The organism is Stenotrophomonas sp. BR163 (assembly GCF_047520985.2).
Lineage (GTDB): Bacteria > Pseudomonadota > Gammaproteobacteria > Xanthomonadales > Xanthomonadaceae > Stenotrophomonas > Stenotrophomonas sepilia.
Genome location: NZ_JAXBRE020000008.1, coordinates 57,041 through 113,463 on the forward strand (window position 1 = coordinate 57,041; position 56,423 = coordinate 113,463).

The following is a 56,423-nucleotide window of genomic DNA, read 5'->3' on the forward strand; positions in this document are numbered from 1 at the left end:
GAACAGGGAGTAGTCCGCCCTCAGGTTCAACGCCGGGTCGTCGAACAGCAGCTGGACCGGGACCGATCGAAGCTTGCCGCCGGCATCCTTGCGTAGGGCCTCGTCGAGCGGGTGCAGGATCCACCCTTCCCTGTTCTGCACCTGACTGGTCAGAGTGAACTGGTCATCCTTCTCCGGCAGGCGCTTGCCGTTGCGCTCGACCACACGGCCGATCGAGATCCGCCCAACCACGGGCGGCGTGATTGCCAGGCCTTTCAGCATGGTCATGCTCCTTCTGGTGAGTGGGTGACGATCCGGAAGCGACGGCTCCCGGGCCTGGTGACGGTGAACTCGGCCACGAGCTCGGGGTGCGCCTCGACCAGCTTCTTGGTGTCGACGCTGGAGCTGTCCTTGGATCGGCGGAAAGTGATCTCACCGGTCGGGAACACTGCCTTCGAGGCTTCCCCCATCGCCTCCTGCAGCCGCTGGCGAAGGCACTCGGCCTGCTTGGCCTTCTCATCGATCTCGTCCCTGAGCGAGACAAGGCCCCTGAAGGCTTCCGAGAGCGCCCCGTCCTCGCTGAAGTCCACCGTGGTGTCGTTGCCCCGGTACAGGCTCCTGAGCGCCTTGGCGGCCGATTCACTGCCGTCGGCCGGCGGTGGAACGTCCTGGGTGACGTACTCCCAGAACCGGGCTTCCAGAACGACCAGGCGGGAGATGATCTCCTCATCCCGCTCGACCCGGTGGATCTCCAGCTTCTGGCCGCACAGCAGTACCGCCACGTCCGCGGCATCCTTGCCCGTGACCGCCAGCTGGTGCTGGACCTGGAGCTGGACGTATTCGGGCACGCCATCGCGCCACAGACGCGCTCCAAACTCCCCGGCCGTCTTGCACTCAAGGATCTGGACGTCCGGGTTGCCCACGACCTCGCGGTCGATGTTGGCCAGCATGTAGCTGTAGGTGGGGTGCTGCAGGACGGCGTTGAGCCGGCGGACCTTGATGCCCGTCCGCTGCGTGTAGGCCGAGGCCACGTAGGGCTCCAGCAAGGTGCCCCAGTACATGGGCGAGTCCTGACCCGGTTCCTCGTCCTGGACGGCCCGGCCGGTCTTCTCCATCCATAGCTCCAGCTGGCTCTTGTAGGGGCAAAGGCCGACTGCCGCGGCGGCGTCCGAGCTGCCGATTCCCTGCTTACGGACCTCCAACCACTCCTCACGCGCCATCTCCCGCGTGTCGATCAGGCGCAATGCCGGTGATCTGCTCATTACGGTTTCTCCAAAGAAAAAGGCCCGGCGCTCCTTTCGGAGGCCGGGCCTATGGGTTGCTGTTGAAACGGCTTGACGAGTGCTGGCTTCTAGGCCGGCGAGACCTTCATTGCGGTGGCAACGATGCGATCCAGGATGGCGGGGGCAAGATCAACGGACCCTCCGGCCAGCAGGTGCCGGCCGAAGTCCCGACCGAAGGGTTCCGCTACCTCGTAGCACCACAGGCCCGGAAACACCTCGCTGCAGGCCTGCCACGTCCGTCCCAGCAGCTCGGCCTGGTCGATGCACGCCCGGATGTAGCCCCACTCCCCCTCGAACGGCATGTCCGAGTAGGGAGTGCAGCTCTTGTCCAGGGCGTGCTTGGCGTCGATGGCGATGTAGGCCACGTCGAGACGATCGACCGCCATCGCTCAGGCCACCAGTTTCAGCGCTTCATCCCACGCGCGCTGCTTGATCTGGGCGCCCGCACCGAACCAGGCCGCTTCCCTGCGGTGATCGTCACTGCGGGCCCGCCGATGGTGGTCGACGAACTCGGTGACGCTGCTCAGCACGCCCCAAGCCGTTCCTTTGGCGCTCGCCAGCTCGGACCCCTTGCCTGCGCCGTCGTACAGGGCGCGAGCGGTCTTGAACGCCTGCTCATTGACCGCTACGCCCTCCCCGTCCGGGTTCGGATAGGTCAGGACCCGACGAAGCAGGCCATCGACCGAGTCCGGATCCACCGGGCAGTCGACCAGCGCCTTCATGCGGGCGACGAACGAGTCCCAGGTGGAGACGGTGATCCCGAGCTGGCGCTTCACCAGGTCCGGATTGAACTGGCTGCGGTGGGGCACCTTCACGGCCCCGGCGTTGCTGCCCAGGGCGATCGACAGGGTGTTGTTGCAGACCACTCGGACCGAGGTGAACTGGGCGGTCGTGGCCAGGGTACCGTCGCAGGCCGTGGCCAGCAGCAGGTAGCCGTCCACGCGGTCCCTTCGCTTCAGGACGGTGCTCTGCCCGGTCTTGGCCAGCGCCCAGAACTTGCGCCCCTCGCGGAGCACGCCGGCCGACTCCAGCTCGAAGCCGCCGACTTCGGTCAGGTCGCGGTAGAACTCCAGGATCTCACCCGGCTGGACCACCTTGTACCGCTTGGACACGACCGACAAAGGCGCTTGCGTGTCGGACCGGTACAGGACTTTCTGCTCCGGGAAGGCGTTGATGGCACCGATCCCGTTCTTGCCAACCACGTAGCGGACCTCCGACTCTTCGATCGACCAGTCCATGCCGGCCTCCCGCTTCCAAACATCGATCGGCTGTTGCGGCGCCAGCTTGTGACCGAGGCCGTGCCACGGCCGCTCGCCGGCATAGGCCATTGTTTCAACCAGGTGCATCGTCTCTTCTCCTTAATCTCGGGCATAAACGCACAAGGCCCGGCGATTGCCGGGCCTTGTGGTGTGTCACGGGTTGGATCACGGGAACTTCGGGTGTTTACTGCGGACGCAGCTGGCAACGCTCACCAGAGCTGTTGCGACTACCACAAGGATGCAGTAGATCGCCTCCGACCTGTCACTCATAGGGAATCCATGATGAAGGCGCACAAGGAGCGCTGTGCCCTTGCGCAAAGCCAGACCCTACTGGCTTCAACGAGGTGATATGTGGATGAGATTCTTTTGAATCCAAGCACTAGCACGGGGCGTAGCATTTGGCGAAGCAAATTCGAAGGTGGTGGCCATCTCGCCGCTCATAATGCCTGCCGCCGGACGAGGTAAGCCGGCCTTCATAGGCATCGGTTGGCTCGATAACCGTGGTTAGAGAGCCTGTGGCGTTTCCCTTTTGTTTGTCTGTGGCAGCAGCCACGGTTCATCACCTCCCTCTCATAGCCGCAGCTTGGTGTAGACGGCCTCGACCATGCAGTCGTCGCCATCCTCAAAACGCAGCCGTCCGAAGCCGGACTGCGAAATCGTCAGGTAAGCCTCCTCGCCAAGCGCGAGGGACAGGCAGCTCGAAGTCTTGATGTAGGAGTTCGTTCCGAAAACCTCATACCGGTCATCGTCCTCGCGACTCACCGTCACGACGTACTTGCCCGGCTTCTGCTTCGAGACACCAAATACGGCTTTCACGTCGCACTTGTCCTTGCTGTCGAAGAAGATGACCTCGCCGCCATAGCCGGAGGTCTTGAAGATCGCCTCCTCCGAGTAGGCATAGACGTAGCAGTAGCGCGTCTGGATGATAATGTCCTTGCCGTCGATCTTGTAGACATTGCTGCCCTTGCGGGTCAGGTTCACCTCGTAGTTCTCGGCCAGAGCGGGTGTGGCCTGAAGGCACATCAGTGCAGCAAGTGTCGTCAGAAGCGTCTTTTTCATCGCCATCGTCTACTGAGATTGAGAACTCGACAGGCGGCTCTTCACGAGGTCGAGCTTGGCCTTGTGTGCGAGCGGCCTGTTGAAAACACGGTTCTGGATTTGATCGGACACCTTGCTGATGGCGATGTACGCCATGCTCAGTCCTGATTCGCGCTCGGATGCCTTTTTCTCAACGAAGTCGTAGGGGAAGTTGTCGCAGAACTTGTGGAAGCCGGAGAACTGAGCGACATCTTTCGTGAACCGGAAGCCGTCCGGGGTGAGGCGTGAGCGCCGGGGATGGTAGAGATCGACGAACAGAATGAACCACTCGGCTCCGTTGAATGACACGGCCTCGAACACGTCCACTGTGCCCATGGCACCGAGTCGATGAAAGAGGATGCGCTGACCAGATTGGGTTTCGAGCCTGGACAGATACGCCAGTTGGCCAATGGGCCCGTTGACCGGGATCGGATTCGTCTCGATGAAACCAAACGAACCCGTGCCGTTCGGGTCTTTGTCGTAGGCAGGAGCGGACTCCAGCATCGCCCTCATCGCCGGATGAACGAGTTCCAATTGAAACGCCTCATCGTCGAGGATGCGGTGGATGTGCGCCATTGCCTCACGCAGCGCTTTGTCTTCCTTGTTGCCTCCGAATAGATTGGAAAGAAATCCCATAACGCTGCTCCATTGAATTTTTGGGCTAAATCACTGCAACACATCACTCAGTCGGCGCATGCCCGGCTTCTTGAAGGCCATGCGTATGGCTTGCTCCAGAATGTGGGTGTTCGCTCCATGAATGTAGGAAATACCGGTGTTGACCTTCTTGTCGTCCTTGGCTCCGATGCAGAACGAGCCGTCGGCGCTCCACACATGGACTTGGCCCCATGAGCAGCGCACCTTCTCGTTCGAGCCGAGGAACTTGCGCTTCACCAGCGTGATGCCGTCGTCGTGCAGGAGCGCATCGCCGAAGTACAGATCACGTCCAGCCTTCAAGGCTTCGAGCATCTCGGTGAGCAGGCGCACGCAGACTGCCCGCCAGAGCTTGTCGATGAACGTGTTGTAGATATCCTGCTTTTTCAGCTCCACGACCGCTTCGGAATTCCGGTTTCCAAATGCAATCGTGTAGGTCGTCCCCGTGGGTACACCGTTGACGGAATGGTTGACGCCGCCCCAGCGAACGCGCGTGATCGTGTCGAGCGGGAAATTCTGGCCTTTCCACGAGGCACCTTGGGGCGAGATGCTCAAGGTGTCCTTGAACATGACGCCAATCTCAGCGCGGTAGGTGATTTCGCGCTCCCACTCGCCCTGACGCGCTGCGGCCTGCTTGCGCTGCTGGAAGATGTCTGCGAGCGCGTCCGCGTCTTCCTCGGCGCGATCCGAAATCTCCGGCACTTCGGAAAAAAGTTCCTGAATCAGTCCGGTCAGCCGCTGCGACTGGGCGAGCATGTCATGCTCGTTGAACAGGTCGATGGCGAGGCTACGAATCTTGTAGGCCAAGTCGCGGCTTGCCTCGTGGTCGATGCCGCGCGCCTTCGAACTCAACTGGATGGGCTGCGCGATCTTGTCCCAATTGCGCGCAACGGCATCGAGCTTGTCCACATAGGGCTTGACGGCAGCCTCACCGGAACCCGCATGATCTCTGGCGGCCTTGATGAGTTTGTGGACGTTCTCGGCCTCTTTTTGCAGCACGCCTTGGGTTTCCACCTCGTAGCTGTCAACAAGATCATCAATCAGCCCCGGTGCATGATCCTCGCCGCCGGAGGTCACGCCATCCACGGTTTCGGTCATCACTTGGATGAGCGTCATCGGCGGCAGCCGGTCAAGCGCATCCTTGATGGCAGTCCGGTAATACCGCTTGCGCTCCGTCAGCTCGGCCTCGATTTGGTCGAGCGCACGCACTTCCGGAAAGCCCGATGCGGTTCGATCCTCATTGATGTCGCGCAGCACATCCTCTGGGTATAGTTCCTCCGCAAGGTACGCGGTCTCCATAATGAATTCGGCCAAGTCGTCTACATCGTGCTTGCCATCCACGGCTTCGAACGCAGCGGCCAGCAAATTCAGATGGGCGAGCGTCGGGAGGCTCGATTCCTCTCGGATCGCCATCGGATCGCTGATCAGGTTCTCGACCAACTGGGTGGCCTTGCGTGGCGAGACGCCGGGAAGCCACGCGATCTCTGCATTCAGGCGTGTGCGCGGGTTCGTCAGGTCGGAGCGTGCCTTCTGGCAAACGTCGTGATCCAGTTCCAGCGACTTTTCTTCAGTCAACTCGACGATGCGTCTGCGGTTGTCGCGGATCGTTACGCCCAAGACCGCAAACGCCGACTGATGTAGTGCAGTCGTGGTGAGGCGAGATTGCGGCTTGACTGGAATTGGCGGCGGAGCCGTCCTCTGGGCAGTAGGGGGAACGGGTGGCGGTCGCTGAGTCGTTGCCGAGCCTGGTGGTGCAGGCGCAGGCGCGGATGATGTTGTCGATTGAGCGCGAAGCATCGCAAGAAGCTGCGGGTCTTTCAGCGCCTCCAGAGCCTGAACAAGCGCCTCGCGGGGGACGGACAGTTTCTGGCCGTTGCGCAGTTCGTGGCTGTACTGCGCCAGTTGATCTTTGGACGACAGATGGTCGGACAGCGCCAGCGAGACGGCGTATTCGCTACTTGTTTGAGGCGCAGCACCACATTGCCGGCAGGCGACGAGTGCGCCGGATTTCGCGGAACCACATTTGAAGCAGATCGCCATTGCCATAACTTCGCTCGCTCACCATCACCGTAGTCTTGCCAACTGCTCAGACAAACATCTGTTGTATGCCGCTGGCCCATTGACATATTTGTCCGTTGAGCAGGCAGACTCAATTGACCCTCTATCTGCCGCCGAAAGCCTGGATAAATCCGGCCCGCCTCCCTGTTGATCTAGTGCTGCGAGTTGGGTGTTGAGGCATCTGTTGTAGGCAGCGGGGCCATTGACATACTTGTCTGTTGAGCATGCCGCTTCGATAGACTGCCGTTCAGAATTGGAAAGACGGGATAGATCGGGTCTTCTGCTCCCTTGCCCAGACATGGCCGAAAGTTGACGCGCTAGACATTGGTTGTAGGCCGCAGGCCCATTGACATACTTGTCAGTCGAACAAGCGGCCTCAATGGACTGCTGTTCTGCGGAAGACAAAGAACTAAGGTTTGGCCGCCGCACACCTGCTGCCAAAGCTGCTTTTTGGCGATCCACGCACGTTCGATACGCAGCAGGGCCATTGACGTACTTGTCTGTTGAGCACGCTGCCTCAAGCGAAGCGGCCTCTGCGGATGACAACTGAACTGGGGTGCTGACGGGGCGGCTATCTACTGATGGAGTTGATGTGAGGGCAGGAGCACGTTGTAGCTGAAGCAGCAACGCTTGATCTGCCACTCCCGTCGCAGCCAAGCCTCTGTCCTGCTGGAATGCGATGATTGCTGAACGAGTATCTCTGCCCATCAGTCCGTCAGCAGCGCCAGCTTCGTAGCCAAGTTCATTGAGTTTGCTCTGGATAGCTTGCACGGTTACGTCCGCCGCTGGGCGAGATGGCTCTTGAGGCGATAGCGACCCCGTGGGACTGCGAGTAAACCTGCTCCTACCTTCGGATTGAAGTTGACTCCGGTATGGCTCAATGTCTCGTTGAGCGCTGGTCAAATCATTGCGCCCTCGATTGTTGGTGTGATATCGAAATGAACTGCAACGGCTGTTGTAGTCGGCCACCATCGCGTTGAAGCGATCCACATCGGCATCGACGTAGTTATTGACGGCGGACTTCGTGGCATCCAGGCGAATGTCTTCGGCCAAGCAATACCGAATCTGCTCCCGTGAGAGCACGAGGTCTTGGCCGACCGGCGGCTTGGTCTCAACCGGCCGTGATGGTGCTTGTGGCTGCGATGGTGGCGTATAGCTCGGCGCGGCGCTTTGCGTTGGTGGTGAGTAGCTGGGCGCTGAGGAGGTTGTTGGCTTGTCTGCCTGACCGATCAACCAAAGCACTCCGAAGACGGCGGCAATGCCCAACACCCACTTGCCGCCGGATGAGCCGGAGGACGGCTGCGGAGGTTCTTGATAGGTTTGACGCTGGCTCGGTTGCGGCTGTGGCTGCGGTTGAGCAGGCTGCGGAGCCGGGCGCGGGGCACTCAGCGCAGCGGCAGCAGGTTCCTTCTTTGCAGCGGGAGGCGGCGTCGTGTCCACATCGGACACAAGCGAGGAGAGGCCTGCAAAGCCTCTGCCTTCTTCTTTTTTGTCGTTTTCTCCCCCAGCCACACCTATCTCCTAAATGAATCCGATCCGTCGCTTTGTCTCAGCGCCACCCTCACGTTCCCGTGCCGGTGACGAGTGCAAGGCGGCCAGCAAGCTGGCCTGATCCAGCCGATCTTTGCCGCCGCGTGCCGCCAGTCGCGCGCCTTCGCGCACCACGAAAGAGACGTCCGACAGTGGCCTGCCCGCCAGTTCCTTCGCCAGCGGCTTGGCGTCCACGTCCGCTTCCTTCGGCAACGAGGACAGTAGGTTGTCCAGTAACGCCTGCACCTCGACCTGGCTGGCGAAATCCACCTTGATGAGGTGATCGAAACGCCCACGGCGCTGGATGGCTGGGTCGATCATCTCGATGCGGTTCGTCATGGCGATGATCAGCACGTCGTTCTTCGCTGCCTCCGGAATACGGCGCAGGAACTCGGCTACTTCCTCCACGCGGTGATGACCCGACCCCATCTCGCGGTCGGCAAGGAACGCTTCCATCTCGTCGATCACCAGCACGGACGGCGCGCTCTCCATCGCCTTGTCGAACACCTGCGCGACCTTCTTGCTGGTCTCGTGGATGTACGGGCTGGCGACGCTGGAGGCATCGATCTGGAAACTCGGCCAGCCGAGGAAGTCCACCAGCCGGTCAACCGCGAAGGTTTTGCCGCAACCCGGAGGGCCGTGCAGGATCACCGCCGACGGGAATTCGATGCCGAGCGCCTTGTAGCGGTCACGGTGCAGGATGATGTCAACGATGTGTTCGTTGAAGAAGGCGGCCAGTTCGGGACGCCCGGCGAGTTCGAAGACCTTGTCGGGTTCGGGCGCACTGCGCTTGGTCTCGACCTTTTCTTCAGCGGGAGCGGCCTCGGTATTCTCGGTTGGCGCTTCCGGCTTGCGTTCGAGCGGGATGAGTTCGCCCACCTCGAACCCCGCCGCCTGCACGACATCCTTCAAGTGGCCTGCACCGATCCAGCTCATGTTCTGGCGCAATCTGCGGAAAGCGGAAGCCGGAATACTCGTTCCACCCGTCAGCCAGTAACCGAGCACGACATCATCGCCGGTGCAGGAACTGATGCTGTAGGTTGGCAGCAGGCGGGTGATCTTTTCGACGTAGAGCGCGTCTTGCAACGGCGATTCCGCATCGATGTCGCGCGTGGCCTTCAACGCCAAGGCGAACGACAGCGCCTCGGCCTTGTTGTCAGGGGATTTCGCTTCGCTGACCGGCAACAGGGTCTGGCTTGGCGCGCATGAGATGGCTCGTAACGGCCGATCTCCGAACCGGAAGGCGTCGAACGTGCCCTCGTCAATCAGTCCTGCGTCTTGCCAGCGAACGCCCAGATCGTCGTGGACGACCAGCGCACGACCGCCGCCTTGGGTGTCGTACACCTGCCAATCCGCGCCCTCGAACAAGGCGACGCGAACCTTCGCGCCGTCTGGCAGTTTGAATCCAATAGGGAGCCATGCATCGAGAGCCATGAGGATCAACTCCGAACGATATTGGCACCGGCCATCATGTCGTCATCACCCGCAGAGCCAACTTGAATCGAGAAAAGCTGGCCAACCACTGCTCGCAATTTGTCGATGTCATTGGCCTTGATGGCTTCGGTTCCGTGCGCCACAAGCTGTGCGTGCTCTCTGGCGTCAGAGAAAAGGTAACTGGCTTGAGCCATACGTTTGAAGTGATCGATCACGAACCAGTCCTGACGCCACAGGATCATGAAGTTGCGACTGCGCAGATCGTCCAGGTGCGATTCAAAATCGCTGCTGTTGTTGTCGAGAGCGCGTTGCGCCGTCTTCACCAAGTTGTCGAACGCCGATGCTTCGGTGGGACGGGCATGCTGGCGCACGGCCTTCTCGAAGAAATCGACCGCCCTGTCCAGTTCAAGCTGACGGATGTCCTTCAGGTGTTCCTTGCGTGTCAGCGCCAGCAGGCGCTTGGCTTCCTGCACGTTGTCCATCGCCTGCTTCGCCGTTTCTGGGTCAGCCTCGCCGGACTCGATGGTGCTGGCCTGTTCCAGCTTCTCGCGGGCCTGCTCCAGACGCGGGTCATCCACCTTCGAGGCCATTTCTTCCAGACGTTCGAGTGTGTGCTCGGACTGCTCCTGAATGTTTCTGGCCTGATTGGTGTAGTCGAGCTTGCCCTCTTGACTGGAGTAGAAGTTGCGCCCGCTCTGGAACGAGCCGCTGATGGAGGGAACCGAAACCTCCAAGATGATGTTGCCGGAGTCGAGCACTTCAAACTCGCAGACCAGCTCCGCCCCTGCCGCGATGACACCATCATCGAAATCCGTTCCCTTGATCTCGAACATGCCGATGAAGCGGTTGTCGGTGATGGGGTCGGAGATTTCACCTTCCCACAGCTTGAACTTGATCGACCCAGCGCTTCCGCCCTTGAGCGACTCACCCGCCTTGAAGGACTTCTTGCCTTTCTTGGGCAACTGGTCACCTTCACGGATCAGATAGTCCAACACCAAGCGCCCGCCAACTTTGTCGCGGGCTTCCACGCCAATGGAGTGCGATGCTGGGATGGCATCGATGCTGGCGGCAGTGCGCGCGATGACGATCTTGTCCTCACCCAAGGCAACGGGTGCGCCGTTCGAGTCGAACACGAACACCTTGAAGATGTTGTCGCCGGGCTTGGCCAGGCTGAGTTCGACGCTTGCGCCGTCCTTCAGCGCGACGCGACCGGATGACCAGCCCGTGTCGAGGCTGTCGATCTGGAACTCGACACCCGCGGGCGCGAGCCCACCGAGCTTGGCGACGATCTTCGCCCTCGGCTCCGGCGTGCGCGCGATGTAGTTGAACGATAGGTCGAGCGCACCACCGGCACTGAGCGCGCCACGTGCGCTTTTGCGTCCACGGCTTTGCGAAGCCCAGTCGATGGATTCGGCAAATACCGCCGCGCCTTCGGCAACCGCCGTCATCGGGTTCACGTCGGTGGATGGCGCGATGCCCAGCTCAAAAGCAACTTTGTCGCGCAAGTTTTTGTACTGAGCTGGCCCACCCACGAAGACGATCCGCTCAACGTCGTGAGAACTCAAGCCTGCCTTCTCAATGCTCTCTCGGGTGGCCTGAATGGACTCATCTACCTTGGACGCAATCAAACCGTCGTACAAAGTCCGGCTGATCGGGATGTCAAGGTAGATTTCTTCGCCAGCTTGGTCACGTACACCCAACTCGTTCTCAGCAAGGCTGATCACAGACTCTTCGCTCTGCGACAACGCGATTTTGGCTTTTTCAGCAGCCCAAGTCGCAATGGTGCGGAGTGACTTGTACTGTGAATTGGATGCGAGATCTTCCGGCAGATCAAAGTTGTCGAGCAGCCACGGTTTGACGACGTTGTCGAACAGAATGCGGTCGAAATCCCGTCCGCCGCACATGGCAATGCCGCCATGAGCAAGCAGGTTCACTCGACCGCCAATGCTCTCCGCAATGGCGACATCCAGCGTGCCACCACCAATGTCGTACACAACAAAAATACCGTCGTTCTTCCGCTGGCGCATGACGCTCATCACGGCAGCGACTGGCTCCTGCATCAACGCAACCCGTCCAAGCCCAGCCGCATCGGCGGCGGCCATCGTGGCGTCCTTCTGCATTTGGTTGAACGCGGCCGGAACGGTGATGACGCTGCCCGTGTCGCCATCGCCACGAATCTCCTCCGGCAGATAGCCAAAGAGTGAGCGCAACACCTCCGCGGAACATTCTTCCGGCGTCATCGTGAGATTGACCGCGGGCAGCTTCACGGGGGTGCTTGTGCCCATGAGGCGCTTGAACAGCACAGCCGCGTTATCGGGATTCTTTGCGGCGCTGTTGTAGGCACGCGAACCGACGTACTTATTACCGCGCCGGTCGATGAAGATGGCCGAAGGCGTTACATCGTGCTGCTCAGGACTCTTGTAGAGGTGAATCTTTTCACCATCAAACGAGCAGATGGCACTGTTGGTCGTGCCGAGATCGATACCGACGTATTTCATGCCTCCACCTTCCTGAGCATTACCGTGCCTTCTTTGCGCAGCCCTTTCGGCCCCATGATGATCGGCTCCAGCATCTGCTCGACGAGCAACACATCGTCCGGGGCGAAATCCCCCAAGTTCAAGGCAGAAGCCGCCATCCCTGCGTCGTAGGGTTGTCCCTCGACATTGACCAGCTTCAGACCGTTTGAGTCCAGGCTTTCCTCGACCTTCTTCTGGAAGTAGCGGATCTGGTTGATGTAGCGGCCTGACTCGCCCGCGTCTAGCTTGCCGACCACCTTCCCGAACAGACGCGAGAAGCGCCAACTCTCGACAGCAATGTCGATCAGCGATTGCTCCATCTGCTCATTGGTTTCGCCCTGACTTGTCATCATGCCCCCTACTGAGAAACTTGTTGGCGTTCCAGATCGGCTCCCCCGGGCACCCAGCTTGGAGATGACCCGCGTGGAGAATTCCCCGGATCGGCCAGATCGTTAGCGCCGTCCGAGCGGACCTAGCGACGCCCTCTTTCTCTGCCACCGCACCCCCTACGAATGGCGGGAAAAAAGCACTTAAAATCCGCCGCTTGCACCCCATTAGACGGCTTTCGATGGCAAGTATAGCGCCCTTGCGGGTCCAGTTCATGCAAGACCAGCGGCCGAACACGGGCTAGACAGGCCGGATATTGGCGCTTGCCTGTCCCGGATTTGAAGAGGGCATGGTTAATCGATATTGGCGCCGCCGAAAAGGAGTAAACCCCCATCGGAAAGGAAGGCTGCTAGTTCATGCAGCGGAACTGCGTCGAGACAGAAGGCGACGGTCCGGTTTGGGCGTTTGAAGCGCGGACGCTCCACTATGCGTTGCGCCTGAGCTCATCCAAGTAGTTTGCCCAAGCCTGCATCATCTTCCTGCGCTCTTCCAGGTGAGTAGTCCGGTTGTACGCCCGCCCCAGCGGATCCCGGACCGCATGGGCGAGCTGATGCTCGATGAAATCCGGCCTGAACCCAAGCACCTCGTCCAGCAATGTTCGCGCCATGGCCCGAAAGCCATGGGCAGTCATCATTGTGCCGTCGAACCCGAGGTTCCGTAGAGCGGCGTTTATCGTGTTCTCACTGATCGGCCTCTGGACGCTCCGCACGCTCGGAAAAACGTACTGGCTTTTCCTTGCATAGGGTCGGACATCTTCCAGAAGTTCGACTACCTGCCCAGCCAGGGGAACGATGTGCTGGGTCTGGGTCTTGCTGGTGATGTAACGCCACTCAGCAGCACCCAGGTCGATATCCTCCCAGCGCGCCGCGCGGAGCTCGCCCGGCCTGACGAACAGGAGTGCCGAAAGCTTGAGCGCGGCGGAGACGATGGGCGACCCTTGGTAGCCGTAGATCGCCTTGAGAAGCTTTGCTACCTCCTCTGGCTCAGTCAGGCTGGAGAAGTGCTTGGTTTTCGTAGGGGTCAGCGCACCGGCAAGACTCAGGGCGGGGTTGTTCTCTGCACGGCCGGTGGCGATGGCATAGCGAAAGACCATGCCCGCGGCGGCGCGAGCCCGATGCGCCGTCTCGACTGCTCCACGGGCCTCGATCTTCCGGAGGGCCTTGAGCAGGATTGGCGCAGTCACGCTCCGAACGGGCAGATCACCGATACTCCCCAGATCGCGTTCCAGCATCCGGCGCTCCCGAACGACTGACCCAGGGGTCAGCTTCGTGGCCCGTTGCGTCACCAGTTCCTCAGCAAGCGCGCCAAAGGTATTGCCGGCCTCTTCCTCCTGTGCCGCTCGCTCGATCTTCACCACCAGGCCCGGGTCCATGCCCTTCTTGAGCTGGGCCCGGGCCTTGTCCCGCTCGGCGCGAGCTTCGGCCAATGAGATCGCCGGGTAGTCCCCGATGGTGAGCATGTTCGCCTTGCCGGCGAACCGGTACCGATAGCGCCAGATCCTGGCTCCAGAAGGCCTCACCTCGACGCACAGCCCATTGGCATCGGCGAGGCGATAGACCTTGCCCTGAGGCTTGAGGCTGCGCAGCTTGGTGTCTGTCAACATGGCTGTGAGTAACGGATATGTGAGTAAGCGGAGATCTTCCGATCATCTTACTCGCACCGTTACTCACGTTCCAGCTGGATGGAGGCGCACGCGACCGGACCCGGCCGGACACGAAACCACTGGATTACGGCCGTTTTGCTAGGATATTCGGACTGATCTGGACGCTGTCGGATCAGTAGATGGTGGGCCCACCAGGATTCGAACCTGGAACCAAGGGATTATGAGTCCCCTGCTCTAACCGTTGAGCTATAGGCCCTGCGCAGCGTCACAGTGTAGTGGAGGCCGCGCTCGATCGGCTACCCGGCAGCAGCAAGAGCCTCAGCAACACGCCCCAACCGCTTCTCCGCCGCTTCCGCGAACCACATCTGCCGCCGCAGATGTGCCTGGAACAGCGCCACCGTCCGCCTGGCCTCTTCCAGTCCCTTCTGGTTGCCGCCGTCAGAGCCCTCGACCAGTTCCGCACCTGACAACGTCAGCAACGCCAACGTCGCTCGTCGTGCGAACCCCAATGGGTCCTCGCGCTCATCACGCAGCACATCGTCCCAGTCCAACAACGGGGGAAAGTCGCAGCCACGCGTATCCGAGACACCCCAGCCGCACCCACCGCCAATCTCCGTCAGCCCCATACTCACTCTCCTACGATTCGTCGAACCTCTTCCGCCTCCTGTTGAGAGAGGCGACCGGGTGCTTCAACACGGTCGTAGGGCCGCCCGCAGCTTTTCCCCTTGCAGGGTCTTGTATGGCTGCGCGCCACCCGGCCAGAAACCCTTGGCTCACCGGAATGGCGAGTGTTGCGGATTGACCTTGGATTGCCTGCTGTTGCGGCAGACAGTCCGCCTACGACGGTGTGTTGAGCACCTGCGGAGGACTGTGTGGAAGAGAAGGTAGTGGCTTCAATTGGCGATTGCGACAGCGTCTGCGCGCAGCACTCGAAGCTGGGTACTTGGATCGTTGAGCCACTTGGACTTCGGCCGGGTGACGGTCTCCTGCGACGATGAATCGCGGCGAAGGTTTCAACAATTCTCAGGCCAGTTGCGTCACATGGTGCGGCAAGCAACCGACACCTGTTGAGAAGATCTGCCGGATACGTCATCGCGAACAGCAGCCGAGCATGGCTCGGCTCTACAGAAAAGCAGGAAGGGCACGCGCAACGCCCAGAAAAGAAAAACCCCGCACCAGGCGGGGTTTCTCTCAACGCTTCAACAGCCGCTGGCTATCAATCGATATCCAGGAAGCTGCGCAGCTGCTCCGAACGGCTCGGGTGACGCAGCTTGCGCAGGGCCTTCGCTTCGATCTGGCGGATGCGCTCGCGGGTCACGTCGAACTGCTTGCCGACCTCTTCCAGCGTGTGGTCGGTGTTCATGTCGATGCCGAAGCGCATGCGCAGCACCTTGGCTTCCCTCGGGGTGAGGCCGGCCAGCACGTCGCGAACGGTTTCGGACAAGTTGATGTTGGTGGTGTTCTCGATCGGGGACTCCACGTTGGTGTCCTCGATGAAGTCGCCCAGATGGGAATCCTCGTCGTCGCCGATCGGGGTTTCCATCGAGATCGGCTCCTTGGCGATCTTCATCACCTTGCGGATCTTGTCTTCCGGCATGTCCATTTCCTTGGCCAGCTCCTCCGGCGTAGCCTCGCGGCCGTACTGCTGGAGCATCTGGCGGGAAATGCGGTTCAACTTGTTGATCGTCTCGATCATGTGCACCGGAATACGGATGGTGCGCGCCTGGTCGGCGATCGAGCGGGTGATCGCCTGGCGGATCCACCAGGTGGCGTAGGTCGAGAACTTGTAGCCGCGGCGGTACTCGAACTTGTCCACGGCCTTCATCAGGCCGATGTTGCCTTCCTGGATCAGGTCGAGGAACTGCAGGCCACGGTTGGTGTACTTCTTGGCAATCGAGATCACCAGGCGCAGGTTGGCCTCGACCATTTCCTTCTTGGCCTTGCGCGCCTTGGCTTCGCCGTAGGCCATGGCACGGCTGATTTCCTTCAGCTCTTCCAGGTCCAGCTGGGTCAGCTTCTCGATGTCGATCGTCGCCTGCTGTTCGGCGATGATCTGGTCCTTCACTTCGCGCAGGGCCGACGACCACTTCTGCTTGCGCTTCAGTGCGTCTTCCACCCACTCCAGGTTGGTCTGGTTGCCTTCCCAGGAACGGATGAAGTCCTTGCGCGGCATGCGCGCGGTGACGGTGGCCAGGTTCAGCACACGGCGCTCATGCGACTTGATGTCGGCCATGGTGTCGCGCAGCTGCTTGGTAAGCACGTCGGTCAGCGGCAGCGGCAGCTTCAGGGTGACGAACACCGCCGACATCTCTTCGCGCAGGCGCGGCAGGTTCTTCTTGTCGCCCTTGGTCGCGGCCTTCTTGAAAGCGTTGAAGGCATCGCTCAGTGCCTGCATGCGCGCGGCGACTTCCTCCGGATCCGGACCGGTCGGTGCGGCTTCTTCATCGCCACCGTCGACATCGTCGTCCTCGTCCTCGTCGCCTTCGGCGTCCGCATCGGCGCTGTCATCGGCAACGACCGCCGGCGGTGCCGGCTCTTCATCGACCAGGTCGTTGAAGCCGACGATCACTTCGGCCAGGCGCTTCTTGCCTTCCTTGTGGGCTTCGTAGTCGTTCAGCAGCGACTCGACCGAAACCGGGAACTGGCCCAGGGCCGCCTGGACCTGCGAAAGGCCTTCCTCGATGCGCTTGGCGATGGCGATTTCGCCTTCGCGGGTCAGCAGCTCGACGGTGCCCATTTCGCGCATGTACATGCGCACCGGGTCGGTGGTACGGCCACCTTCGGTGTCGAGCGCGCTCAGCGCGGCGGCAGCTTCTTCAGCCGCGGTGTCATCGACTTCGCGGTTGCCGGTGTTGCCATCGTTGAGAAGCAGGGTTTCCACATCCGGCGCAACTTCATGGACATCAATGCCCATGCCGTTGATCATGCCGATGATGTCTTCGATCTGTTCCGGGTCGACCATGTCGTCCGGCAGATGGTCATTGACTTCGGCGTAGGTCAGGTAGCCCTGTTCCAGGCCCTTGCTGATCAGTTGCTTGATTTCGGATTGGGCAGGACGTTCGTTGGCCATGTAGTGCTCGCGCCACCGGCTAGGGAGAAATAGGGAACGTAGCATTATACCAGCCCGGGGCCCCGCCTGCCGGGCGGTGGTCCCGCAGGCTCAGGGCCTGAGAAGGAAGGTCACGGGACCGTCATTGACCAGGCTGACGACCATATGGGCACCAAATCGGCCCGTTTCCACCCCGGGCGCGTGATTTTCACGACAGATCTCGACAAATCGATTGAACCCGCGTTCAGCCTCGTCCGGCGGTGCGGCGGTCGTGAAACTGGGGCGCATGCCCGAACGGGTATCGGCGGCCAGGGTGAACTGGCTGACCAGCAGCAGGCCGCCGCCGGTGTCGCGCAGCGACCGGTTCATCTTCCCGGCCTCGTCGGCGAACACCCGGTAGCCCAGCAGGCGCTCGGCCATCCGTCGCAACTGGGCCTCGGTATCGCCCGGTTCCATGCCGACCAGGGCCAGCAGGCCGGGGCCGATCTGCCCCACCACTTCCTGGTCGACATGGACGGCGGCCTGGCTGACGCGCTGGATCAGGACGAGCATCGTGGGCTTCCAATGAACAGGGCCGGCCACGATAGCAGCGCCCTTGGCTAAACTGGCGCCGATGAATCCGCAACGCAAAGCCCGGCTGGTCTACCGCGCCACCACCCTGTTCGCCCGCCTGCCCTGGCCAGTGCTGCGGGGGTTCGCGCATGCCCTGGCGTGGACGTGGGTCCGTCTCAACGCTCGCGAGAGCCGCGTCACCCGGCGCAACCTGGAACTGGCCTACCCGGAACTGGACGGTCCGGCGCGCGACCGCCTGCACCGCGAGCTGCTGCGCTCCACTGCCCTGCAGGCCATCGAGACGCTGCGGCTCTGGAGCCAGAGGCCGGCCGACAACCTGCGCCTGCACCTGAAGCAGCGCCACGGCGAAGCCCTGTACGACGCGGCGCTGGCCAGCGGCAAGGGCGTGATCGTGGCCGCCCCCCACTTCGGCAACTGGGAGCTGCTGAACCAGTGGCTGGCCTCGCGCGGGCACATCGCCATCGTCTACAAGCCACCGGAGGACGAGGCCAGCGACGCCTTCCTGCAGCTGGTGCGGGGCGGCCAGAACGTGCAGCAGGTGCGCGCCGAGGGCCCCGCCGTGCGCCAGCTGTTCAAGGTGCTCAAGGACGGTGGTGCCACCGGCATCCTGCCCGACCAGCAACCCAAGGCCGGCGACGGCGTGTTCGTGCCGTTCTTCGGCGTGCAGGCACTGACCATGACCCTGGTCAACCGGCTGGCCGAGCGCACCGGCGCCACCGTGCTGTATGGCTGGTGCGAGCGCATCGGGCCGGACATGGAATTCGCCCTGCACATCGAGCCGACCGACCCGGCCGTGGCCGACCCGGACCCGCAGGTGGCGGCCACCGCGCTCAACGCCGGCATCGAGCGCATCGCCCGCCGCGACCCGACGCAGTACCAGTGGACCTACAAGCGCTATACGCTGCGGCCACCGGGCAGCGGCGAGGAAGACCCGTACGCGACCGAAGAGCATCCGCACTGACGGTCGCACCACGCGGGCCCGTCCGGCCCCTGCGACCGGCGGCCGCACCACGTTGAATACGACGCCGTCGCCCCCATAGAGACTGCGATGTCCGCCTCCCCCGGTCCTGCCATGCCTGCTGCCTCTTCCCTGTTCGGCGACCCCGCCGCGATCCGCTGCGAACGCGCGGTGGCCGAACTGCGTGCCGGTCGCCCGGTACTGCTCCACGATGGCCAGGGCCAGCGCCTGGCGGTGATTGCACTGGACAGCGCCACTGCCAGCAGCTTTGCCACGTTCGCCGCTGCCGCGCGCGAGCGCCACTACCTGTTCCTGACCGCCACCCGCGCCCGCGTGCTCGGCGTGGAAGCACCGGAAGGCGCGCGCCTGCCGCTGGCCGGCATTGCCTTCGATACCCTGCCCTCGCTGGGTTACCTGCGCGAGCCCGGCCCCATGCCCGACGGCTGGGCGGCCGGCGACGCCTTCGATGCCGGCGCGGTGGAGCTGGCCCGCCTGGGCCTGCTGCTGCCGGCGATGGTCGCGGTGCGCCTGGACGTGGATGACCACACGTTCGACGGTGCCGCCGAGGTGGCCCTGTGCGACCTGGCCGAAGGCGCAGCACATGCGGCCCACGACTACGAACTGGTGGCGCGTTCGCCGGTACCGCTGCGCGACGTCGGCATGACCACCTTCGCGGTGTTCCGCGGCGGCGTGGCCCAGCGCGACCAGGTCGCGATCATCGTCGGCGAACCGGACCTGTCGTCGGTGGTACCGGTACGCGTGCACTCCTCGTGCCTGACCGGCGACCTGTTCGGCTCGCTCAAGTGCGACTGCGGCGACCAGCTGCGGCGCGGGCTGCGCAAGCTGAAGGAACTGGGCGGTGGCGTGCTGCTGTACCTGGACCAGGAAGGCCGCGGCACCGGCATCGCCGCCAAGATGCGCGCCTACGGCTACCAGCACGACGGCCTGGACACCATCGACGCCGATGCGCAGCTGGGCTTCGGTGCCGACGAACGCCGCTACGGCAGTGCGGTGGCGATGCTGCATGGCCTGGGCATTTCGCGCGTGGCTCTGCTCAGCAACAACCCGACCAAGGCACAGCGCCTGCGCAACGCCGGCATCGAGGTGCTGGACTGCATTCCGGTCACCGGCGAGATCACCGCGGAAAACGAGCACTACCTGCGCACCAAGGCCAATCGTGCTGGCCACCTGCTGGATGTCGATGCGCTGATCCAGGCTGCCCAGTAACACAGCCGACCTGCTACCGTCTGCGCGGTGCGGCCACCGCCGCCGCCGCTCGCCCTGCCACCTGACGGAGCCCGCGTGACCGACGTCGCCCCTATCGCCCCGACCACCGAAGCCTGGCAATCGCTGCCGCAACGTGCCGCCCGCCTGGCCGCACTGGAAGGCGCCTTCGGCGGACTGTTCGTACCGGGTCTGCCACTGGCCGCAGCTGCCTGGTTCTTCGATCTGCCCGGCGGCCTGTGGACTGCCGCCCTGGGGCTGCTGATCGGCATCCTCTTCGGCGCTTGGCTCGGCCGCCGGCGACTGACCCGCACCCGCTGGCGCCTGGATGACCAGGGCCTGGGCCTGCGCCGCGACCTGATGTGGCAGCTGGAAACCCGCATTCCCATATCGTGCGTACAGCACCTGGACCTGCGCCGGGGCCCGTTGGAGCGCCGCGCCGGCCTGGCCACGTTGATCGTGCACACTGCCGGCACCCGCATGAGCGCGGTCACCGTCAACGGCCTGGATGAAGCCGACGCCGAGCGCCTGCGCGACACCCTCTCGCACCAGCTCGACCAGGACGCCGACGCCCTGTGAGCCTGCCGCCGCCCCTGCCCGCATCGCTGCCTGCCGGTGGCGAGGACCATCGCCTGCACCCGTGGTCGTGGTTGTTCGTGCTGCTGATGCAGCTGCGCCACTACTTCCTGCCGCTGGTCGCGCTGCTGGTGTTCGGCCAGCGTGGCGAGCGCGACCCGATGTGGGCGCAGTTGATTCCACTGTCGGCGATCGCGGCACTGGTGCTGGTCTCGGTGCTGCAGTACCTCAGCTACCGCTACCGCATCGGCAGCGATGCCATCACCGTGCGCAGCGGGCTGCTGGCGCGCAACCGCCGCGAGATCCCGTTCGCCCGCATCCACAACGTGGAAGTGCGGCAGAACCCGTTGCACCGGCTGTTCGGTGTGGCCGAGCTGCGCCTGGAATCGGCCGGCGGCGTGCGGCCGGAAGCCGAGATGCGGGTACTGAGGCTGGACCAGGCGCTGGCGCTGGAACGGCTGGTGCGCCAGCGTGGGCAGGCACCGCAGCCCGCCGACGCCGTTGCCACTCCCTCGATCACCGGGGCCGACACCGAACAGGTGCTGCTGCGCCTGTCGAGCTGGGACGTGGTGCGCATGGGCCTGCTCTCCAACCGCGGATGGGCACTGGCGATCGCCGCCTTCGGCGTGCTGTTCCAGACCGTGCCCCGGCCGGTGATGGACGCGGCCATCCAGCGTGGTGGCAGGGAGGCCTTCGGCTACGCAAGCCACCTGCATCCCGGCGTGGCCGGCGCCTTCCTGCTGCTGGCCGCAGCCCTGCTGCTGGGCTGGCTGGCGCTGCGTGCGTTGTCGGTGGTGCTGACCCTGCTGCGCTATCACGGCTTCACTCTCAGCGAGCAGGATCGCCGGCTGACCGTCTCGGCTGGCCTGGTCAGCCGAACCCGCAGCAGTGTCGCGCGTCGCCGCATCCAGGCCTGGACGCTGTACGAGACCACCCTGCATCGCTGGTTCGGCCTGCGCCAGCTGCGCGTCGACAGCGCCGCCGGCGGCCCTTCGCGGGACCAGGACCGCGCTCTGCGCGAACTGGCACCGCTGGCCCCGGCAATGCGCTGCGAGCAGCTGGTGCAGCACCTGTTGCCTCAACTGCAGTGGCCGCCGGCGCAATGGCAGTCCATTCCGCAGCGTGGCTGGTGGCGGCTGTGCCTGGGCGCGCTGCTGCTGGTTCCCTTGCTGGCCGCCGCCGCGTACTGGCGCTGGGGATCATGGGGCCTGATCGTGCTGGCCTGGCTGCCGCTGGCGCTGCTGGTGGCCCACCGGCAGATGGCGCGCATGGGCTGGTACCTGGATGACCACTACGTCGCCGTGCGTGGCGGCTGGTGGAAGCGCTGGTGGCGCTGGGCCGAGCTGGACAAGGTGCAGGGCCTGCGCCTGCTGCGCTCGCCACTGGACAAGCTGCTGGGCACCAGCAGCCTGCAGCTGGATACCGCCGGCGCGCATGGTGATGTGGCGTTGATCCTGCACTACCTGCCGCAGGCGCAGGCGCAACAGGTGATGGATCAACTGGCGGCCGCGCTGGCGCGGCGCAAGCTGCGCTGGTAGGTAGTGCCGGGGGCCGCGCATCCACGCATGGCGTGGATCTACTGTAGAGCCGAGCCCACGCTCGGCTTACCGCTGCGACGGCCCCCAATACCCCAGGTCCTTGCGGATCTGCAGGTCGCGTACCCAGCTGCCGAACGGCTTGCGCCGCAACACGCCCATTTCACCGGACAGGAAATCCTCGGTAGCCGCAATCACGCGCTCGCTGGACAGGCCATCGCGGTACGGATGGATGGCATCGGCGTAGCGCACGATCTCCGCGTGCAGCGCGGCGTCGGGATGCAGCGCGCGCTGCAGCATCGCCGGCAGCTGCACCGGGTCATCGAAGTCGATCATGTGCGGCTTGGGCACCCGGTTGCGGAAGGTCACCACCGGCTTGTGCTGGACGATGAACTCCGAAACGATCGAGGACGTATCGGACACCAGCACATCGGCGGCGCGCTGTGCGGCCATCACCTGCTCCGGCTCGATGAAGCGCGCATTGGCACCGGCCAGCGCGCGGTAGCGTTCGAACAATTCCGGTGGGCACTTCGGGTGCAGGGTCAGCAGCCAGTAGCGGTTGCCCTCTGCGATGTCGGCAGCGATCTGCGCATGCAGGTGCGGAGCTGCGCTCAGGCGTTCGGTGAAGGTCGAACCGAACAGGATCACCGGGCGTCCTCCAGCGGCGGCGCGCAGCGCGGCGCTCTCGCCACCATCGTCGCGGAACAGCGGATCCAGCTTCGGCCAGCCGGTCTCGGCCACCGCGAAGTGGCCCTGCAGGGCCGCGATCTCACGAAACGGCCCGGTGGTGGCCGGCCCCTGCGTGCAGTACAGGTCGAACATGCCGCGCACCCGGAAGTGGCCGCGCGCACTGTCCCGCTTCTCCACGTTGAAGCCATGGAACAGCTGCACCTTGGCGCCGGACAGGAAGGTCGGCACCCAGTTGGCGGCGCTGAACACCGCCCGCGGCCGCATTGCCAGCGCCTGCTTGAGGCCGATGTTGGGCACGCCCGGCAGCTGGCTGCCGGCCGCGCCGCCCTCGAACCAGGCCGCCACCTCCTGCCCGGAGACGTGCAAGGCCTGCGCCAACGGGGCGAGAATAGGCAGCGCATAGCGCTCCGTCGCAAACAACAGGTACCCGGCCATCATGTCCTCCACGACCGCTCCCATCGAACGGCCTCGCATCTCGGCATGCATTATCGCGTTCAACGAGGCCGGCCGCATCGGCGACTGCCTGGCCTCGCTGGCCTTCTGCGATGAGATCGTCGTCGTGGACTCCTACTCCACCGATGCCACCGTGGCCATCGCCGAGGCCGCAGGCGCCCGCGTGCTGCAGCGCCCGTTCGACGGCTTCCGCAGCCAGAAGGCGTACTGCGTCGAGCAGGCCGGCCACGACTGGGTGCTGTGCCTGGACGCCGATGAGCGGATCAGCCCGGAACTGCGTGAGGCCATCGAACAGGCCCGCGACGGTGGCTTCGCTGGCCATGCCGGCTATCGCTTCGCACGCCTGTCGGAGTACTTCGGCAAGTTCCTGCGCCATGGCAATGCCTACCCGGACCGGGTGATGCGCCTGTTCGACCGCCGCCGTGGCGGCTGGCGCGGCAAGCGCGAGATCCACGAGGCCGCCAGCGTCGATGGCAGTGTCGGTACCCTGCGCGGCGACCTGGTCCACTACCCCTACCGCTCCTTGCAGCAGCAGCTGGCCAAGACCGAGAAGTACGCGCGGATGATGGCCGAGCACGAGTTCGCGCGCGGCAAGCGGGCCACGCTGGGCAAGCTGGTGCTGGCACCGGCCTGGCGGTTCTGGCGCGGCTTCGTGTTCCGTGGCGGCTTCCGCGACGGCTGGCATGGCCTGGTCTACGCCTATGTGCGCGCCAACTACGTGCGCCAGAAGACCATCATGCTGTGGATGCTGGGCAACGGCCAGGCCGTGGCCGACCCGCCGAACCCCTGATCGCCGGGCCCTGCCCGGCGCGCCGATGCGTCACGCCCCGGTGACTGCCCGGTGGCGCGCGCCTTCGACGATCGACAGGCCGGTCAGCAGGCCGACCAGGGTCACATAGAAACTGGCCGTCATCTGGTGCGCGAACATCGACTGGGTCAGGCCGCACAGCGCATAGGTGATCACCAGCATGATGCCGGCTGCGGCCGGCCCCCGGAAGGTCGTCCGTCCGCTGCGGCGATGAAGCCGCACGAACAACCCTAGCGGGATGCCATACACCGCCAGCAACAGCAGCAGGCCCGGTACGCCCTGGGTCGCTGCCCATTCGGCAACATCGTTGTGTGCATGCCCCAGGTGGCAACGCAACTCTTCCGGATTCTCGCGGCAGACCGGCACGCGCAGCATCGCGCTGTCGAAATGACCGATGCCAACGCCCACCAGCGGGTGATCGAGGAAGGTCTCCCAGGCCACCTGCAGGCGTTCCACGCGGGCCCCGGCGGAAGAATCACTGTCGCCCTGCTCCATCCGCTGCACGTCGCTGTGCAGCTCGCTCAGGCGCACCTGGTGACGCAGCTCCGGTACCGACAACAGCAGGGTCGCACCGATCGCCAGCATGCCGGCCAGCACCGACAGGCGCGCCGCACCGGTGCGCCAGCGCAGGCTCAGTGCCAGCACCACCAGCAGCGCCAGCAGGGCGGCGAACACGCCGCGGCTGCCGGTCAGCACGATGGTGCCGCAGCCGGCGGCCATGCCGAGGATCACCAGCGACCAGCGCCGCGACGGGCGACAGAACACCAGCAGCACCATCAACACCATCACGATGTCGGCCAGCACGATGGCATTGGTGAACAACTCTGCGCGCGCGGCGCCACCCAGCACCTGCCACAGCGACATCGCGAAGGTGGCGAGCAGGCCGGTCAATGATCCGTACCAGAGCCACCGCAGGTTGGGACGCAGCGCGCAGACCCAGAGCGCGATCCACGGGATCACCACGAATCGCGAGCGGTTGTCGACGTCACGCAGGCCCTGCTCGAACAAGACCACCGACAGTACGCCGAGCGCCAGCACCGCCAGCATCAGCCAGGCCAGCACTTTCACCGGCTGACCGGCCATGCCGCGCGCGCGCCACAGCAGCTCCGGCGCCAGCAGCGTGCTGAGCAGCAACAGCAGGCCATACGGCAGCAGGTTGATCGGCACGGTCAGCACCAGTGCCGGCAGGCAGAACAGGCCCAGCTGGGCCAACGCATGCGCGACCCCATGGCGCCCACCGGCGGGAACGCCCAGCGGGTCGCCGGCCAAGGGGTTCAGGTTGTCCGGTGAAGCTGGCACGTCGGGAAGTATCGCTGCAATCTGCGGGAAGAACGGGAAGGACCAACGGGGGCCGTCCCAGCCTGCTGTTTTACTGCCTTTGGGCCCGCTTGGGCAGACTGGACAAGCCGGAATCGTGGTGACTAGTCATGTTCCTGCAAACGCCGTTCACGTTCGCGCTCCTCTGCAGTGACCACGCAGGGCACCTTCACCGCTGCTGCCGGCACCAGCCACCAGCGCCGCCGGTTGGCCACGCCGGCCAGTTCAGAACGGTTGCGGTCGACGCACGACAGCATCGCGTATTCGTGCACCAGCAACCAGCGGCGTCCGGGCGCCAGCCGCTGCCAGCGCGTGGCCGCAATCAGCTGCTCGTCCCAGTCCGTCTCGAAACCGAAGGTCGCTGCAGGACGGTCGGCCAGCAGCAGATGCTGCTCCTTCCAGGCCACCAGCCCCAATTCGGCATCCGGGCCCAGACGGCTGCCAACCGTGCGCATCAGGCCGCGGGCGGAACTGGAATCGTTCAGCAGCGGATAGCCGACCAGGCTGTACAGCACCCAGACCATCGCCAGGGTCGACACCAGCGCCAGATGCCGGCGACGGCCGCAGGCCAGCAGGCTCAATCCGCCCCACACGCCCATCGCCAGGATTGTCCAGGCCAGTGCGTCGACGGCGCCGAGCGCCAGCCCGCGGCTGTGGGTCAGGCGCAGCTCGAAGGCCGGCTCGCCCAGCACCGCCATCGCACCGGCCAGGGCCAGGCCCAGTGACAGCAGGCCGGTGAACACCCCCACCACGGCCTGCACATCGCGCCGCCTCAGCAATCCAGGCAACAGCGGCGCCAGCACCAGGCAGAACATCGGCAGTGCCGGCAGGATGTACACATCGCGCTTGCCGGCGGGAATCGAGAAGAACAGCACCACCATCAGCCACCAGGCCAGCGGCAGCAGGTAGCGCGGGTCGCGGCGGCGAAGCCGGCGGCGCCACGCCGGAATCGCCCAGGGCAGGGCCAGGAACGCCGGGATCCACATCAGCGGCATCGTCGCCAGGAAGTACCAGGCAGGCTGGTGATGGTCCCAGGAATGGGCGTAGCGCCGCGCCGTCTGCTGGAACAGGATGTCGTCCATGTAGGCCCGGTACTCATCCGAGCCGGTGGCAAAGCCGGCCAGCAGCATCGGCGCCAGCCACAACGACACCGCAAGCAGGAAGGCCAGCGGTGCCAGCCAGAAACGCGCGTCGCGCGCATGCAGTCCCACCCGTGGCCACTGCAGCGCCGCGGCGATCGCCGCAGGCACGAGCATCAGCAGCGCCAGCATCCCCACGCCCTTGGTGATCACGCCGATGCCAGCAAAGAACCAGCCCAGCCACCACCAGCGCCAGCTGGGTCCCAGCAGAAGGTGGCGCAGCAGGCCGTAGTTGGCCAGGGTGATGAACAGCAGCAGCAGTGGGTCGATCTGCGCCTTCTTCGCCTGGAAGGTGAACTGCAGCGCGAACAGCAGCGCCCAGCCGGCATACAGCCCCACCCGCCGCGTCCACAGGCGCCGCCCCAGGTCGACCACGCACCACAGCGTGCCCAGGGCCGCCAGCAGCGACGGCAGCAGGAAGGCCACGCGCCAGTGCCCGACCAGGCTGTACAGCGTGGCCTGCCACCACATCAGCATCGGCGGCTTGTCCGAGTACAGCTCGGTGCCGCGATGCGGGAACAGCCACTGCCCGCTGTCGAACATCTGCTTGGCCACCAGCGCGAAGCGCGGTTCGTCCGACGGCCACGGATCACGAAGGCCCAGCCCGGCCCCCAGCACCAGCAGGGCCATCACCACGAACAACCACGTCTCGCGCGACGCGCGGGATTTCAGCATGGGACTCGGAACGTCAGCGGGGTCAGGCTGTTTTTAGCAGACGCGCGTAAAAGAAACCGTCAGCATCGTTGTCACCCGGCAGGCGCTGGCGCGCAATCCCCTCGCAATCGAGGCCGAATGTGTCATCCAGAGGCTGTGCCGCTGCGTCCGGATGCCACTTCAGGAAGGCTCGCACCTGGTCGACGTTCTCGGCGCGCAGGATCGAACAGGTGGCGTACAGCAGCACGCCTCCCGGGCGCAGCATCGACCAGCAGGCCTCCAGCAGGCGGGCCTGCACGCCGACCAGCGCATCGATGTCCTCGGCGCGGCGGTGGAACATCACGTCCGGCTGGCGGCGGATCACGCCGGTGGCCGAGCACGGGGCATCCAGCAGGATGGCGTCGAACGGCGTGCCGTCCCACCAGGCCCCGGGATCGCTGGCATCGGCCACCCGGGTCTGCGCGCCCTCGCCCACACCGGTGCGGGTGTAGGTATCGCGGGCGCGCGCGAGGCGACGCGCATCGATATCGAGCGCCAGCAGGCGCAGACTGGGGTCACGTTCCAGCAGGTGCGCCGACTTGCCACCGGGCGCCGCACAGGCGTCCAGCACGCGGGCGCCGGTCGCGGGCGCCAGCGCGTCGGCTGCGCATTGCGCCGACAGGTCCTGTACCGACAGTGCACCGTCGGCAAAACCCGGCAGCTGGTTCACCGCAACGGGGGCCGCCAGGCGCAATGCATCGGCGCAGAGCGCGCTGGGTTCGGCGGCAATGCCCGCCTCGGCCAGTGCCGCCAGTGCCTTGTCACGGCCACCGTGCTGGCGGTTGGCACGCAGCCACAACGGTGCCGGTTGCAGGCTGGCGCTGAAGATCGCCTCGGCCTGTGCCGGCCAATCGCGTTCCACCGCATCGGCCAGCCATTCCGGGAAGGCATCGCGCGCCGGCTGCTCCGGGAAACCTTCGCGCTGCGCGCGGCGCAGGATCGCGTTGACCAGGCCGGCCTGGCGCTCACGGCCCAGCGCACGCGCGGCATCGACCGTGGCCGACAGCGCCGCATGCGCCGGCAGTTCCAGCACGTCCAGCTGGGCGAAGCCCACCATCAACAGGGTGCGCAGGTCGGCGTCGCGCGCCGACAGCGGCTTCTGCATCCACGACTGCAAGGCAGCGTCATAGGTACTGCGGCGACGCAGCACCGCAAAGCACAGCGCTTCCAGCAAGGCACGATCGCGGCTGTCGGCCAGCTTCGGCAGCGCCCAGGCCAGTTCGGCCTTCAATGAACGGCCACGGGTGAACACCTGTGCCAGCACACGCGCGGCCAGCATGCGCGTGGCCGCGCCCGGCGCCGCCTTGGCCACGGAGAAATCGTTCTGCTTCGACACCGCTTATGCTCCCACGCGCAGATCACGGCGGGCGTTGAGGTAGTCGGCGGCGGTGATCGCCTTGCCGCCTTCGCGCTGCAGCGTACGCAAGCGCAGTGCACCCTGGCCACAGGCGATGTCGATGCCATCGCGGCTGGCCGCCAGCACCGTGCCCGGCGCTTGGCCGTGGGCCGCATCCAGCGCCACCGCGCCATGGATGCGCACGCGTTCGCCAGCCAGCGTCGCTTCGGCGATCGGCCACGGATTGAAGGCACGCACGGTACGCGCCAGCACATCGGCGCCCTGCGCCCAGTCCAGACGGGCTTCGGCCTTGTCCAGCTTGTGCGCATAGGTCACGCCCTGCTCCGGCTGCGGCCGCGCGATCGGCTTGATGCCGGCCCGCAGCAGGCCCAGGCCGTCGGACAGGACCTGTGCACCCAGCTCGGCCAGCTTGTCATGCAGCTGGCCACCGGTATCGGTGGCAGCGATCGGCAGTTCCTGGTGCAGCAGCACCGGGCCGGTATCCAGGCCCGCTTCCATCTGCATCAGGCACACACCGGTCTTTGCGTCACCGGCCTGGATCGCGCGCTGGATCGGCGCAGCACCGCGCCAGCGTGGCAGCAGCGAGGCATGCACGTTCCAGCAGCCGTGGGTCGGGATCGCCAGTACCGCCTTGGGCAGGAGCAGACCGTAGGCCACCACCACCATCAGGTCCGGCTGCAGGTCGCGCAGCTGCTGCTGTGCAGCCTCGTCCTTCAGTGATTCGGGCTGGTAGACCGGAATGCCACGGGCCACGGCCTCGAGCTTGACCGGCGACGGTGCCAGGCCACGGCCACGGCCTGCCGGCCGGTCAGGCTGGGTATAGACGGCCACGACCTCGTGGTGGGGGGGGGGGGGGGGGCGGGCCGCCACCCCCCCCCCCCGCGACGACACCGCGAATTCCGGCGTACCGGCAAAGACAATCCTCATGGCTACCCCACTTGCAGGATGGATTCGTGCAGGAAAGAAAACGGCGCCGTCGGCCGGCGCCGTGCAGCCCGCGCGCGTCGCGCAGGCACGGGCCACCCGAAGGGCGGCCCGGATGGGCGATCACGCCACGTGCTTGCGCTGCTTGGCCAGCTTCTTGCGGACCATCTCGCGCTTGAGCGGCGACAGGTAGTCGATGAACAGCTTGCCGTCCAGGTGGTCCATCTCGTGCTGGATGCAGGTGGCCAGTACTTCACCCGCCTCCAGCTGCTGTTCCTGGCCGTTGCGGTCCAGGTACTTCACGGTGATGGTGTCGGCGCGGGTGACGTCGGCGAAGATGCCCGGGACCGACAGGCAGCCCTCCTGGTACACCCGGCCCCCGTCCCTGGCGACAATTTCCGGGTTGATGAACACATGCGGTTCATTCTTTTCTTCGCTGACATCGATGACCATGAAGCGCTTGTGCACGTCCACCTGGGTGGCCGCCAGGCCGATGCCCGGGGCGTCGTACATGGTCTGGAACATGTTGTCGATCAGTTCCTGGAAGGCCGGCGTGGTGACTTCGGCGGCGTCGATCAACGCAGCCTTGGTACGCAGGCGCGGATCGGGGAACTCGAGAATGGGGAGAAGGGCCATGGCTGTTTCCGGATAGGGGGCCGGCACGCCGGCATACGTCGCAGATTCTAGCTCCAACGCTTGCCTTGCGCCCCGGTTTCTGGACTATAGTGCGTGGACCTGTTGGGGAATCAGGGCTTCACACCTATGTTGCTTCGTTTTCGTACGGTCGTCGCCGCGGCGATGCTGACCGTGGCTGCCTATGCTACCGCCGTGGAAGTGAATGGCGGGCACCCGGACACCTATGTGGTCCGAAAAGGGGATACGTTGTGGGATATCGCCGCACGTTTCCTGCAGAAGCCTTGGCTGTGGCCGGAGATCTGGCAAGCCAATCCGCAGATCGCCAACCCGCACCTGATCTATCCAGGTGACGTGCTGAGCCTGGCCTACCTGGACCGGGTGACCGTGTCCCAGGCCGGCCCGCGCCAGGAGGCCCCGATCGACGCCATTCCGCTGGCCCAGGTCGAGCCGTTCTTGAAGCAGCTGAGCGTTGTCGACAGCATCAAGCAGCTGCCCTACGTGGTCGGCCTGGAGGACAGCCGCCTGCGCGTGTCCGGCGGTGACACCGTCTACGTGCGCCTGGCCGATGCCCAGGTGGGCCAGCGCTGGGCCGTGGTACGCCCGACCGTGCGGTACGCCCAGCCCAAGCCGACCGAAGACCTGACCGCCAATGGCGACGTGACCCCGGGCAGCGGCAACCTGTGGAAGGCCTACAACGCGCCCAACGCCCGCCGTGGCGTGCTCGGCTACGAGCTGGCCCAGGTCGCTACCGGCACCATCACCCAGATTGCCGGCGGCAAGGTCGAGGCCTCCACGCTGGTGCTGGACAAGAACGACGGCGGCCGCGAAGTGCGCGCCGGTGACCGCCTGGTGCCGGTCGAAGCCAAGCCGTACGACCTGCAGTTCATCCCTCATGTACCCGCTGCCGGTGTCGAGGGTGTGGACGTGCGCGTGCTGGCCGTCACCGACATGTTCAACGCCGGTGGCCCGCGCGACGTGATCGCGATCTCGGCCGGCCGTGCCCAGGGCGTGGACAACGGTACCGTGTTCTCGCTGTGGCGCCCGGGCCGCCATGTGGCGCACCGCATGAAGTACCCGGGCTCCTCGCGCATGGACGACTCGCTCAGCACCGGCGCGGGCCGGGTCTCGCTGCCGGACGAGTATGCCGCGCACGCGATGGTGTTCCGTACCTTCGACAACGTCAGCTACGCGCTGGTGATGCAGGGCGTGAAGCCGGTACAGGTGGGTTACAACGCGCTGCACCCGGACGCAAAGTAACCGTTGCCGGGCCTGCCGGTTGCTGCCCGGCAGGCGTCTGCGGGAAAACCTGACGATCACGTGCGAAGGCGCCCTAGGGCGCCTTTGTTGCGTGCGGCCGATAGTGGGGGATGACCACGCATGCATATGAGGCGCTGCTGCGCCTGTTGATGGCGGGAGGCGCACTGGCGCCACGACGGGCCCTGCTGCAGGCCGCGGGCGGTGCGCAAGCCGCCATCGCGCAAGGCCCGGCGAACTGGCGCGCGCACGGCTGCACGCCGGAGCAATGCGCCGCGCTGGAACGTCCCGACGCCCGGGCTTGTGCATCCGCCCTGCGCTGGCTGGAACAGGACAACCATCACCTGCTGCCCTGCACCGATCCGGCCTTTCCACCCTCGTTGCTGGAGGTGCCCAACCCGCCGCTGGCGCTGTTCGTCGCCGGAGACCCCAGCCTGGCTTGGCGCCCGTCGGTGGCGCTGGTCGGCAGTCGTTCCCCCACCCCGGGCGGGCGCGCACTGGCCGCGCGTTTTGCCGGCTGTTTCGTCGAGGCGGGCCTGGCGGTGACCAGCGGCCTGGCCGCAGGCATCGATGCGGCTGCGCACCAGGCCACGCTGGAGGCCGGTGGCTGCACCGTGGCGGTGATCGGCACGGGCCCTGACCGCGCCTATCCGGACAGCCACGCCCGGCTGCAGGCGCGCATCGCCGCCGAGGGCGTGGTGCTCAGTGAGTACCTGCCGGGTACGGCGGCCCGCCCAGGCCACTTCCCCGCGCGCAACCGGCTGGTAGCCGGGCTGGCGCTGGCAACCGTGGTGGTCGAGGCCGCGCAGCGTTCGGGAGCGCTGATCACCGCGCGCCTGGCCGCCGAGGCAGGCCGCGAGGTCTGTGCCCTGCCCGGATCGGTGCTCAACCCGCGCGCGGCGGGCTGCCACCGCCTGATCCGCGAGGGCGCGGCGCTGGTCGAGCGCCCCGAGGAGGTTGTGGAACTGCTCGCCCCCGCCCTTCGCCAGCAGCTGCCGGGCTTGCAATCGCGGCTGGCCACCCCCACTGAACAGGCACTGCCGGCCCTCCTGCCGGCGCGCTGGGCCGACGACCCTGACTACCAGTGCTTGTGGCGAGCCCTGGACCACAACCCAAGCGGTATGGATTCACTGATCACGCGCTGTGGATTGACGGCGTCCCAGGTGTCCTCCATGCTGCTGGCCATGGAACTGGCGGGAATCGTGGTGTGCGTACACGGCCGCTACTGTCGAACTCCCTAGTTTCTTCACCTCCACAGCGTCGCGCGACGCAGGCCGAGGGGCAATGAAAGAGAGCATCCTGGATGTACTGCTGTACCTGTTTGAACACTATTTCAGCGAAGATGCGGACCTGATCCGTGACCGCGATTCGCTGCAGAACGGCCTGATCCAGGCCGGTTTCAGCCCCACCGAGATCAACAAGGCGTTCGACTGGCTCGATGCCCTGGCCGCCCAGCGGCCGAGCGTGGCCCAGGCGCGGGTCGACGGCCCCGTGCGCATCTACCATGGCCCCGAGCTGGACAAGCTGGATGTGGAATGCCGCGGCTTCCTGCTGTACCTGGAACAGCACGGCATCCTCGACGCCGACCAGCGCGAGCTGGTGCTGGACCGGGCGATGGCCCTGGACCAGGACGAACTGGACCTGGACGACCTGAAATGGGTCGTGCTGATGGTGCTGTTCAACCAGCCTGGCTCCGAAGCGGCCTATGCCTGGATGGAGACGCAGATGTTCATGGACGAGCCAGAACCCCTTCACTGACCGTACACTTGGGGGCATAGCGCATTCAGGAGCGTCCCCGTGAGCGAGTGGTTCCATGCAGAAGGCAACCGGCAGCAAGGCCCGCTGCCGGCGGAACAGTTGGTCGAGTTGTTCCGAAACAACCAGATCTCCCTGGACACCCTGGTCTGGCGCGACGGCCTGCCGCAATGGCAGCCGTTGCGTACCGTTGTCGACGAGCTGGGCCTGATCGTGCCGGCACTGGACGTTGCTGCGCCGGCCCAGCAACCCGAGCCGGAACCGGAACCGGTGCCCCCTCCTCCGCCGCAGCCGCCTGTGCTGCCGCCGTCCACGCCCTATGCCACCCAAGCGGCGGCCGGGGTCCTGCCGCCGCCGAAGAAGAAGCTCTCCGGTTGCGCCCTGACCGCGATCATCGGCGGCGGCCTGCTGCTGGTACTGGTACCGATCCTGGCCATCCTCGCGGCGATCGCGCTGCCCGCATACAACGACTACACCGTGCGTGCCAGGATCGCGACCGCGGTCAATGCCCTGCAGCCGCTGAAACAGCAGGTGCAGCACTTCGCCGACGATGAAGGCCGCTGCCCCGGCGCCAACGATGCCGGTTTCCCGGCCCCGGGTGACTTCACCCAGGCCGGCCTGTCGGCGGTGAACATCGGCCGCTTCAACAACGGCCACTGTGGCATCGAAGCAACACTGGCCGTGCCCGGCAAGAGCCTCGATGGCGACCTGCTGTGGCTGGAATATGATCGCGACAGTGGCCGCTGGGAATGCAGCGGTGAAAGCGACGACAAGTACCTGCCGACGTCATGCCGCGGCTGAGCCACGCGCACGGCAGCACCTCCAAGGACGATCCAACAGGGAACATGCAATGACTGAGTGGTACTACGCCGTAGGACAGCAACGCCAGGGCCCGCTGTCGGTCCAGGAGATCCGCCAGCGCTTCCAGCGCGGCGAACTGAACCTGGACACCCTGGTCTGGCGCGAAGGCATGGCCCAGTGGGCTGCACTGCGCCAGATGGTCGATGAACTGGGCCTGCAGACGCTGGCCGACGCCAGCACCGCCACTGCCAGTGGCGGCTTCGACCTGCGCAGCGACTACGCCGCCATCGACAACGGCACTGCGCCGCTGCCTGGCACGGGCGCGCTCAGCAGCTCGCCCTACAACGCCCCGGCCGCCACCGCTGCCGGTGGCGCGCGGCCGGTGATCGGCGGCGAGGTGGTCTACGCCGGCTTCTGGAAGCGCGTCGCGGCCTACATGATCGACTACTTCGTGCTGGCCGTACCGGGCGGCATCATCGGCGCCATCATCGGCGTGGTGCTTGGCGCCAGCATGGGCGCGGTGGGCAGTGGCGAAACCTCCATCGAAATCGTCGCGCAGCTGGCCAGCGCGCTGATCAACATGGCCATCGGCGTGGCCTACTACACCTGGTTCCATTCCTCGCAGGGCGGCGCCACGCTGGGCAAGATGGCGGTCGGCATCAAGGTCGTGCGCAGCAACGGCGACCGCCTGACCCGGGGCCGCGCCTTCGGTCGCTACTGGGCCATGCTGCTGAGCAGCTTCACCCTGGGCATCGGCTTCCTGATGGCCGCCTTCACCGAGCGCAAGCAGGGCCTGCACGACATGATCTGCGACACCCTGGTGGTCGACCGCTGGGCCTATACCGACCAGCCGCAGCTGCAGCGCCATGAGCTGGGTACGGTCACCATCGTGATCCTGGTACTGACCGGCCTGCTGACGGTGGCGGGCCTGGTGCTGCTGGTGGCTGCGGTCGGCTTCATCGCCAAGATGGCCTCATGAACGGCCATCCTCACGTCTGGCTGCTTGACAGGGGCTGGCCGGGCGTGATTCCTCTAATTAATAAGGTGAAACCTGAACGCCCGGCACACTACCGGGCGTTCAGCGTATTGATTTGTCCGTGGCCGCTTCACTAATGCGGCCGTTTGCTCCACCCTAGCGGCCCCTTCCCTGCGGCTCGCCCCACAGACACTGCTGCCATGCCCAAGCACCTGCTCATCGTCGAATCGCCGGCCAAGGCCAAGACGATCAACAAATACCTCGGCAAGGACTACACCGTCCTGGCCTCGTATGGGCATGTGCGTGACCTGATTCCGAAGGAAGGCGCGGTCGACCCGGACAACGGGTTCGCCATGCACTACGACGTGATCGACAAGAACGAAAAGCATGTCGATGCGATCGCCAAGGCCGCCAAGGGCGCCGACGACATCCTGCTGGCAACCGACCCGGATCGCGAGGGTGAAGCGATCAGCTGGCATATCGCCGAGATCCTGAAGGAGCGCGGGCTGGTCAAGGACAAGCCGATGCAGCGCGTGGTGTTCACCGAGATCACCCCGCGCGCCATCAAGGAAGCGATCAGCCAGCCGCGTGCGATCGCCAGCGACCTCGTCGACGCCCAGCAGGCCCGCCGCGCGCTGGACTACCTGGTCGGCTTCAACCTGTCGCCGGTGCTCTGGCGCAAGGTGCAGCGCGGCCTGTCCGCCGGCCGCGTGCAGAGCCCGGCGCTGCGCATGATCGTCGAGCGCGAGGAAGAGATCGAAGCCTTCATCGCCCGCGAGTACTGGTCGATCGCTGCCGAGTGCGCGCACCCGTCCCAGCACTTCAATGCCAAGCTGGTCAAGCTGGACGGGCAGAAGTTCGAGCAGTTCACCGTCACCGATGGCGACACCGCTGAAGCGGCGCGCATGCGCATCCAGCAGGCCGCGCAGGGCTCGCTGCACGTTACCGACGTCGCCAGCAAGGAGCGCAAGCGCCGCCCGGCGCCGCCGTTCACCACCTCCACCCTGCAGCAGGAAGCCTCGCGCAAGCTCGGCTTCACCACCCGCAAGACCATGCAGGTGGCGCAGAAGCTGTATGAGGGCGTGGCCATCGGCGACGAAGGCACCGTCGGCCTGATTTCGTACATGCGTACCGACTCGGTGAACCTGTCGCAGGACGCGCTGGCGGAAATCCGCGACGTGATCGCCCGCGACTACGGCATCGCCTCGCTGCCGGACCAGCCCAACACCTACCAGACCAAGTCGAAGAACGCCCAGGAAGCGCACGAAGCGGTGCGCCCGACCTCGGCCCTGCGCACGCCGTCGCAGGTCGCCCGCTTCCTGACCGACGACGAGCGGCGCCTGTACGAGCTGATCTGGAAGCGTGCGGTGGCCTGCCAGATGATCCCGGCCACGCTCAACACCGTCAGCGTCGACCTGTCGGCCGGCAGCGAACACGTGTTCCGCGCCAGCGGCACCACCGTGGTCGTGCCCGGCTTCCTGGCCGTGTACGAGGAAGGCAAGGACAACAAGAGCGCCGAGGACGAAGATGAGGGCCGCAAGCTGCCCGCGATGAAGCCGGGCGACCGCATCCCGCTGGAACGCATCCTGGCCGAACAGCATTTCACCCAGCCACCGCCGCGCTACACCGAAGCGGCGCTGGTGAAGGCGCTGGAAGAGTACGGCATCGGCCGTCCCTCGACCTACGCTTCGATCATCCAGACCCTGCTGTTCCGCAAGTATGTGGAAATGGAAGGCCGCAGCTTCCGCCCGTCCGACGTGGGCCGCGCGGTGTCCAAGTTCCTGTCCAGCCACTTCACCCAGTACGTGGATTACGACTTCACCGCCAGGCTTGAGGACGAGCTCGATGCCGTCTCGCGCGGTGAGGAAGAATGGATCCCGCTGATGGCCCGTTTCTGGGAGCCGTTCAAGGAACTGGTCGAAGACAAGAAGGAATCGGTCGACCGCGCCGAGGCCAGTGGCGCGCGCGAGCTCGGCACCGACCCCAAGACCGGCAAGCCGGTCAGCGTGCGGCTGGGTCGTTTCGGGCCGTATGCCGCCATCGGCAGCACCGCCGAGGACGCCGAGGAAAAGCCGAAGTTCGCCTCGTTGCGCCCCGGCCAGTCGATGCACACCATCTCGTTGGAAGACGCGCTGGAACTGTTCCTGATGCCGCGCGCGCTGGGCGAGGACAATGGTGAGCCGGTCAGCGTCGGCATCGGCCGCTTCGGCCCGTTCGCCAAGCGCGGCAGCACCTACGCCTCGCTGAAGAAGGAAGATGACCCGTACACCATCGACCTGGCCCGCGCCGTATTCCTGATCGAAGAGAAGGAAGAGATCGCGCGCAACCGGATCATCAAGGAGTTCGAGGGCAGCGACATCCAGGTGCTGAACGGCCGCTTCGGCCCGTACATCAGCGATGGAAAGATGAACGGCAAGATCCCCAAGGATCGCGAGCCGGCCTCGCTGACCCTGGCCGAAGTGCAACAGCTGATGGAAGAAACCGGCAAGCCGGTGCGCAAGGGCTTCGGCGCCAAGAAAGCCGCCGCGAAGAAGGCGCCGGCCAAGAAGGCTGCAGTGAAGAAGGAAGCAGCGCCGAAGAAGGCAGCGGCCAGGAAAGCGCCGGCCAAGAAGGCGGTGAAGAAAGCTGCCGCAAAGAAGGCACCGGCGAAGAAGGCCGTCAAGAAGACCGCCGCAAAGAAGTAGATTCACGCCATGCGCGGATGAGGGGCAGTGCCGGCCGCTGGCCGGCAACACCTGGAAGCGTCGGATGCCGGCCAGCGGCCGGCACTACCGAGTGGGTGCGTTCCACCCCTTCTGCACGCAGCGGGGGGATAATGGAGGCCCACGCCGGGCCGGTCGCCGTCATGAAAGAACTCACCCTGAACTCTGCTGTCGCCACGCTCCGCGCCGGTGGCGTGATTGCCTATCCGACCGAGGCGGTCTGGGGCCTGGGCTGCGATCCGTCACATGAAGCCGCGGTGCACGCGGTGCTGCGGCTGAAGCAGCGCCCGATCGAAAAGGGCATGATCCTGGTCGCCGCCGAACTGTCGCAGCTGGAGGGCTGGGTCCGCCTGCAGGCATTGCCCGACGCCCGCCAGCGCGCGGTGCTGGCCAGCTGGCCGGGCGCCAACACCTGGATCCTGCCGGCCGGTCCGCACGCGCAGCCCTGGGTCACCGGCGAACACAGCGGTATCGCGGTGCGCATCAGCGCCCACCCGCTGGTCGCCGCCCTGTGCCGCGCCTGGGGTGGCCCGCTGGTCTCCACCAGCGCCAACCTGGCCGGTGAACCACCGGCCCGCAGCCGTGCCGAGCTCGATCCGCGCCTGCTGCGCCTGCTCGATGGCCTCCTCGACGGCGAGACCGGCGGCCTGGCCCAGCCAACCCCGATCCGCGACGCGCTCAGCGGCAACGTGCTGCGCTCCTGAACCGACGATTGCACTGCCGCGGACAATCACGCACCCTGCCGCCATGAACCTGCTGCGCACCGCCCTGGGCCTGTGCCTGTTGCTGCCATGGACCGCACCCGCCGCCGAGGACGTGCGCGTGTACCGCTGTGTCGCCAGCAACGGCGCCGTGGCCCTGCAGGACAAGCCATGCAGCAGTGGCCGGCAGGAAGTGCGTGACCTGCAGCGCCCGCGCGACCCGGCCCCCCGGGTGGTGCGCAGCGACGCGGCACCCGCCCGGCCGGACGAGGTTCCGGTGATGCGTGATCGTGAGGTCCGCCACGTCTACCTCCAGCCACCACAACCGTTGTACGAGTGCGTAAGCGACGACGGTCGCCGCTACACCAGCGACAACAACGAGGGCAATCCGCGCTGGGTGCCGTTGTGGACCAGCGTCTGGCTCCCGCATGGGCACCACGGCCCGGTCCATCCCGGCCCACGCCCCGCCTTCGGCACGCCGGTCGGCCCCCCCATCGGTGAAGGAACCGGCTACCGGCCGCCAGCGGTGGGTGTCGGTGTGCAGGTTCCGGCCGGCAGCGTGCTGGTCCGCGACAGCTGCCATGCGCTGCCGCCACAGGAAGTCTGCGCGCGCCTGCGCGACCGCCGCTGGGAACTGGACCGCCGCTACAACAGCGCGCTGCAGAGTGAACGCACCGCCATCAGCAACGAACAGCGTGGCATCGACGCGCGCCTGTCGCGCGACTGCGAACGCTGAGCGCAGCACCTGCCGTGGCATGTACCCTGTGCGCATGAAGAACCTGATCTGGCTGGCCCTGGGCCTGTTCGCCGGCAACGCAGTGGCCGACGACGGGGTGATCTACCGCTGCACCTCCAGCAACAGCGATGTGCCCACCCTGCAACGTACGCCCTGCCCTGCCGGCAGCAAGCAGCAGGTGGTGCGGATTCCGGCCGCTGCCAGTGCGTCGCCCACGCCGGCCCCTGTGCCGTCGCCACCCGAACCGGCGGCGGCGGGTATGCCGCCGGCTTCCGCGCCCAGCCCCCGCCGCCCCGGCGAAGGACGCACGATCATGGAAGCCGGCATGGTCGAACGCGAAGGCGGCGATCTGATACTCGACAGTGCATCGCTGCCACGCCAGGCCGATGCCGCGCCGGACAGCAATGCGCCGCCGAAGCCGCCGCTGCCGCCCATCTTCCAGTGCACCGACAGCCAGGGCGGTGGCTACCTGCACGAATACGAGGCTGCCCCCGGCCGCTGCGAACTGATGACCGTGCAGGGCCTGGGCGGCGCCACACCGGTCAACGCTGCAGGCTGCGAAGTGGTGCGCGACCGCTGCGAAGAACTGCCGGACGCGCAGCGCTGCAGCAGCTGGCAGCAACGCTTCCGCGACGCACGTGGCCGCGAGCGGTTCGCCTCGCCGGAGAACCGCGACAAGGCCCGGGGCGAACGCGAACGGTTGCAGGGCGTGCTGGAGGCCAGCAACTGCCCGGTACCGGGGTGACTGCCATGCGGTAGTGCCGGCCGCTGGCCGGCAACTGCAATCACCTGAAGATCCCGTGGTTGCCGGCCAGCGGCCGGCACTACCACCGCATGATCAGAAGCCGTAGCGCAGGAAACCACCATCCACTGCGATGCACTCGCCGGTGACATAGCTGGCCGCCGGCAGGCACAGGAAGCCTACCGCGGCAGCCACTTCCTCCGGCTCGCCGATGCGACGCATCGGCGTGCGATTGATGACTTCCTCGTAGTAGTCCGGGTCCGACAACGGACCGGACGTGCGCCGCGTGCGGATGTACCAGGGCGCCACCGCGTTGACCCGGATGCCATCCTCCGCCCACTCGACGGCCAGGTTGCGCGTCATCTGGTGCATCGCGGCCTTGGTCATGCCATAGACCACGCCACTGCGCACGTGGGTCAGGCCGGACACGCTGCCGACGTTGACGATGGACGACGACGCATGCCGCGCCAGCAGCGGATGCGCGTAGCGCGACAGCTCGAAGGCCGAGAACAGGTTGGTCTCGAAGATCTTGCGCCATTCGTCCTCGGAATACTCCGTGGCCGCCTTGGTGACGTTGCCACCGGCGTTGTTGACCAGGATGTGCAGGCCATCGCTGTGGTCTTCCACCCAGTCCAGGATCTGCCGGCGGTCCTCGTCATCGGAGACATCGGCAGCCAGCGCGTGCACCTGGTGCTGCGGATACACGTCCAGCAGTTCGTCGCGCGCCGTCTCCAGCATATCGATGTCACGGCCCACGATCATCAGGTCGGCACCGAGGCCGGCCAGTTCGTGCGCGATGGCCAGGCCGATGCCGGCGCTGGCGCCCGTAATCAGGGCAGTCTGGCCGTCCAGGCGCCACCGTTGCTGGGTCATGTGTCCTCCGGGGCCGCGCCCGCTGTGTTTCGATGCCGCAAGGATACGCGCTCACGGCAGGGCGTTGCCGGAGATGCGACACTGCGCGAACGCCCACCGCGGAGTACCGCCATGCGCATCCTGATCCTGTCGTTGTCCCTGCTGGCCATCGTGCTGCTGGTGGCCTGCCAGCGTCCGCCGACGCCGAACCCGGAGAAGCCACCGGTGCCCAAAGCGATGTCGCGTGCGATGCAGGAGCCGCTGGACCGCGCCAAGGGCGCGCAGAAGGCCGTGGATGAAGCCGCCGCACGCGAGCGCAAGGCCGAGGCCGACGCGGCGCAATGACGAGTGGCCTATGGGGTCAGAGCCCTTTGCGAAGCCAAGGGATCCGACCCCATGAACGAGAACGCCCGGCCAAGGCCGGGCGTTTCGCTGTCCAGTAGTTCCACGCCCTGCGTGGATGGCTTCCGTCAGAACCCGCAGAAGCAGTAAGCAAGCGCCTTCACCGGTGCGCCATTGCCCTTCTCGCGGGCCGCGTTCTCGACGAAGCGCAGCTGCGTGTCCACTTCCGGCATCGTGCGTGCCAGCATCATCCGCGCCATGCCCGAATCGGACAGCATCCAGGCACCGGCGCGGCTGCCGGCGAAACCGCTGACGAACTGTGCGAACGGCGTGGCCGCCTTCTCGATGTAGCGCACGCGATAAGCGTCGGCCTTGCCCAGCTTGGCACGGCTGGCAGCGTCGGCCACGGCATCCTTCAGGCCACCGAAGGCATCGACCAGGCCCCGTTCCTTGGCCTGCGCACCGCTCCACACGCGGCCGCGAGCCACCTCGTCCACCGCCTCGACCGGCTTCTTGCGGGCGTCGGCGACGCGGCCGGTGAAGTCGGCGTAGCCCTTGTTGATCACCGACTGGATGACCTGGCCCACGGCCGGATCCATCGGGCGGGTGACATCGAATGCACCGGCGAAACGGGTGGTGCCGACACCGTCGGTGTGCACGCCGATCTTGTCCAGCGCGCGGCTGAAGTTCGGCACCATGCCGAAGATGCCGATCGAACCGGTGATGGTCGACGGATCGGCGTAGATGCGATCGGCATTCATGCTGATCCAGTAGCCACCGGAGGCAGCCAGGTCGCCCATCGACACCACCACCGGCTTGCCGGCGGCCTGCAGCGCCACCACTTCACGGCGGATCTGCTCGGAGGCGAATACCTCACCGCCCGGCGAATCGACGCGCAGCACCACGGCCTTCACGTTGTCGTCGTCGCGCGCGGCGCGCAACAGCGCTGAGGTCGACTCGCCGCCGATGCGGCCGGCCGGCAGGTCGCCACCGCTGATCTCGCCGGCAGCCACCACCACGGCCACCTGCGGACGCGAGTCCACCGGGTTGCGACGGGCGTCGAGCAGGGCCAGGTAACGCCCGAAGTCGACGTTGCGGAAACCACCGTCGGCGTCTTCGTCGGCCACGCCGCGCTCGATCATCAGATCCTCGAATTCCTCGCGGGTCTTCAGCGCGGTCACCAGCTTCTGCTGCAGGGCGAACTTGGCCAGGTCACCACCGGCGGCGGCGATGCCTTCCGGCAGCGTGTCGATGCCGGCAGCCAGCTGCGCCGGATCCAGGCGGCGCGCCTTGGCGATGTCGCCCAGATAGCGCTGCCACACATCGTTCATCCAGAACAGGTCGGCTTCCTTGGAGGCCGGCGACGCGGCGTCGAGCACGTACGGTTCGGCCGCGGACTTGTACTCGCCCACCTTGAACAGGTGCACGTCCACGCCCAGCTTGTCCTGCAGGCCGGTGCGGAAGTACTGGCGGTAGCGGCCGAGGCCTTCGAGCACGACCGAACCCATCGGGTCCAGGTAGACCTCGTCGGCCTGCGCGGCCAGCAGGTACTGCGACTGGCCCATGCTCTCGCTGTAGGCCACCAGCTGCTTGCCGGAGGCACGCAGATCCTGCAGCGCGGCGGCCACTTCGCGCAGCGAAGCGAAGCCGGACGGCTGCAGCTTGTCCAGCTCCAGCACCACGCGCTCGATCTTCTTGTCGTCCTTGGCCGACTCGATCACCCGCAGCAGATCGCGCAGCTGGATCTCTTCGGCACCGTTGTCACCCACCGCCTTGGCCAGTGCGCGGCTGACCGGATCGGCACTGAACTGCTCGACCAGGCGGCCCTCCGGCGCGATCACCAGGGTGGTGCGGTCCTGCAGTGACTTGCTGGCACCGGCGCCCATGCCGGCGGCGATGACGAACATCACCAGCAGCAGGAACAGCAGGCCGAAGAACACCAGGTTGAGGATCAACCGGCGGGTGAAGTTCATGACGTCCCACAGCCCGATGAAGAAACTGGCGACGGGGTTGCGACGCGCCGGGGGCAGCGGGGGCACGGGTTGATTCATGGAACGCTCCGGATGGCTTCTTGCCGTGGTACCAGCATAGCCGGTGCCGCGTGATGCAGCATCGGACACAAGTCAGGGGATCGCCCGTCACGGGTGAACGTGGCGGGCAGGAAGATCAGGACAGCGCGGACTGCCCGATGCGCTGGCTGCTGCGGCGCAGGCGCCAGCCCATCAGGATGGCAGCGGCGGTCAGGCCGACGATCAGGCCGATCCACATGCCCTGCGGGCCCATGCCCAGCCCCAGGCCGAGCCCGGCGCCGAGCGGCATGCCCAGGCCCCAGTACGCGAACATGGCGATGAACATCGGCACGCGGGTGTCCTTGAGGCCGCGCAGCGCACCCGCCGACAGCACCTGGATGCCGTCCGGGAACTGGAAGGTGGCCGCGTACAGCAGCAGGGTCGAGGCCAGGCCGGCCACTGCCAGGTCGTTGGTGTACACACCGACGATGGCATCGTGGCCGAACAGCAGCACCGCCGCTGACAACGTCTGCGTGCCCATGATGATCGCGTAGCCGGCCCAGGCCGCACGCCGCACGCCGAAGCCGTCACCACGGCCGACCGCATGGCCGACGCGCACGGTGGTGGCCTCGGCCACGCCCATCGGGATCATGAAGCACAGCTGCGCGACGTTGATCGCGATCTGGTGTGCCGCCGCTTCATTGGCACCCAGGCGGCCGATCAGCAAGGCAGTGACGATGAACAGGCCGCCTTCCATCAGCACGGTGATGCCGATCGGCAGGCCGGTGCGCAGCAGCTCCCAGATCGCCTTCCAGCGCGGTCCCTCGAAGTGCGAGAACAGCTGCAGATGGGCGAAGCGCTTGGTCCGCCACAGATACAGGGCGAATGCGGTTGCCTGCAGCCACATCATCACCGCCGAAGCGATGCCCAGGCCCTCGGCCCCCAACTCCGGGAAGCCGAGCTTGCCATTGGCCAGCACGTAGCCCATCGGTGCCAGCACCAGCAGGCCACCGAAGCCGAGCAGCATGGTCGGCAGCGTCCAGTGCATGCCCTCGCTGAGATAACGCATGCAGAAGTACAGGGTCAGCGCCGGGCCACCCCAGCGCACCGCATGCAGGAACGCGGTCGCCCCCGGCACGATGTCCGGCGCGATGCCGAAGGCCGGCAGCAGCGGCGGCACCACGGTGAGGAAGGTGAACATGATCAGCCCCAGCCCCAGCGCCAGCCACAGTGCCTGGCGGAACAGCGGGCCGATCTCGCGCTCGCGGCCGGCGCCATGCAGCTGCGACACCGAGGCGGTGAGCGAGATCAGGGTGCCGATCGGAATCAGCATCGGCAGCCACAACAGCGCCGTACCGATGGTGACTGCGGCAAGGGTCGCCGTAGCGTGGTGGCCGGCAATCACGTTGTCGACGAAGGAGATCAGACCGGTGGACACATGGCCCAGCACGAGCGGCAGGGCAAGCAGACCGGTGGCGCCGACTTCCTTGCTGAAGCGCGGCGTGGAGGTTGCAGTAGACATAAGGTGCTTGACGCGAACTGCGGTTGCGCGCGAAGGGCACAGGCACCGGGTTGCGGGCGCCCATCTTACGCGGGCGGCGCCTGCATTCCCATGACATGGCGTGAATGCTGGGTTTCAGCCGCCCCACACAAAAAAGGGGACGGAGGGGATTAAGTCGTTTCAGGCCCGTTAGTGCCGGATGCGACTTAATCCCCTCCGTCCCCTTTTCTACTGGCCGGCCTGGCGCTTCAGCCAGCTGTCGCGCTCGGCGGCGGGCACGGCGAGGAAGGCGCTGCGCACCGTGTCGCGTTCCTGCGGCGGCGTGCGCTGCGCGACCAGGGCCAGCTGGGCCAGCTGCGCCGGGTTGAGCTGGCGCAGCACGGCCAGCGCGGTCTCGCGTTGCTCCGGTGGCACGAATCCGAACAGTCCGTGCAGCTTGGGGAATTCCAGGCCCAGCTGCGGGCCCAGCCGCCATCCGTCGCGGAACGCCTGATCCTGCGCCTGGAATTGCTGCCGCATGCGCTGCTGTTGATCGGCCGGCAGCGAATTGAAGCGCGCAGCCGCCTGACGGATGCGCTCGCGCTCTGCTTCCGGCAATGCGCGCCAGGCGGCGTAGTCGGCACGGCGCTGTCGCTGCTGCTGCGTATCCAGCTGGGCGAATTCCGCAGGTGCTGTTGCAGCGGCCGACGCCGGCGTGGCCGGCGAACTGCCCGGAACTGGTGGCGGCAACGGCACGCTCAACGGCTGCGGTGCGGCGGACAGCGACAGCGGCAGGGCCAGCAGCAGGCTGGCGAGCACGGACTTATTCATCGGCGGCAGCCGTTTCCAGCGTGGCACTGGCCGGCTCCGGCCGGCTCGGCTTGGCTTGCGATTCATCCACCGGCAGCGGGCCGCCCGCGGCAGTCCACGCGTACAGGTCGGCATCGGCGACCAGCGGGTAGTCGCGGTCTGCCAGCATCGCTGCGTCATCATTGGCTTGCGCCTGGCCCGCGTCCGGTGTGGCGTCGACCTTGCTCGGTGGCAGGGCTTCCACGGTCACCGGACCGGCTTCGCCCACCACGCCCTCCGGCAAGGGTGCATCGCTGCCGAACGAATGTCCCTGCAGGTAGCGCCAACCCAGCGCCGCGGCCAGCAGCACCGCCACGGTCGCCAACAGGATCAGCGGACCGCGCCAGCGCGGCTTGGCACTCGCCCGACGGCGCTTGGCGTTGGCGGCCGCACGCTCGTCCCGCTGCGGTGCGCGCCAGCTGGAGGCCGGTGCTTCATTGTGGGTGGTGGGTGCGGCCGGCTGCTGCAGTTGCTGCAGGCGCGCGGCCGGCAGGTCACGGACACGCGCCTGTACCTGCTCGGCCAACTGGCGCCAGGCCACGGCATCGGGCCGGCCCTGGGCGTCACGCGGGCAGGCATCGGCCAGCAGGTGCTGGTAGCCGGCCTCGTCCTGGTCGAGCACGCGCATGGCGATGCCCTCGTCCAGGCTGCCGCCCACCCGCAGCAGCAGCGCCAGTCGTGGAAGTGGCGGCATCGCGCCCAACGCGGCCAACGACGGCGCCCACTGCCCGCCCGCCGGCTCGCGCAGCGCCTGGCGCTGGCCCAGCAGGGTCCAGAAACGGGTCGGCCATTGCGCCATCGGCAGGTCGCTGGCGACCGCCGCAAACGCGCGCATCACTGCCACCAGGGTCTGCTCGGCACGCGCGGCATCGCCGCACTGCAGTTCAGCCACCACCAGGGCGCGGCGTTCGACGCCACGCAGGAACGCCGACAGCGCGCCGGCCGCGGTCGAGGAAACAGGGGCGGGCACAGCCGTCATCGGTCACTCCAGAGGTCTGCCGGCATGATAGCGGCAGCCCATCGGCACCCGTAGGACTTGCGCCCACAGCCACTTCGTGCTGCAGGTTGTGCACAGCACCACGCTCCCCGCGCGGGAAATTGCGGCATGCAGCTGAATTCACTCTGTTTCAGCAATGTTTCACACTCAAGTTGTTGATTTTGAATGCCTTTTAAGTGTGGCGATTTTTTGACCAACCCAAGCGTGAGCTCGTCGCCATCGGCCTCCTGGGTTGCCGTCGACCGGTAACGCACAACGTTATCCACAGAACATGTGGATAAGCCTGAATCTCCAATGGACACCGATATTTAGGTGACATTTATGATTCAACGGTCGTCGCCCGGGCACGTCTGCCCCCTGCCATTCGCGCGCGCATGGCCCGTTACACTGGCCCGATGCTTTCGCCCATTCCGACCCTGCAGGTCGCCCTGCCCGTCCCCCTGCCCCGCCTGTTCGACTACCTGTCGCCGGAGGGCGATGGCCCCACGGCCGCGGTCGGCTGCCGCCTGAAGGTGCCGTTCGGCAACCGCGAGCTGGTCGGCGTGGTGGCCGGCTACGGCCAGACCGGCGACGGCCAGGGACTGCGCCAGGCGCTGGCCTGGTGCGACCGGCAGCCGCTGCTGCAGGGCGAACTCTGGCAGAGCCTGCAGTGGCTGGCGCGCTACACCCATGCGCCACTGGGCGAGGTGCTGAGCACCGCCCTGCCCGGCCCGCTGCGCCATGGCGAGGCCCTGCCCGACACCCACCACTGGGGTTGGCAGCTGACCACCGAAGGCCACGCCCAGCGCGAAAAGCTGCGCGCCGGCAGCCGTCCGCGGCAGCTGGCCGAGCTGCTGGCCGGGGCGATCGTGGACGAGGACGTGCTCGGCGAACGCATGGCCGACTGGCGCACCGCTGCACGCAGCCTGGCCAAGCGCGCGCTGGCCGAGCGCGTGGCGATGACGGTGGCACCGCAGCATGCGCAGCCGCTGCCCGGCCCCACGCTCAACCCGGACCAGGCCGGGGCGGTGGCTGCGATCAACGCTGCCGACGGCTTCCAGCCGTTCCTGCTGGACGGCGTGACCGGCAGCGGCAAGACCGAGGTCTACCTGCAGGCGATCATCCATTGCCTGGCGCAGGGCAGGCAGGCGCTGGTGCTGGTGCCGGAAATCGGCCTGACCCCGCAGACCCTGGCACGTTTCCGCGGCCGCCTGGGCATCGCCGTGCACGCCTTGCATTCGGGGTTGAACGACAACGAGCGCGCGCGCGTCTGGGCGGCCGCCTCGCGTGGCGAAGCACGGGTCATCGTCGGCACTCGCTCGGCAGTGTTCACGCCATTGCCGCAGGCTGGCCTGCTGATCGTCGACGAGGAACACGACGGCAGCTACAAGCAGCAGGACGGCATCCGTTACCACGCGCGCGATTTCGCCCTGGTCCGGGCCAAGGCACTGGGCATTCCGGTACTGCTCGGCAGCGCCACCCCTTCGCTGGAAACGCTGCACAACGCCTACGCCGGGCGCTACACGCACTTGCGCCTGAAGCAGCGCGCCGGCGATGCGCGGCCACCCCGCGTGCGCATCCTCGATGTACGCAAGCGGCCGCTGCACGATGGCCTCTCGGCCGATGTGCTGGCCGGCATCGGCGAACACCTGCAGCGTGGCCAGCAGGTGCTGGTGTTCAAGAACCGCCGCGGCTACGCACCGGTGCTGCTGTGCCACGACTGCGGCTGGACCGCGCCGTGCCAGCGCTGCGATGCGCCGATGACCGTACATGGCGGCGGCCGACGCCTGCAGTGCCACCACTGTGGCGCGCGCCAACCGGCGCCGTTGGCATGCCCGGCCTGCGGCAGCCTGGCGCTGCAGCCGCAGGGCATCGGCACCGAACGCCTGGAAGAACACCTCACCGCCGCCTTCGCCGATTTCCCGGTGGTGCGCATCGACCGTGGCACCACCTCACGCCGCGATGCGCTGGAACAGCAGCTGGCGAAACTGGGCGACCAGCCCGGCATCCTGGTCGGCACGCAGATCCTGGCCAAGGGACACGACCTGCCGAAGCTGACCCTGGTGGTGGTGGTGGGCATCGACGAAGGCCTGTTCTCCGCTGACTTCCGCGCCAGTGAGAAACTCGCGCAGCAGCTGATCCAGGTGGCCGGTCGCGCCGGGCGCGCACGTGACCCCGGCGAGGTCTGGCTGCAGACCCATCACCCGGGTCACCCGCTGCTGGAAACCCTGGTGAGCGGTGGCTACCACCCGTTCGCGCAGGCCGAGTTGAACCAGCGGCAAGCCGCAGAATTCCCGCCATTCGCGCACCTGGCGCTGATGCGCGCCGAAGCGCAGCAGGTCGAGCACGCCAATGCGTTCCTGCTGGCTGCGCGGCAGCTGCTGGGCGAGCAGAACGTGGTGGAGGCGTACGGCCCGATGCCGGCGCCGATGCCGCGGCGCGCGGGCTACCAGCGCACACAGCTGCTGCTGTCGGCGCCGCAGCGGCCACCCTTGCATGGCGTGCTCGCGCAGCTGGTGCCGCAGCTTTATGCGCTGCCGGAAGCACGCAAGGTGCGCTGGTCGCTGGATGTGGATCCAACGGACCTGTATTGAGGGGTCAGAGCCCACCCGTCGGGGGGGATCCGACCCCGATGCCCTGGGGTCGGATCCCTTTTCGCAGAAAAGGGCTCTGACCCCGGACGCCTTCGCTTACGTCAGGGGCGACATCACGCCGCGCTGGTAGGCCGGCCGCTCGCGCAGGCGCGCATACCAATCCGCCAGGTGCGTAAGCTCCGGTCGCTGGATCGGCAGTTCGAACCAGGCATAGACCAGCGAGCCCAGCGGGATGTCGCCCATCGCGAACTTCTCGCCCGACAGCCACGGCTGCCTGGCCAGGGTGGCGTCGGCCATCGCCAGGTAGTCACCGGCGCGCACGATGGCGGCATTGATCCGCGCTTCATCGCGATCGGCCGGCGCGGTGCGCATGATGCCCCAGACCAGGTCGCTGTACAGCGGCGCCATCCGCGAAGTGCTCCAGTCCATCCACTTCTCGGCCTGGGCGCGTTCCATCGGGTCCTCGGCGTACAGGGTGCCCAGCGCGTAGCGGGCGCTCAGGTAGCGCACGATGGCGTTCGATTCCCACAGCGGCAGGCCGTGGTCTTCGATCACCGGCACCAGGCCGTTGGGATTCATCGCCTGGTACTCCGGCGTCTGCGTGCCGCCGTGGCTGCCACCGACCTCGATGGATTCGTACGGCAGGCCGATTTCCTCGGCACACCACAGCACCTTGCGGACGTTGCTGGAATTGCGGCGGCCCCAGATCTTCAACATGCGGGTTTCCTTTGCTGGCAATGCGAGCGGCAACGATACGCCTGATCGTTACGGGTGTGTGCGTGCCGGATGCGGGATCTTGCGTCTGTAGCATGCCGGCCAGCGGCCGGCACTACCGGTTCTTTTGCCGGCACTACCTGTTCTTTTTTGGCAGCGCGCGCACGTAGGACGACTTGCCATCCTTCTTCAGTTCGAACAGGCCGATCGCCGCCAGCAGATCGCTGAGCTTGCCGTAGCCATAGTTGCGCGGATCGAACGAGGCCTGGTTGCCGATCTGGCTGCCGACCGGTCCGAGGTGCGACCAGCCATCCTCACCCTCGGCCGCGGACACCGCACGGCGCAGCATCTTCACCAGCCGGGTGTCACTGCGCATTTCCGCACCGCTCTTGCGCGGACGCGCATCGTCGTTGGTCACCGGCTCGTTCGAGGCCTGCTCGCTGGACGCCTGTTCGGCATCCGGCACGCTGGCATGGGTCTGGCCCAGTGCCTCCAGGTAGGTGAACTTCGAGCACGCATTGACGAATGGCTCGGGCGTCTTCTTCTCGCCGAAGCCATATACCTTCACGCCATCGGTCAGAAGGCGCATCACCATCGGGGTGAAGTCCGCATCGCTGGAGACGATGGCGAAGCCATCAAGGTTGCGCGCGTACAGCAGGTCCATGGCATCGATCACCATCGCCATGTCCGAAGCGTTCTTGCCCTTGCTGTAGGCGAACTGCTGGATCGGGCGGATCGCATACTCATGCAGCACCGCTTCCCACCCCTTCAGTCGCGGGCTCTTCCAGTTGCCGTAGGCACGGCGCACGTTGGCCACGCCGTAGCGGGCGACTTCCGCCAAGACCTCGTCGATCTTCGAGGCCGGCGCATTGTCGGCGTCGATCAACAGGGCGATGCGCTTTTCCGGTTCGCTCATGGGCTCCTCACGGGCCGTTGCCTGAACCCGAGTATCGCCGATCCGGGCCGGCGCTGACGTGACAGGTGGCCGCCGTGCGAAGATGCCAGGCGCTTCCCCCGATGCCCCCACTGGAGTGAGTCGATGAGTCGCGAACGCGTTCCCCACCTGGTCGTTGTCGGCGGCGGTTTTGCAGGTCTCTGGGCCACCCGTGCCCTGGCCCGCGAGCGCATACGCATCACCCTGGTCGATCGCCGCAACCATCACCTGTTCCAGCCGCTGCTGTACCAGGTGGCCACCGCCGGCCTGTCCGCGCCGGATATCGCCGCACCGCTGCGCCACATCCTCGGCCACCAGCGCAATGTGGAAGTCCGCCTCGGCGAAGTGGTGGCCATCGACAAGCGGGCGCGGCAGATCCGCATGGCCGATGGCAGCACGCTGGACTACGACAGCCTGCTGCTGGCCACCGGCGCCACCCACGCCTACTTCGGCAACGATCAGTGGGCCGATGATGCGCCCGGCCTGAAGACGCTGGACGATGCCATCGCGCTGCGCCGCAAGCTGCTGCTGGCGTTCGAACGCGCCGAGGCCGAACCGGACCCGGCGAAGAAGGCGGCGTGGCTGAGTTTCGCCATCGTCGGTGGTGGTCCCACCGGCGTCGAACTGGCCGGCACCCTGGCCGAGATCGCGCGCCACACGCTGCGCAACGAATTCCGCCACATCGACCCGGCCAGCGCCAGGGTGCGGCTGGTCGAGGCTGGGCCGCGCGTGCTGTCCTCGTTCCCGGATGTGCTTTCGCTGAAGGCGCGCCGCCAACTGGAAAAGCTGGGCGTGGAAGTGCTGACCGGTACCCCGGTGAGCGACATCGACAGCCAGGGCTTCAAGCTCGGCGAACAGTTCGTACCGGCGCGCACCGTGGTCTGGGCCGCCGGCGTGGCCGCTTCACCGCTGGCGCGCACGCTGGACGTGCCACTGGACCGCGCCGGACGCGTGCCGGTGCAACCGGACCTGACCCTGCCCGGTCACCCGGAGCTGTTCGTGGCCGGCGACCTGGCCGCACTGAGCCAGGCCGACGGCAAGCCGGTACCCGGGGTGGCACCGGCCGCCAAGCAGATGGGCAAATACGTGGCCGAGGTCATCCGCGCGCGCCTGCACGGCAAGCCCGAGCCCGGTCCGTTCAAGTACGCGGACTACGGCAACCTGGCCACCATCGGCCGCATGGCCGCGATCGTGCACCTGGGCCGGCTGCAGCTGTCGGGCGTGCTGGCGTGGTGGTTCTGGCTGGCCGCGCACGTGTTCTTCCTGATCGGCTTCCGCAACCGCATCGTGGTGCTGCTGAACTGGGCGGTCGCGTACTGGAGCTACCAGCGCAGTGCGCGCATCATCTTCGGTGATGACCGCGACGACCGGCGGCCGAAGCGGTAGGGCTGCACGCAGCGGGGTCGGATCCCTTTCCGCAGGAAAGGACTCTGACCCGGTTAACACCCTCCACGCATGGCGTGGATCTACTGGTTCATCGGGCCACCGGGCACCCGCCGTTTCGACCAGGTCCGGCAGAAGTCCTCCTTCCTCGCGGTGTCGGCAATCTGCGCAGTACTCCAATGCCGGGTGATCCAGATCGTCAATGCGGTACTGCTGAGATGCCAGCGCGGCATGCCGCGCTGTGGTTGCCGCCACAGGTGGCGTCGGGCAATCCAGAAGGCCTCCCGCTCCACTTCCGGCACCTTCTTCTTCATCACGTCCTTGTCGAAGAACTGCGCGGCGAAACGCCAGGGATTCATCGGCTGGTATCCCGCGCGTGGTTCACTGCTGCACGCAGCCACACCACTGGGCGCACGGTCGGCCGGCGTCGGCCGACCGCCTGCCAATGCCAGCCCGAGCAGGTACAGCAGGCCAGGCAGCAGCGCGATGCCTGCGACCAGCACGACGACGGAGATCCATGCTTTGCCGGCGGCACGCATCGCTCACTGTGCCTTCGGCTTTGGATACCACAACGCGTTGACGATGACCCAGCGCTGGTCGAAGCGCCCCATGTGGAAGTAATCGACGAACCACGGGGTCTCCAGCCGCACCGAGGCCGCGTTGCCGGTCACGTCCAGCACCGTGCAGCGACGATCCCATTGATCCTTCGGGGTCTTCAACGCGCCCTGCTTCGTCAGCGAGACCAGTTCTTCCTTCGACATCCGGCGCAGGCCCAGGCGTTCGTCGGGTGTATCGCCGAGCACAGCGCGCTTGGCCAGGTCCGGATGCAGGGAGCGGGCGACGCGCTGCGGGTCGGCCTCCAGCTGGCCGTCGACGTAGTCGTGGCAGGTGGCTTCGATGGCCGCGATGGTGGCCGGGTCGGGGGCAGGGCTCGTTGCTGCGGAAAGAGCGAACAGCAGGGCGATCGTGGACATCCGGGTCTCCAGCTCTGGGCGCGGGGCGATCATCGCATGGGCCGGGTAGCCCATCCACGCGTGGCGTGGATCTACAGGACCGGCGCCTGCAGCCAGGCCAGCTTGCGTTCGCGGGGCTGCTGCTTGAGTTGCCACTCGGCGCGTGAGGCGGCGGCCCGGTCCGGGTATTCGCGCACGGCCAGCACGCGCAGCGGTGGCCGGGCCCGGGTGTAGCGCGCGCCCTTGCCGGCCTGGTGGGCGGCGAAACGCGCATCCACGTCGGTGCTGATGCCGGCGTAATAGCTGCCATCGCGGCATTCGAGCAGGTACAGGAACCAGGGGCGGAGGGACGGGGCCATGCCCGGATTATGCCGTGCTGCACTGCAGCGGATATACTGGCGGCCGAATGCAGGAGAGAGGCGCCGCGCTGGCGCCCGCCGAAGGCGCAGGCTCCCATGATCGCTCAGGCCGGTGGGCTGGAATCCCACCAACCATGCATTCGACTCGCCGAGCTGGAGAGAGGTCACCGGGCACGCCCGGGACGATCCGCCGAAGGGGCACGCGGCCCATGCCGCTGAACTCTCAGGCAAAAGGACAGCGGGAGCGGCACCGGTCATCGTCATCCCGTCATTGCGCAGGCAGTGGTGGCAGTTGCGCATGGCCGGCCCCACCGCGCCCGGAGCCTGTTCCATGCTGCTGTCCATCATCTACCTGGTTGCCATTTCCGCCGAAGCCATGACCGGTGCACTGTCTGCCGGCCGCCGCCGCATGGACCTGTTCGGTGTGGTCATGATCGCCTGCGTCACCGCCCTCGGGGGCGGCTCGCTGCGCGACATCCTGCTCGGCCACTACCCGCTGGGCTGGGTGAAGCATCCCGAGTACCTGGGTTTCACCGTGTGCGCGGCGCTGATCGCCACCTGGGTGGCGCGCTGGATGCACCACTTCCGGCGCACCTTCCTGGTGCTCGATGGCCTGGGCCTGATCGCCTTCACCCTGATCGGCTGCTCGATCGCGCGCGAGGCCGGCCATGCGATGCCGATCGTGCTGATCGCCGGCATGCTGACCGGCGCGTTCGGCGGCGTGCTGCGCGACATCCTCTGCAACGAGGTGCCGCTGATCTTCCAGAAGGAGCTGTACGCGATCATCGCGCTGCTGACCGGCGCGGCGTATCTGTTGCTGCTGCACTGGGGCGTGGCCGACGCCACCGCGATCCTGTGCTGCCTGGGCGGCGGCTTCGCGCTGCGCCTGCTGGCGATCCACTATCGCTGGGAAATGCCGAAGTTCGTGTACCACGACGAAGTGCATTGAGCCTCTTCGTAGCGTCGAGCCATGCTCGACTGCGCTTTGCAGGAAGCCAACGCGCGTCGCGCGCACGTCGAGCATGGCTCGACGCTACAAATATCGGCATCACCACCCCGGCGATGTACCTGGCGCTGTCGCTCATGCGCAGCGCCAGGCGCATCGCCGGTGCAGATGGGCCGGTCTCCAACTCCGGCCGGCCCTGATCGCGGCCGCACCCCCGCAGGCGCTGGCCGCCATCCACACACGTGCCGCCATCAGGCGGCTTCATTCACGCCGCTTCGGACACCTTCACTTCACGACGGGCACGCACGGCCGCAGCCAGTCGCTCCAGCACGGTCACGGTGGTGTCCCAGTCGATGCAGCCATCGGTGATGCTCTGCCCGTAGACCAGCGGCTGGCCTTCCACCAGTTCCTGGCGGCCCCCGACCAGATGGCTCTCGATCATCACGCCCACGATGCGCTGTTCGCCGTCTTCCATCTGAGCGGCGATGTCGTCGATCACCTTCGGCTGGTTCTCGGGGTTCTTCAGGCTGTTGGCATGGCTGGCATCGATCATCAGGCGCGCCGGCAGCTTGGCCTTGGCCAGCACCTGGCAGGCCTCAGCCACGCTGCCAGCGTCGTAGTTCGGTTGCTTGCCACCGCGCAGGATCACATGGCAATCCGGGTTGCCGGTGGTCGACACGATGGCAGTGCCACCCTGCTTGGTGACCGACAGGAAATGATGCGGGTTGGATGCCGCACCCACCGCGTCGGCGGCGATCTTCACGTTGCCATCGGTGCCGTTCTTGAAGCCGACGGGGCACGACAGCCCCGAAGCCAGCTCGCGATGCACCTGGCTTTCGGTGGTGCGTGCGCCGATCGCGCCCCATGCCACCAGGTCGGCGATGTACTGCGGCGAGATCACATCGAGGAATTCAACACCGGCCGGCAGGCCGAGCTTGTTGATGTCGCGCAGGAGGCCACGGGCGACGCGCAGGCCCTTGTCGATCCTGAAGCTGCCGTCCAGGTCCGGGTCGTTGATCAGGCCCTTCCAGCCCACCGTGGTGCGCGGCTTCTCGAAGTACACGCGCATGACGATTTCCAGCTCGCCAGCCAGCGCGTCGCGCAGCGGCTTCAGGCGCTGGGCGTACTCGATGGCGGCCTTCGGGTCGTGGATCGAGCACGGGCCCACCACCACCGCCAGGCGGTCGTCACGGCCGTGCAGGATCTGGTGCAGGGCCGCGCGCGAGGCGCTGACGGTGTCGGAAGCCTCATCGTCACAGGGCAGCATCGCCAGCAGCTGGGCGGGCGGTGTCAGCGGTTCGATGGTGCGGATACGCAGGTCGTCGGTGTGCGGGGGCATTGCAGGAGATCTCCGGAACGTTGGGGGTCCCCAGCGTGGCGGCATGAAAAAAGCCGCCAGGTTCGCTGGCGGCTTTCGGGAATGCGTCTGAAGCTTTCTTCAGGGTGAGCGCAGTCCTTCCTCCGCCAGTGGCTTCGGAAAGTAATACCAGTAAAAGCGGGTAGCGGCTGCGTTCATGGGATCTATTGATAGCACAGCTTTTGCGCAGTGCAAAATGTTTCATCCGCAACTGGGGGCGCGGTTCAGTGATGCGCCTGACCGCGCAGCCCACGCGGTGGCCGCCGTGCAAGGTCGCTCATCTGCCATGCACTTCCACGTCCAGCAGCAGGCCTTCGTGGATGTCGGCCCAGCGCTCCAGCACGCGGTCCAGCTCCTGCCGGGCCTCGTCCAGCTGCTCGGGATTGAGTAGGGAACGGGTGGTGTAGAGATCGGACACCAGCCGGCGCAGTACCGCTTCCGGGATGGCCACCGCGGGCCCTTCCATCTGCGGCAGCTGCAGTGACGGCGTATCGCCCTGCGGGCCGTACAGCGTTACCTGGAGCGTGCTCTGCATGATCAACTTCCCTGCGGATGGACATGGGCAATGTCCTGTTTACCGCGTCCGGGTGACAGACGCATGTGCCATGCGCCTCCGGAGGCGCTGTTACAAGGTGGCCAGAGCGGTGTAGAGCTCGATGAGGGTGTAGGACCTGGAAGGCCTTCCTTGAGGTTGATGAGGTTGCCGGCCAGCGGCCGGCACTACCGCAACGAGCGCATGGCGCGTTTGCGGATGTAGGCATTGGCATCGCCAGGGTGCTGCTGTTGCCATCGTGCGCACAGCTCACGCAGCCACTGCGGGCGAGTCTTGCCGGCATCGTTGAGCCAGTTCCCGACCGAGTCCTGCACGTAGCGCTCCGGGTCGTTAGCCATTGCTTCCAGCATCGGCAACGCGAGTTCTGGATGCTGCTTGAACAGCGCGATATGCGTGGACCACACGCCTCGTGGGCGCAGCGCTTCGCAGGCGAAGCGGCGCAGGTAAGGCGATGCTTCCTGCGTCCACACCTGCAGGTACTCAAGCGCCTGCAACGGTGCGGCAACGATGTCGCTGCGCAGCGCCAGCCATGCCCATTCGCGCACGCCGAAGTGCGGGTCGTCAGCCAGCGGACGCATCGCCCGCAGCTTGGCCGGCAGCGCCGCGCCGGCATTGCTGCCAATCAGGTAGCAGGCCCAGCCACGCACGGTGTCTGATGCGTGTGCCTGCCAGTGCGCGGGATCACCCTGCCCGGATTCGTGCAGCAACCGCGCCGCCAGCGCCATGCGCTGGGTGATGCCCTTGCC

At 66.2% G+C, this 56,423-nt stretch carries 52 protein-coding genes, 1 tRNA gene and 2 riboswitches (2 of these 55 running past the window's edge); of the genes, 18 read left to right on the plus strand and 35 right to left on the minus strand.

Going from position 1 to position 56,423, the window contains the following annotated elements:
- From ACM0PY_RS08940 to dtd, 16 genes are all read right to left on the minus strand, one after another.
- Window positions 1-261 carry the 5' portion of a recombination directionality factor gene (locus tag ACM0PY_RS08940; RefSeq protein WP_099470514.1) on the minus strand. It extends 633 nt beyond the left edge of the window, so only the first 261 of its 894 coding nucleotides appear in the window; it begins with the start codon at window positions 259-261; its stop codon lies beyond the left edge, outside the window.
- 2 nt (window positions 262-263) lie between these two features.
- Window positions 264-1,241 carry a YqaJ viral recombinase family nuclease gene (locus ACM0PY_RS08945; protein WP_099470513.1) on the minus strand — a complete coding sequence of 326 codons (978 nt, stop codon included), beginning with the start codon at window positions 1,239-1,241 and terminating at the stop codon, window positions 264-266.
- Window positions 1,242-1,330: 89 nt separating this feature from the next.
- Window positions 1,331-1,648, minus strand: coding sequence for a hypothetical protein (locus ACM0PY_RS08950; protein WP_099470512.1), 318 nt, complete (start codon window positions 1,646-1,648; stop codon window positions 1,331-1,333).
- Window positions 1,649-1,651: 3 nt separating this feature from the next.
- A complete protein-coding gene (locus tag ACM0PY_RS08955) occupies window positions 1,652-2,608 on the minus strand; it encodes a DUF932 domain-containing protein (protein WP_099470511.1) in 957 nt (318 codons plus the stop codon).
- A 483-nt stretch (window positions 2,609-3,091) separates the two neighbouring features.
- The gene (locus ACM0PY_RS08960; RefSeq protein WP_414609400.1) at window positions 3,092-3,580 is read right to left on the minus strand and encodes a hypothetical protein; all 489 of its coding nucleotides are present in this window, start codon (window positions 3,578-3,580) and stop codon (window positions 3,092-3,094) included.
- A 9-nt stretch (window positions 3,581-3,589) separates the two neighbouring features.
- On the minus strand, window positions 3,590-4,234 hold the full coding sequence (locus ACM0PY_RS08965; RefSeq protein ID WP_111188966.1) for a hypothetical protein: 645 nt from the start codon (window positions 4,232-4,234) through the stop codon (window positions 3,590-3,592).
- 30 nt (window positions 4,235-4,264) lie between these two features.
- Window positions 4,265-6,295 carry a hypothetical protein gene (locus tag ACM0PY_RS08970; RefSeq protein WP_414609401.1) on the minus strand — a complete coding sequence of 677 codons (2,031 nt, stop codon included), beginning with the start codon at window positions 6,293-6,295 and terminating at the stop codon, window positions 4,265-4,267.
- Between the two features lie 18 nt (window positions 6,296-6,313).
- Complete coding sequence (locus ACM0PY_RS08975; RefSeq protein WP_099470534.1) at window positions 6,314-7,279, minus strand: peptidoglycan-binding domain-containing protein; 966 nt, start codon at window positions 7,277-7,279, stop codon at window positions 6,314-6,316.
- Window positions 7,280-7,828: 549 nt separating this feature from the next.
- Window positions 7,829-9,271: an ATP-binding protein gene (locus tag ACM0PY_RS08980; protein WP_242899334.1), complete on the minus strand. Its 1,443-nt coding sequence runs from the start codon at window positions 9,269-9,271 to the stop codon at window positions 7,829-7,831.
- A 5-nt stretch (window positions 9,272-9,276) separates the two neighbouring features.
- Window positions 9,277-11,769, minus strand: coding sequence for an Hsp70 family protein (locus ACM0PY_RS08985; protein ID WP_099470508.1), 2,493 nt, complete (start codon window positions 11,767-11,769; stop codon window positions 9,277-9,279).
- Entirely contained in the window at window positions 11,766-12,137 is a 372-nt protein-coding gene (locus tag ACM0PY_RS08990; protein ID WP_099470533.1) for a hypothetical protein, read from the minus strand. Before ACM0PY_RS08990 ends, ACM0PY_RS08985 begins: the two co-directional genes overlap by 4 nt.
- A 461-nt stretch (window positions 12,138-12,598) precedes the next feature.
- Window positions 12,599-13,777: a tyrosine-type recombinase/integrase gene (locus tag ACM0PY_RS08995; protein WP_099470507.1), complete on the minus strand. Its 1,179-nt coding sequence runs from the start codon at window positions 13,775-13,777 to the stop codon at window positions 12,599-12,601.
- A gap of 180 nt (window positions 13,778-13,957) precedes the next feature.
- Window positions 13,958-14,033 (minus strand) — tRNA-Ile (locus ACM0PY_RS09000).
- Window positions 14,034-14,073: 40 nt separating this feature from the next.
- Window positions 14,074-14,403, minus strand: a complete 330-nt coding sequence (locus ACM0PY_RS09005; protein ID WP_111200417.1) for a hypothetical protein — start codon at window positions 14,401-14,403, stop codon at window positions 14,074-14,076.
- Between the two features lie 590 nt (window positions 14,404-14,993).
- Entirely contained in the window at window positions 14,994-16,847 is a 1,854-nt protein-coding gene (gene rpoD, locus ACM0PY_RS09010) for an RNA polymerase sigma factor RpoD (protein WP_005419586.1), read from the minus strand.
- Between the two features lie 90 nt (window positions 16,848-16,937).
- Window positions 16,938-17,378: a D-aminoacyl-tRNA deacylase gene (gene dtd, locus ACM0PY_RS09015; protein ID WP_005419588.1), complete on the minus strand. Its 441-nt coding sequence runs from the start codon at window positions 17,376-17,378 to the stop codon at window positions 16,938-16,940.
- A gap of 61 nt (window positions 17,379-17,439) precedes the next feature.
- Between dtd and ACM0PY_RS09020 the strand changes: the two genes are divergently transcribed.
- The 4 genes from ACM0PY_RS09020 to ACM0PY_RS09035 all read left to right on the plus strand — a co-directional run bounded on the left by ACM0PY_RS09020 (window position 17,440) and on the right by ACM0PY_RS09035 (window position 21,695).
- Window positions 17,440-18,360 (plus strand): lauroyl acyltransferase, encoded by a 921-nt coding sequence (locus ACM0PY_RS09020; RefSeq protein ID WP_005419590.1) that lies wholly within the window; start codon window positions 17,440-17,442, stop codon window positions 18,358-18,360.
- Window positions 18,361-18,447: 87 nt separating this feature from the next.
- Window positions 18,448-19,584 carry a GTP cyclohydrolase II RibA gene (gene ribA, locus ACM0PY_RS09025; protein ID WP_180885127.1) on the plus strand — a complete coding sequence of 379 codons (1,137 nt, stop codon included), beginning with the start codon at window positions 18,448-18,450 and terminating at the stop codon, window positions 19,582-19,584.
- A 75-nt stretch (window positions 19,585-19,659) separates the two neighbouring features.
- The gene (locus tag ACM0PY_RS09030) at window positions 19,660-20,160 is read left to right on the plus strand and encodes a PH domain-containing protein (RefSeq protein WP_180885129.1); all 501 of its coding nucleotides are present in this window, start codon (window positions 19,660-19,662) and stop codon (window positions 20,158-20,160) included.
- Window positions 20,157-21,695 (plus strand): PH domain-containing protein, encoded by a 1,539-nt coding sequence (locus ACM0PY_RS09035; protein WP_061478124.1) that lies wholly within the window; start codon window positions 20,157-20,159, stop codon window positions 21,693-21,695. The genes ACM0PY_RS09030 and ACM0PY_RS09035 overlap by 4 nt, the downstream gene beginning before the upstream one ends.
- A 66-nt stretch (window positions 21,696-21,761) precedes the next feature.
- Here ACM0PY_RS09035 and ACM0PY_RS09040 read toward each other — a convergent pair whose 3' ends face one another.
- Entirely contained in the window at window positions 21,762-22,820 is a 1,059-nt protein-coding gene (locus ACM0PY_RS09040) for a CDP-glycerol glycerophosphotransferase family protein (protein ID WP_134972416.1), read from the minus strand.
- Between ACM0PY_RS09040 and ACM0PY_RS09045 the strand changes: the two genes are divergently transcribed.
- Window positions 22,819-23,625, plus strand: coding sequence for a glycosyltransferase family 2 protein (locus tag ACM0PY_RS09045; protein WP_061478126.1), 807 nt, complete (start codon window positions 22,819-22,821; stop codon window positions 23,623-23,625). The genes ACM0PY_RS09040 and ACM0PY_RS09045 overlap by 2 nt on opposite strands.
- Window positions 23,626-23,655: 30 nt before the next feature.
- Here the strand turns inward: ACM0PY_RS09045 and ACM0PY_RS09050 are convergent, their stop codons facing one another.
- The 5 genes from ACM0PY_RS09050 to def form a co-directional block, all read right to left on the minus strand.
- Window positions 23,656-24,912, minus strand: a complete 1,257-nt coding sequence (locus ACM0PY_RS09050; RefSeq protein WP_134972415.1) for an O-antigen ligase family protein — start codon at window positions 24,910-24,912, stop codon at window positions 23,656-23,658.
- A gap of 152 nt (window positions 24,913-25,064) precedes the next feature.
- Window positions 25,065-26,774: an ArnT family glycosyltransferase gene (locus ACM0PY_RS09055; RefSeq protein ID WP_180885131.1), complete on the minus strand. Its 1,710-nt coding sequence runs from the start codon at window positions 26,772-26,774 to the stop codon at window positions 25,065-25,067.
- Between the two features lie 22 nt (window positions 26,775-26,796).
- On the minus strand, window positions 26,797-28,128 hold the full coding sequence (rsmB, locus tag ACM0PY_RS09060; protein ID WP_061478129.1) for a 16S rRNA (cytosine(967)-C(5))-methyltransferase RsmB: 1,332 nt from the start codon (window positions 28,126-28,128) through the stop codon (window positions 26,797-26,799).
- A gap of 3 nt (window positions 28,129-28,131) precedes the next feature.
- Window positions 28,132-29,076, minus strand: coding sequence for a methionyl-tRNA formyltransferase (gene fmt, locus ACM0PY_RS09065; protein ID WP_495493255.1), 945 nt, complete (start codon window positions 29,074-29,076; stop codon window positions 28,132-28,134).
- Between the two features lie 120 nt (window positions 29,077-29,196).
- On the minus strand, window positions 29,197-29,709 hold the full coding sequence (gene def, locus ACM0PY_RS09070; protein WP_005419619.1) for a peptide deformylase: 513 nt from the start codon (window positions 29,707-29,709) through the stop codon (window positions 29,197-29,199).
- A gap of 126 nt (window positions 29,710-29,835) precedes the next feature.
- Between def and ACM0PY_RS09075 the strand changes: the two genes are divergently transcribed.
- From ACM0PY_RS09075 to ACM0PY_RS09115, 9 genes are all read left to right on the plus strand, one after another.
- Window positions 29,836-30,966 carry a LysM peptidoglycan-binding domain-containing protein gene (locus ACM0PY_RS09075; protein ID WP_072167258.1) on the plus strand — a complete coding sequence of 377 codons (1,131 nt, stop codon included), beginning with the start codon at window positions 29,836-29,838 and terminating at the stop codon, window positions 30,964-30,966.
- Window positions 30,967-31,076: 110 nt separating this feature from the next.
- Complete coding sequence (gene dprA / locus ACM0PY_RS09080; protein ID WP_180885133.1) at window positions 31,077-32,204, plus strand: DNA-processing protein DprA; 1,128 nt, start codon at window positions 31,077-31,079, stop codon at window positions 32,202-32,204.
- A 43-nt stretch (window positions 32,205-32,247) separates the two neighbouring features.
- Window positions 32,248-32,721: a DUF494 family protein gene (locus ACM0PY_RS09085; RefSeq protein ID WP_005419622.1), complete on the plus strand. Its 474-nt coding sequence runs from the start codon at window positions 32,248-32,250 to the stop codon at window positions 32,719-32,721.
- Between the two features lie 39 nt (window positions 32,722-32,760).
- Complete coding sequence (locus tag ACM0PY_RS09090; RefSeq protein WP_111200423.1) at window positions 32,761-33,519, plus strand: pilin; 759 nt, start codon at window positions 32,761-32,763, stop codon at window positions 33,517-33,519.
- A 49-nt stretch (window positions 33,520-33,568) separates the two neighbouring features.
- Entirely contained in the window at window positions 33,569-34,498 is a 930-nt protein-coding gene (locus ACM0PY_RS09095; protein WP_111200424.1) for an RDD family protein, read from the plus strand.
- A 197-nt stretch (window positions 34,499-34,695) separates the two neighbouring features.
- Complete coding sequence (locus ACM0PY_RS09100; RefSeq protein WP_111175351.1) at window positions 34,696-37,179, plus strand: DNA topoisomerase I; 2,484 nt, start codon at window positions 34,696-34,698, stop codon at window positions 37,177-37,179.
- A 131-nt stretch (window positions 37,180-37,310) separates the two neighbouring features.
- Window positions 37,311-37,901: an L-threonylcarbamoyladenylate synthase type 1 TsaC gene (tsaC, locus tag ACM0PY_RS09105; RefSeq protein ID WP_005419629.1), complete on the plus strand. Its 591-nt coding sequence runs from the start codon at window positions 37,311-37,313 to the stop codon at window positions 37,899-37,901.
- 43 nt (window positions 37,902-37,944) lie between these two features.
- Entirely contained in the window at window positions 37,945-38,634 is a 690-nt protein-coding gene (locus tag ACM0PY_RS09110) for a hypothetical protein (protein ID WP_049438508.1), read from the plus strand.
- A 34-nt stretch (window positions 38,635-38,668) separates the two neighbouring features.
- Window positions 38,669-39,379, plus strand: a complete 711-nt coding sequence (locus ACM0PY_RS09115) for a hypothetical protein (protein ID WP_180885453.1) — start codon at window positions 38,669-38,671, stop codon at window positions 39,377-39,379.
- A gap of 93 nt (window positions 39,380-39,472) precedes the next feature.
- On the opposite strand, the gene ACM0PY_RS09120 is transcribed toward ACM0PY_RS09115, so the two are convergent.
- Window positions 39,473-40,249: an SDR family oxidoreductase gene (locus tag ACM0PY_RS09120; protein ID WP_014038643.1), complete on the minus strand. Its 777-nt coding sequence runs from the start codon at window positions 40,247-40,249 to the stop codon at window positions 39,473-39,475.
- A 111-nt stretch (window positions 40,250-40,360) separates the two neighbouring features.
- On the opposite strand from ACM0PY_RS09120, the gene ACM0PY_RS09125 reads away from it, so the two are divergent.
- A complete protein-coding gene (locus tag ACM0PY_RS09125; RefSeq protein WP_049411884.1) occupies window positions 40,361-40,573 on the plus strand; it encodes a hypothetical protein in 213 nt (70 codons plus the stop codon).
- A gap of 125 nt (window positions 40,574-40,698) precedes the next feature.
- Here the strand turns inward: ACM0PY_RS09125 and sppA are convergent, their stop codons facing one another.
- From sppA to ACM0PY_RS09145, 4 genes are all read right to left on the minus strand, one after another.
- Window positions 40,699-42,621 carry a signal peptide peptidase SppA gene (sppA, locus tag ACM0PY_RS09130; protein WP_061478137.1) on the minus strand — a complete coding sequence of 641 codons (1,923 nt, stop codon included), beginning with the start codon at window positions 42,619-42,621 and terminating at the stop codon, window positions 40,699-40,701.
- 115 nt (window positions 42,622-42,736) lie between these two features.
- Complete coding sequence (locus ACM0PY_RS09135) at window positions 42,737-44,101, minus strand: MATE family efflux transporter (RefSeq protein WP_005419642.1); 1,365 nt, start codon at window positions 44,099-44,101, stop codon at window positions 42,737-42,739.
- Window positions 44,102-44,308: 207 nt separating this feature from the next.
- A complete protein-coding gene (locus ACM0PY_RS09140) occupies window positions 44,309-44,890 on the minus strand; it encodes a DUF3106 domain-containing protein (protein ID WP_072167263.1) in 582 nt (193 codons plus the stop codon).
- Window positions 44,883-45,887: a hypothetical protein gene (locus ACM0PY_RS09145; RefSeq protein WP_088496608.1), complete on the minus strand. Its 1,005-nt coding sequence runs from the start codon at window positions 45,885-45,887 to the stop codon at window positions 44,883-44,885. Before ACM0PY_RS09145 ends, ACM0PY_RS09140 begins: the two co-directional genes overlap by 8 nt.
- A gap of 413 nt (window positions 45,888-46,300) precedes the next feature.
- Here ACM0PY_RS09145 and ACM0PY_RS09150 point away from each other — a divergent pair, with 413 nt between their 5' ends.
- The gene (locus ACM0PY_RS09150) at window positions 46,301-48,478 is read left to right on the plus strand and encodes a primosomal protein N' (protein ID WP_180885487.1); all 2,178 of its coding nucleotides are present in this window, start codon (window positions 46,301-46,303) and stop codon (window positions 48,476-48,478) included.
- A 96-nt stretch (window positions 48,479-48,574) separates the two neighbouring features.
- Here ACM0PY_RS09150 and ACM0PY_RS09155 read toward each other — a convergent pair whose 3' ends face one another.
- Entirely contained in the window at window positions 48,575-49,195 is a 621-nt protein-coding gene (locus tag ACM0PY_RS09155; protein ID WP_111200430.1) for a glutathione S-transferase family protein, read from the minus strand.
- Between the two features lie 133 nt (window positions 49,196-49,328).
- Window positions 49,329-50,108: an NYN domain-containing protein gene (locus tag ACM0PY_RS09160; protein WP_005419652.1), complete on the minus strand. Its 780-nt coding sequence runs from the start codon at window positions 50,106-50,108 to the stop codon at window positions 49,329-49,331.
- Window positions 50,109-50,231: 123 nt separating this feature from the next.
- Between ACM0PY_RS09160 and ACM0PY_RS09165 the strand changes: the two genes are divergently transcribed.
- On the plus strand, window positions 50,232-51,512 hold the full coding sequence (locus ACM0PY_RS09165) for an NAD(P)/FAD-dependent oxidoreductase (protein ID WP_005419654.1): 1,281 nt from the start codon (window positions 50,232-50,234) through the stop codon (window positions 51,510-51,512).
- An 80-nt stretch (window positions 51,513-51,592) separates the two neighbouring features.
- Here the strand turns inward: ACM0PY_RS09165 and ACM0PY_RS09170 are convergent, their stop codons facing one another.
- The 3 genes from ACM0PY_RS09170 to ACM0PY_RS09180 all read right to left on the minus strand — a co-directional run bounded on the left by ACM0PY_RS09170 (window position 51,593) and on the right by ACM0PY_RS09180 (window position 52,821).
- Entirely contained in the window at window positions 51,593-52,048 is a 456-nt protein-coding gene (locus tag ACM0PY_RS09170; RefSeq protein ID WP_005419657.1) for a hypothetical protein, read from the minus strand.
- 3 nt (window positions 52,049-52,051) lie between these two features.
- Entirely contained in the window at window positions 52,052-52,483 is a 432-nt protein-coding gene (locus tag ACM0PY_RS09175; protein ID WP_032954574.1) for a nuclear transport factor 2 family protein, read from the minus strand.
- A 71-nt stretch (window positions 52,484-52,554) separates the two neighbouring features.
- Window positions 52,555-52,821 (minus strand): GIY-YIG nuclease family protein, encoded by a 267-nt coding sequence (locus ACM0PY_RS09180; protein WP_005419660.1) that lies wholly within the window; start codon window positions 52,819-52,821, stop codon window positions 52,555-52,557.
- Window positions 52,822-52,861: 40 nt separating this feature from the next.
- Window positions 52,862-52,951: riboswitch (glycine riboswitch) on the plus strand.
- A 13-nt stretch (window positions 52,952-52,964) separates the two neighbouring features.
- Window positions 52,965-53,068, plus strand: a riboswitch (glycine riboswitch).
- Window positions 53,069-53,152: 84 nt separating this feature from the next.
- Between ACM0PY_RS09180 and ACM0PY_RS09185 the strand changes: the two genes are divergently transcribed.
- Window positions 53,153-53,770, plus strand: coding sequence for a trimeric intracellular cation channel family protein (locus ACM0PY_RS09185; RefSeq protein WP_005419661.1), 618 nt, complete (start codon window positions 53,153-53,155; stop codon window positions 53,768-53,770).
- Window positions 53,771-54,032: 262 nt separating this feature from the next.
- Here ACM0PY_RS09185 and ACM0PY_RS09190 read toward each other — a convergent pair whose 3' ends face one another.
- The 3 genes from ACM0PY_RS09190 to ACM0PY_RS09200 all read right to left on the minus strand — a co-directional run.
- Window positions 54,033-55,106, minus strand: a complete 1,074-nt coding sequence (locus ACM0PY_RS09190) for a 3-deoxy-7-phosphoheptulonate synthase (RefSeq protein ID WP_072167272.1) — start codon at window positions 55,104-55,106, stop codon at window positions 54,033-54,035.
- Between the two features lie 295 nt (window positions 55,107-55,401).
- Window positions 55,402-55,659 (minus strand): hypothetical protein, encoded by a 258-nt coding sequence (locus ACM0PY_RS09195; RefSeq protein ID WP_111200435.1) that lies wholly within the window; start codon window positions 55,657-55,659, stop codon window positions 55,402-55,404.
- A gap of 185 nt (window positions 55,660-55,844) precedes the next feature.
- Window positions 55,845-56,423 carry the 3' portion of a DNA alkylation repair protein gene (locus ACM0PY_RS09200; protein WP_065186317.1) on the minus strand. 162 nt of this gene lie beyond the right edge of the window, so only the last 579 of its 741 coding nucleotides appear in the window; its start codon lies off the right edge, out of view; it ends in the stop codon at window positions 55,845-55,847.

Coding starts and splice junctions, on each gene's coding strand:
- sppA (WP_061478137.1), bottom strand. CDS start 42,621: ATGAATCAACCCGTGCCCCCGCTGCCCCCGGCGCGTCGCAACCCCGTC.
- ACM0PY_RS08985 (WP_099470508.1), bottom strand. CDS start 11,769: ATGAAATACGTCGGTATCGATCTCGGCACGACCAACAGTGCCATCTGC.
- fmt (WP_495493255.1), bottom strand. CDS start 29,076: ATGAGGATTGTCTTTGCCGGTACGCCGGAATTCGCGGTGTCGTCGCGG.
- ACM0PY_RS09160 (WP_005419652.1), bottom strand. CDS start 50,108: ATGAGCGAACCGGAAAAGCGCATCGCCCTGTTGATCGACGCCGACAAT.
- ACM0PY_RS09195 (WP_111200435.1), bottom strand. CDS start 55,659: ATGCAGAGCACGCTCCAGGTAACGCTGTACGGCCCGCAGGGCGATACG.
- ACM0PY_RS09100 (WP_111175351.1), top strand. CDS start 34,696: ATGCCCAAGCACCTGCTCATCGTCGAATCGCCGGCCAAGGCCAAGACG.
- ACM0PY_RS08995 (WP_099470507.1), bottom strand. CDS start 13,777: ATGTTGACAGACACCAAGCTGCGCAGCCTCAAGCCTCAGGGCAAGGTC.
- ACM0PY_RS08955 (WP_099470511.1), bottom strand. CDS start 2,608: ATGCACCTGGTTGAAACAATGGCCTATGCCGGCGAGCGGCCGTGGCAC.
- ACM0PY_RS09190 (WP_072167272.1), bottom strand. CDS start 55,106: ATGCCCCCGCACACCGACGACCTGCGTATCCGCACCATCGAACCGCTG.
- ACM0PY_RS09040 (WP_134972416.1), bottom strand. CDS start 22,820: ATGATGGCCGGGTACCTGTTGTTTGCGACGGAGCGCTATGCGCTGCCT.
- ACM0PY_RS09110 (WP_049438508.1), top strand. CDS start 37,945: ATGAACCTGCTGCGCACCGCCCTGGGCCTGTGCCTGTTGCTGCCATGG.
- ACM0PY_RS09125 (WP_049411884.1), top strand. CDS start 40,361: ATGCGCATCCTGATCCTGTCGTTGTCCCTGCTGGCCATCGTGCTGCTG.
- ACM0PY_RS08965 (WP_111188966.1), bottom strand. CDS start 4,234: ATGGGATTTCTTTCCAATCTATTCGGAGGCAACAAGGAAGACAAAGCG.
- ACM0PY_RS09155 (WP_111200430.1), bottom strand. CDS start 49,195: ATGTTGAAGATCTGGGGCCGCCGCAATTCCAGCAACGTCCGCAAGGTG.
- ACM0PY_RS09120 (WP_014038643.1), bottom strand. CDS start 40,249: ATGACCCAGCAACGGTGGCGCCTGGACGGCCAGACTGCCCTGATTACG.
- ACM0PY_RS09140 (WP_072167263.1), bottom strand. CDS start 44,890: ATGAATAAGTCCGTGCTCGCCAGCCTGCTGCTGGCCCTGCCGCTGTCG.
- ACM0PY_RS09045 (WP_061478126.1), top strand. CDS start 22,819: ATGTCCTCCACGACCGCTCCCATCGAACGGCCTCGCATCTCGGCATGC.
- rpoD (WP_005419586.1), bottom strand. CDS start 16,847: ATGGCCAACGAACGTCCTGCCCAATCCGAAATCAAGCAACTGATCAGC.
- ACM0PY_RS08975 (WP_099470534.1), bottom strand. CDS start 7,279: ATGGTGGCCGACTACAACAGCCGTTGCAGTTCATTTCGATATCACACC.
- dprA (WP_180885133.1), top strand. CDS start 31,077: ATGACCACGCATGCATATGAGGCGCTGCTGCGCCTGTTGATGGCGGGA.
- ACM0PY_RS08960 (WP_414609400.1), bottom strand. CDS start 3,580: ATGAAAAAGACGCTTCTGACGACACTTGCTGCACTGATGTGCCTTCAG.
- ACM0PY_RS09055 (WP_180885131.1), bottom strand. CDS start 26,774: ATGCTGAAATCCCGCGCGTCGCGCGAGACGTGGTTGTTCGTGGTGATG.
- ACM0PY_RS08970 (WP_414609401.1), bottom strand. CDS start 6,295: ATGGCAATGGCGATCTGCTTCAAATGTGGTTCCGCGAAATCCGGCGCA.
- ACM0PY_RS09175 (WP_032954574.1), bottom strand. CDS start 52,483: ATGTCCACGATCGCCCTGCTGTTCGCTCTTTCCGCAGCAACGAGCCCT.
- ACM0PY_RS09085 (WP_005419622.1), top strand. CDS start 32,248: ATGAAAGAGAGCATCCTGGATGTACTGCTGTACCTGTTTGAACACTAT.
- tsaC (WP_005419629.1), top strand. CDS start 37,311: ATGGAGGCCCACGCCGGGCCGGTCGCCGTCATGAAAGAACTCACCCTG.
- ACM0PY_RS09150 (WP_180885487.1), top strand. CDS start 46,301: ATGCTTTCGCCCATTCCGACCCTGCAGGTCGCCCTGCCCGTCCCCCTG.
- ACM0PY_RS08980 (WP_242899334.1), bottom strand. CDS start 9,271: ATGGCTCTCGATGCATGGCTCCCTATTGGATTCAAACTGCCAGACGGC.
- ACM0PY_RS09170 (WP_005419657.1), bottom strand. CDS start 52,048: ATGCGTGCCGCCGGCAAAGCATGGATCTCCGTCGTCGTGCTGGTCGCA.
- dtd (WP_005419588.1), bottom strand. CDS start 17,378: ATGCTCGTCCTGATCCAGCGCGTCAGCCAGGCCGCCGTCCATGTCGAC.
- ACM0PY_RS09095 (WP_111200424.1), top strand. CDS start 33,569: ATGACTGAGTGGTACTACGCCGTAGGACAGCAACGCCAGGGCCCGCTG.
- ACM0PY_RS09005 (WP_111200417.1), bottom strand. CDS start 14,403: ATGGGGCTGACGGAGATTGGCGGTGGGTGCGGCTGGGGTGTCTCGGAT.
- ACM0PY_RS09185 (WP_005419661.1), top strand. CDS start 53,153: ATGCTGCTGTCCATCATCTACCTGGTTGCCATTTCCGCCGAAGCCATG.
- ACM0PY_RS09020 (WP_005419590.1), top strand. CDS start 17,440: ATGAATCCGCAACGCAAAGCCCGGCTGGTCTACCGCGCCACCACCCTG.
- ACM0PY_RS09165 (WP_005419654.1), top strand. CDS start 50,232: ATGAGTCGCGAACGCGTTCCCCACCTGGTCGTTGTCGGCGGCGGTTTT.
- ACM0PY_RS09180 (WP_005419660.1), bottom strand. CDS start 52,821: ATGGCCCCGTCCCTCCGCCCCTGGTTCCTGTACCTGCTCGAATGCCGC.
- ACM0PY_RS09135 (WP_005419642.1), bottom strand. CDS start 44,101: ATGTCTACTGCAACCTCCACGCCGCGCTTCAGCAAGGAAGTCGGCGCC.
- ACM0PY_RS09075 (WP_072167258.1), top strand. CDS start 29,836: ATGTTGCTTCGTTTTCGTACGGTCGTCGCCGCGGCGATGCTGACCGTG.
- ACM0PY_RS08945 (WP_099470513.1), bottom strand. CDS start 1,241: ATGAGCAGATCACCGGCATTGCGCCTGATCGACACGCGGGAGATGGCG.
- ACM0PY_RS08990 (WP_099470533.1), bottom strand. CDS start 12,137: ATGACAAGTCAGGGCGAAACCAATGAGCAGATGGAGCAATCGCTGATC.
- ribA (WP_180885127.1), top strand. CDS start 18,448: ATGTCCGCCTCCCCCGGTCCTGCCATGCCTGCTGCCTCTTCCCTGTTC.
- ACM0PY_RS09115 (WP_180885453.1), top strand. CDS start 38,669: ATGAAGAACCTGATCTGGCTGGCCCTGGGCCTGTTCGCCGGCAACGCA.
- ACM0PY_RS08950 (WP_099470512.1), bottom strand. CDS start 1,648: ATGGCGGTCGATCGTCTCGACGTGGCCTACATCGCCATCGACGCCAAG.
- ACM0PY_RS09145 (WP_088496608.1), bottom strand. CDS start 45,887: ATGACGGCTGTGCCCGCCCCTGTTTCCTCGACCGCGGCCGGCGCGCTG.
- def (WP_005419619.1), bottom strand. CDS start 29,709: ATGGCCCTTCTCCCCATTCTCGAGTTCCCCGATCCGCGCCTGCGTACC.